58 protein-coding genes, 2 tRNA genes and 1 riboswitch (2 of these 61 running past the window's edge) are annotated in these 56278 nt (G+C 63.5%); of the genes, 47 read left to right on the top strand and 13 right to left on the bottom strand.

What is annotated here, in order from left to right:
* The 15 genes from ACPFL9_RS12155 to ACPFL9_RS12085 all read left to right on the top strand — a co-directional run.
* Positions 1–2921, top strand: partial view of an Rne/Rng family ribonuclease gene (locus tag ACPFL9_RS12155; RefSeq protein ID WP_426002932.1) — the 3' portion only. 433 nt of this gene lie to the left of the window's left edge; the window shows 2921 of its 3354 coding nt (coding positions 434–3354); its start codon lies beyond the left edge, outside the window; it ends in the stop codon at positions 2919–2921.
* A 159-nt stretch (positions 2922–3080) separates the two neighbouring features.
* Positions 3081–3179: riboswitch (TPP riboswitch) on the top strand.
* Complete coding sequence (gene thiD, locus ACPFL9_RS12150) at positions 3170–4708, top strand: bifunctional hydroxymethylpyrimidine kinase/phosphomethylpyrimidine kinase (protein ID WP_426002931.1); 1539 nt, start codon at positions 3170–3172, stop codon at positions 4706–4708. It overlaps the preceding riboswitch by 10 nt.
* Before the next feature lie 332 nt (positions 4709–5040).
* Positions 5041–5349 carry a 50S ribosomal protein L21 gene (gene rplU, locus ACPFL9_RS12145; protein ID WP_021470684.1) on the top strand — a complete coding sequence of 103 codons (309 nt, stop codon included), beginning with the start codon at positions 5041–5043 and terminating at the stop codon, positions 5347–5349.
* A 58-nt stretch (positions 5350–5407) separates the two neighbouring features.
* On the top strand, positions 5408–5671 hold the full coding sequence (rpmA, locus tag ACPFL9_RS12140) for a 50S ribosomal protein L27 (protein WP_070347479.1): 264 nt from the start codon (positions 5408–5410) through the stop codon (positions 5669–5671).
* Between the two features lie 136 nt (positions 5672–5807).
* A complete protein-coding gene (gene obgE / locus ACPFL9_RS12135; RefSeq protein WP_426002929.1) occupies positions 5808–7394 on the top strand; it encodes a GTPase ObgE in 1587 nt (528 codons plus the stop codon).
* A complete protein-coding gene (proB, locus tag ACPFL9_RS12130) occupies positions 7384–8562 on the top strand; it encodes a glutamate 5-kinase (protein WP_426002927.1) in 1179 nt (392 codons plus the stop codon). The genes obgE and proB overlap by 11 nt, the downstream gene beginning before the upstream one ends.
* A complete protein-coding gene (locus ACPFL9_RS12125; protein ID WP_426002925.1) occupies positions 8559–9923 on the top strand; it encodes a glutamate-5-semialdehyde dehydrogenase in 1365 nt (454 codons plus the stop codon). The genes proB and ACPFL9_RS12125 overlap by 4 nt, the downstream gene beginning before the upstream one ends.
* Before the next feature lie 83 nt (positions 9924–10006).
* Positions 10007–10243, top strand: a complete 237-nt coding sequence (locus tag ACPFL9_RS12120) for a hypothetical protein (protein WP_426002923.1) — start codon at positions 10007–10009, stop codon at positions 10241–10243.
* Between the two features lie 55 nt (positions 10244–10298).
* Positions 10299–10922 (top strand): nicotinate-nucleotide adenylyltransferase, encoded by a 624-nt coding sequence (gene nadD, locus ACPFL9_RS12115; RefSeq protein ID WP_426002922.1) that lies wholly within the window; start codon positions 10299–10301, stop codon positions 10920–10922.
* Positions 10923–10929: 7 nt separating this feature from the next.
* The gene (locus tag ACPFL9_RS12110; RefSeq protein WP_426002921.1) at positions 10930–12177 is read left to right on the top strand and encodes a hypothetical protein; all 1248 of its coding nucleotides are present in this window, start codon (positions 10930–10932) and stop codon (positions 12175–12177) included.
* 52 nt (positions 12178–12229) lie between these two features.
* Positions 12230–12634 carry a ribosome silencing factor gene (gene rsfS / locus ACPFL9_RS12105; protein ID WP_426002920.1) on the top strand — a complete coding sequence of 135 codons (405 nt, stop codon included), beginning with the start codon at positions 12230–12232 and terminating at the stop codon, positions 12632–12634.
* A 110-nt stretch (positions 12635–12744) separates the two neighbouring features.
* Positions 12745–12820 (top strand) — tRNA-Ala (locus tag ACPFL9_RS12100).
* 181 nt (positions 12821–13001) lie between these two features.
* Positions 13002–13074 (top strand) — tRNA-Ala (locus tag ACPFL9_RS12095).
* Positions 13075–13172: 98 nt separating this feature from the next.
* Positions 13173–14312, top strand: a complete 1140-nt coding sequence (locus ACPFL9_RS12090) for a class I SAM-dependent methyltransferase (protein ID WP_426002918.1) — start codon at positions 13173–13175, stop codon at positions 14310–14312.
* A gap of 158 nt (positions 14313–14470) precedes the next feature.
* Complete coding sequence (locus tag ACPFL9_RS12085; protein ID WP_426002917.1) at positions 14471–15670, top strand: ROK family transcriptional regulator; 1200 nt, start codon at positions 14471–14473, stop codon at positions 15668–15670.
* Positions 15671–15701: 31 nt separating this feature from the next.
* Here ACPFL9_RS12085 and ACPFL9_RS12080 read toward each other — a convergent pair whose 3' ends face one another.
* A complete protein-coding gene (locus ACPFL9_RS12080) occupies positions 15702–15905 on the bottom strand; it encodes a hypothetical protein (RefSeq protein ID WP_426002916.1) in 204 nt (67 codons plus the stop codon).
* A gap of 129 nt (positions 15906–16034) precedes the next feature.
* Between ACPFL9_RS12080 and ACPFL9_RS12075 the strand changes: the two genes are divergently transcribed.
* Genes ACPFL9_RS12075 through ACPFL9_RS12050 form a run of 6 tightly spaced genes read left to right on the top strand, consistent with a single transcriptional unit; the run spans position 16035 to position 21124 of the window.
* On the top strand, positions 16035–17042 hold the full coding sequence (locus ACPFL9_RS12075; RefSeq protein ID WP_426002915.1) for an AAA family ATPase: 1008 nt from the start codon (positions 16035–16037) through the stop codon (positions 17040–17042).
* A gap of 10 nt (positions 17043–17052) precedes the next feature.
* Positions 17053–17961 (top strand): DUF58 domain-containing protein, encoded by a 909-nt coding sequence (locus ACPFL9_RS12070; protein WP_426002914.1) that lies wholly within the window; start codon positions 17053–17055, stop codon positions 17959–17961.
* Positions 17954–18424 carry a hypothetical protein gene (locus ACPFL9_RS12065; protein ID WP_426002913.1) on the top strand — a complete coding sequence of 157 codons (471 nt, stop codon included), beginning with the start codon at positions 17954–17956 and terminating at the stop codon, positions 18422–18424. Before ACPFL9_RS12070 ends, ACPFL9_RS12065 begins: the two co-directional genes overlap by 8 nt.
* Positions 18415–19395 carry a vWA domain-containing protein gene (locus ACPFL9_RS12060; protein ID WP_426002912.1) on the top strand — a complete coding sequence of 327 codons (981 nt, stop codon included), beginning with the start codon at positions 18415–18417 and terminating at the stop codon, positions 19393–19395. The genes ACPFL9_RS12065 and ACPFL9_RS12060 overlap by 10 nt, the downstream gene beginning before the upstream one ends.
* A complete protein-coding gene (locus tag ACPFL9_RS12055) occupies positions 19392–20414 on the top strand; it encodes a vWA domain-containing protein (protein ID WP_426002911.1) in 1023 nt (340 codons plus the stop codon). The genes ACPFL9_RS12060 and ACPFL9_RS12055 overlap by 4 nt, the downstream gene beginning before the upstream one ends.
* Positions 20414–21124 (top strand): hypothetical protein, encoded by a 711-nt coding sequence (locus tag ACPFL9_RS12050; protein WP_426007547.1) that lies wholly within the window; start codon positions 20414–20416, stop codon positions 21122–21124. Before ACPFL9_RS12055 ends, ACPFL9_RS12050 begins: the two co-directional genes overlap by 1 nt.
* A 48-nt stretch (positions 21125–21172) precedes the next feature.
* Here the strand turns inward: ACPFL9_RS12050 and ACPFL9_RS12045 are convergent, their stop codons facing one another.
* Positions 21173–21676, bottom strand: a complete 504-nt coding sequence (locus tag ACPFL9_RS12045; protein ID WP_426002909.1) for a DUF2004 domain-containing protein — start codon at positions 21674–21676, stop codon at positions 21173–21175.
* Between the two features lie 51 nt (positions 21677–21727).
* Complete coding sequence (locus ACPFL9_RS12040; RefSeq protein WP_426002908.1) at positions 21728–22693, bottom strand: LysR family transcriptional regulator; 966 nt, start codon at positions 22691–22693, stop codon at positions 21728–21730.
* 392 nt (positions 22694–23085) lie between these two features.
* Here ACPFL9_RS12040 and nrdH point away from each other — a divergent pair, with 392 nt between their 5' ends.
* From nrdH to ACPFL9_RS12010, 6 genes are all read left to right on the top strand, one after another.
* On the top strand, positions 23086–23331 hold the full coding sequence (nrdH, locus tag ACPFL9_RS12035) for a glutaredoxin-like protein NrdH (RefSeq protein WP_387437143.1): 246 nt from the start codon (positions 23086–23088) through the stop codon (positions 23329–23331).
* A gap of 57 nt (positions 23332–23388) precedes the next feature.
* Positions 23389–23859, top strand: coding sequence for a class Ib ribonucleoside-diphosphate reductase assembly flavoprotein NrdI (gene nrdI / locus ACPFL9_RS12030; protein ID WP_426002907.1), 471 nt, complete (start codon positions 23389–23391; stop codon positions 23857–23859).
* A 32-nt stretch (positions 23860–23891) separates the two neighbouring features.
* Positions 23892–26012 carry a class 1b ribonucleoside-diphosphate reductase subunit alpha gene (gene nrdE, locus ACPFL9_RS12025; protein WP_426007546.1) on the top strand — a complete coding sequence of 707 codons (2121 nt, stop codon included), beginning with the start codon at positions 23892–23894 and terminating at the stop codon, positions 26010–26012.
* A gap of 15 nt (positions 26013–26027) precedes the next feature.
* Positions 26028–26825 (top strand): NUMOD3 domain-containing DNA-binding protein, encoded by a 798-nt coding sequence (locus ACPFL9_RS12020; protein WP_426002906.1) that lies wholly within the window; start codon positions 26028–26030, stop codon positions 26823–26825.
* Positions 26818–27792, top strand: coding sequence for a class 1b ribonucleoside-diphosphate reductase subunit beta (gene nrdF, locus ACPFL9_RS12015; protein WP_426002904.1), 975 nt, complete (start codon positions 26818–26820; stop codon positions 27790–27792). Before ACPFL9_RS12020 ends, nrdF begins: the two co-directional genes overlap by 8 nt.
* 79 nt (positions 27793–27871) lie before the next feature.
* Complete coding sequence (locus ACPFL9_RS12010) at positions 27872–28213, top strand: YciI family protein (protein WP_426002903.1); 342 nt, start codon at positions 27872–27874, stop codon at positions 28211–28213.
* Here the strand turns inward: ACPFL9_RS12010 and ACPFL9_RS12005 are convergent.
* Positions 28210–29517 carry an HNH endonuclease gene (locus tag ACPFL9_RS12005; protein ID WP_426002901.1) on the bottom strand — a complete coding sequence of 436 codons (1308 nt, stop codon included), beginning with the start codon at positions 29515–29517 and terminating at the stop codon, positions 28210–28212. The two genes, ACPFL9_RS12010 and ACPFL9_RS12005, sit on opposite strands and share 4 nt — an antisense overlap.
* Before the next feature lie 145 nt (positions 29518–29662).
* Between ACPFL9_RS12005 and ACPFL9_RS12000 the strand changes: the two genes are divergently transcribed.
* Entirely contained in the window at positions 29663–30631 is a 969-nt protein-coding gene (locus tag ACPFL9_RS12000) for a dienelactone hydrolase family protein (RefSeq protein WP_426002900.1), read from the top strand.
* A gap of 2 nt (positions 30632–30633) precedes the next feature.
* Here ACPFL9_RS12000 and ACPFL9_RS11995 read toward each other — a convergent pair whose 3' ends face one another.
* Entirely contained in the window at positions 30634–31731 is a 1098-nt protein-coding gene (locus ACPFL9_RS11995; protein ID WP_426002898.1) for a PDDEXK nuclease domain-containing protein, read from the bottom strand.
* Positions 31732–31792: 61 nt separating this feature from the next.
* Here ACPFL9_RS11995 and ACPFL9_RS11990 point away from each other — a divergent pair, with 61 nt between their 5' ends.
* Together ACPFL9_RS11990 and ACPFL9_RS11985 are read left to right on the top strand one after the other, a co-directional pair.
* Complete coding sequence (locus tag ACPFL9_RS11990; RefSeq protein WP_426002897.1) at positions 31793–32284, top strand: DNA alkylation repair protein; 492 nt, start codon at positions 31793–31795, stop codon at positions 32282–32284.
* Between the two features lie 80 nt (positions 32285–32364).
* Positions 32365–33873, top strand: coding sequence for an FAD-dependent oxidoreductase (locus ACPFL9_RS11985; protein WP_426002895.1), 1509 nt, complete (start codon positions 32365–32367; stop codon positions 33871–33873).
* On the opposite strand, the gene ACPFL9_RS11980 is transcribed toward ACPFL9_RS11985, so the two are convergent.
* Positions 33870–34829, bottom strand: coding sequence for a hypothetical protein (locus tag ACPFL9_RS11980; RefSeq protein ID WP_426002893.1), 960 nt, complete (start codon positions 34827–34829; stop codon positions 33870–33872). The genes ACPFL9_RS11985 and ACPFL9_RS11980 overlap by 4 nt on opposite strands.
* Before the next feature lie 71 nt (positions 34830–34900).
* On the opposite strand from ACPFL9_RS11980, the gene ACPFL9_RS11975 reads away from it, so the two are divergent.
* Genes ACPFL9_RS11975 through ACPFL9_RS11965 form a run of 3 tightly spaced genes read left to right on the top strand, consistent with a single transcriptional unit; the run spans position 34901 to position 36982 of the window.
* Positions 34901–35389, top strand: a complete 489-nt coding sequence (locus ACPFL9_RS11975; protein WP_426002892.1) for a DedA family protein — start codon at positions 34901–34903, stop codon at positions 35387–35389.
* Between the two features lie 31 nt (positions 35390–35420).
* Complete coding sequence (locus ACPFL9_RS11970) at positions 35421–36224, top strand: thioesterase family protein (protein WP_426002890.1); 804 nt, start codon at positions 35421–35423, stop codon at positions 36222–36224.
* Positions 36224–36982: a lipoate--protein ligase family protein gene (locus ACPFL9_RS11965; RefSeq protein ID WP_426002888.1), complete on the top strand. Its 759-nt coding sequence runs from the start codon at positions 36224–36226 to the stop codon at positions 36980–36982. The genes ACPFL9_RS11970 and ACPFL9_RS11965 overlap by 1 nt, the downstream gene beginning before the upstream one ends.
* 11 nt (positions 36983–36993) lie before the next feature.
* On the opposite strand, the gene ACPFL9_RS11960 is transcribed toward ACPFL9_RS11965, so the two are convergent.
* The 3 genes from ACPFL9_RS11960 to ACPFL9_RS11950 all read right to left on the bottom strand — a co-directional run bounded on the left by ACPFL9_RS11960 (position 36994) and on the right by ACPFL9_RS11950 (position 39088).
* Positions 36994–37632: an MBL fold metallo-hydrolase gene (locus tag ACPFL9_RS11960; protein ID WP_426002886.1), complete on the bottom strand. Its 639-nt coding sequence runs from the start codon at positions 37630–37632 to the stop codon at positions 36994–36996.
* Positions 37629–38714 carry an S-(hydroxymethyl)mycothiol dehydrogenase gene (locus tag ACPFL9_RS11955; protein ID WP_426002885.1) on the bottom strand — a complete coding sequence of 362 codons (1086 nt, stop codon included), beginning with the start codon at positions 38712–38714 and terminating at the stop codon, positions 37629–37631. The genes ACPFL9_RS11960 and ACPFL9_RS11955 overlap by 4 nt, the downstream gene beginning before the upstream one ends.
* 116 nt (positions 38715–38830) lie before the next feature.
* On the bottom strand, positions 38831–39088 hold the full coding sequence (locus tag ACPFL9_RS11950; RefSeq protein ID WP_426002883.1) for a mycoredoxin: 258 nt from the start codon (positions 39086–39088) through the stop codon (positions 38831–38833).
* Between the two features lie 150 nt (positions 39089–39238).
* On the opposite strand from ACPFL9_RS11950, the gene ACPFL9_RS11945 reads away from it, so the two are divergent.
* Complete coding sequence (locus ACPFL9_RS11945) at positions 39239–39985, top strand: SOS response-associated peptidase (protein ID WP_426007545.1); 747 nt, start codon at positions 39239–39241, stop codon at positions 39983–39985.
* A gap of 4 nt (positions 39986–39989) precedes the next feature.
* Here ACPFL9_RS11945 and ACPFL9_RS11940 read toward each other — a convergent pair whose 3' ends face one another.
* Positions 39990–40379, bottom strand: coding sequence for a hypothetical protein (locus tag ACPFL9_RS11940; protein ID WP_426002882.1), 390 nt, complete (start codon positions 40377–40379; stop codon positions 39990–39992).
* 60 nt (positions 40380–40439) lie between these two features.
* Complete coding sequence (locus ACPFL9_RS11935) at positions 40440–40877, bottom strand: TetR/AcrR family transcriptional regulator (protein ID WP_426002881.1); 438 nt, start codon at positions 40875–40877, stop codon at positions 40440–40442.
* Between ACPFL9_RS11935 and ACPFL9_RS11930 the strand changes: the two genes are divergently transcribed.
* The 9 genes from ACPFL9_RS11930 (at position 40867) to ACPFL9_RS11890 (ending at position 51819) form a co-directional block, all read left to right on the top strand.
* A complete protein-coding gene (locus ACPFL9_RS11930) occupies positions 40867–41685 on the top strand; it encodes an FAD-dependent monooxygenase (protein ID WP_426002880.1) in 819 nt (272 codons plus the stop codon). The genes ACPFL9_RS11935 and ACPFL9_RS11930 overlap by 11 nt on opposite strands.
* Positions 41686–41738: 53 nt before the next feature.
* Positions 41739–41912 carry a hypothetical protein gene (locus ACPFL9_RS11925; protein WP_426002879.1) on the top strand — a complete coding sequence of 58 codons (174 nt, stop codon included), beginning with the start codon at positions 41739–41741 and terminating at the stop codon, positions 41910–41912.
* A gap of 79 nt (positions 41913–41991) precedes the next feature.
* On the top strand, positions 41992–42324 hold the full coding sequence (locus tag ACPFL9_RS11920) for a DUF6504 family protein (protein ID WP_426002878.1): 333 nt from the start codon (positions 41992–41994) through the stop codon (positions 42322–42324).
* A gap of 11 nt (positions 42325–42335) precedes the next feature.
* Complete coding sequence (locus ACPFL9_RS11915) at positions 42336–45887, top strand: DNA polymerase III subunit alpha (protein WP_426002877.1); 3552 nt, start codon at positions 42336–42338, stop codon at positions 45885–45887.
* 120 nt (positions 45888–46007) lie between these two features.
* Positions 46008–48017, top strand: a complete 2010-nt coding sequence (gene thrS / locus ACPFL9_RS11910; protein WP_426002876.1) for a threonine--tRNA ligase — start codon at positions 46008–46010, stop codon at positions 48015–48017.
* A 19-nt stretch (positions 48018–48036) separates the two neighbouring features.
* Entirely contained in the window at positions 48037–48627 is a 591-nt protein-coding gene (locus tag ACPFL9_RS11905; protein ID WP_426002874.1) for an HIT family protein, read from the top strand.
* Positions 48617–49255, top strand: a complete 639-nt coding sequence (gene pgsA / locus ACPFL9_RS11900; RefSeq protein WP_426002873.1) for a phosphatidylinositol phosphate synthase — start codon at positions 48617–48619, stop codon at positions 49253–49255. The genes ACPFL9_RS11905 and pgsA overlap by 11 nt, the downstream gene beginning before the upstream one ends.
* 245 nt (positions 49256–49500) lie before the next feature.
* Complete coding sequence (gene pdxS, locus ACPFL9_RS11895) at positions 49501–50427, top strand: pyridoxal 5'-phosphate synthase lyase subunit PdxS (RefSeq protein WP_426002872.1); 927 nt, start codon at positions 49501–49503, stop codon at positions 50425–50427.
* 138 nt (positions 50428–50565) lie between these two features.
* On the top strand, positions 50566–51819 hold the full coding sequence (locus ACPFL9_RS11890) for a CapA family protein (protein ID WP_426002870.1): 1254 nt from the start codon (positions 50566–50568) through the stop codon (positions 51817–51819).
* Between the two features lie 3 nt (positions 51820–51822).
* On the opposite strand, the gene ACPFL9_RS11885 is transcribed toward ACPFL9_RS11890, so the two are convergent.
* Together ACPFL9_RS11885 and ACPFL9_RS11880 are read right to left on the bottom strand one after the other, a co-directional pair.
* Complete coding sequence (locus ACPFL9_RS11885) at positions 51823–52563, bottom strand: type 1 glutamine amidotransferase (protein ID WP_426002869.1); 741 nt, start codon at positions 52561–52563, stop codon at positions 51823–51825.
* Positions 52560–53888 carry a MurT ligase domain-containing protein gene (locus ACPFL9_RS11880; protein WP_426002868.1) on the bottom strand — a complete coding sequence of 443 codons (1329 nt, stop codon included), beginning with the start codon at positions 53886–53888 and terminating at the stop codon, positions 52560–52562. The genes ACPFL9_RS11885 and ACPFL9_RS11880 overlap by 4 nt, the downstream gene beginning before the upstream one ends.
* An 88-nt stretch (positions 53889–53976) precedes the next feature.
* Here ACPFL9_RS11880 and pdxT point away from each other — a divergent pair, with 88 nt between their 5' ends.
* The 4 genes from pdxT to ruvA form a co-directional block, all read left to right on the top strand.
* A complete protein-coding gene (gene pdxT, locus ACPFL9_RS11875) occupies positions 53977–54681 on the top strand; it encodes a pyridoxal 5'-phosphate synthase glutaminase subunit PdxT (RefSeq protein WP_426002867.1) in 705 nt (234 codons plus the stop codon).
* 3 nt (positions 54682–54684) lie between these two features.
* Positions 54685–55440: a YebC/PmpR family DNA-binding transcriptional regulator gene (locus ACPFL9_RS11870; protein ID WP_426002865.1), complete on the top strand. Its 756-nt coding sequence runs from the start codon at positions 54685–54687 to the stop codon at positions 55438–55440.
* A gap of 39 nt (positions 55441–55479) precedes the next feature.
* Positions 55480–56052 (top strand): crossover junction endodeoxyribonuclease RuvC, encoded by a 573-nt coding sequence (gene ruvC / locus ACPFL9_RS11865; RefSeq protein ID WP_426002864.1) that lies wholly within the window; start codon positions 55480–55482, stop codon positions 56050–56052.
* Between the two features lie 96 nt (positions 56053–56148).
* Positions 56149–56278 carry the beginning of a Holliday junction branch migration protein RuvA gene (gene ruvA, locus ACPFL9_RS11860; protein WP_426002863.1) on the top strand. It continues 515 nt past the right edge of the window, so only the first 130 of its 645 coding nucleotides appear in the window; its start codon is at positions 56149–56151; its stop codon lies beyond the right edge, outside the window.

The following is a 56278-nucleotide window of genomic DNA, read 5'->3' as shown; positions in this document are numbered from 1 at the left end:
GTACCGCGAAGCCCGTGACCGTGGAAGCTGCGGAGGCTGCTGAGCCGCCGGCCGCTGAAGCAGCGGTGGAAGAATCCACGACGCCGGTCCCGGCCTCACAGCCTGAAGGTGCAGTTGCCGCAGCCGGCTCAGATGCTCCGGCCGGATCGGTCGAGGCCGGGACGGCCGAGGTGGAGAAGGCTGAGGTGGAGAAGGCTGAGCCGGAGACGGCTGAGGACGGAACCGAGGAGGAAGCCGCCGCGCCGGGCTCCTCAGCGCTGTTCCTGGAGCCGGTTTCCATCACCTCCATGATTTTCCAGGCACCGGACCTCAGCACCGTGTCGCGTCCCGCTGCGGAGGCGGCCGACGAAGCAGAGGGCGAAGACTCCGACGGTACAGGCGACGGGGAACTGGAGGAAGCGGGTGGCCGGCGCCGTCGCCGGAGCCGTGGCCGCCGCGGACGCCGTGGCACCGAGCGTGAAGACAACGACGCCGAGGACACCGCGGGCGATGACGACGAAACCCAGGCCGCCGAGGCCCCTGAAGAGGGGGTTACCTCACGCCGCCGTCGGCGCCGGCGTCGTGGGGACCAGGACCTTGAACTGACTGGTGGTTCGGACGACGATCCGCCCAACACCGTGACCCGGGTGCGCGCTCCCCGCGCCCTGTCGGAGTCCACCAGTTCCAACCGTGTGGCCAGCGTCAAGGGTTCCACGCGGCTTGAAGCCAAGAAACAGCGCCGCCGCGAATCGCGGGAGACAGGCCGCCGCCGTCAGGTGATTACCGAGGCGGAGTTCCTGGCGCGCCGTGAATCCGTGGACCGCCAGATGATCGTGCGCCAGCGCGATGACAGAATCCAGATCGGCGTCCTGGAGGACGGCGTGCTGGCCGAGCACTTTGTCTCCAAGACCCAGCAGGATTCGCTGATCGGCAACGTCTACCTGGGCAAGGTCCAGAACGTCCTGCCGTCCATGGAAGCGGCGTTCGTGGACATTGGGCGGGGACGCAACGCAGTCCTGTACGCCGGTGAGGTCAACTGGGACGCCGTCAACCTCGAAGGCCAGCCGCGCAGGATCGAGAACGCGCTCAAGTCCGGCGACTCGGTACTCGTGCAGGTCACCAAGGATCCCGTGGGCCACAAGGGCGCCCGGCTGACCAGCCAGATATCCCTGCCCGGACGTTACCTGGTGTACGTCCCCGGTGGTTCCATGACCGGTATCTCCCGCAAGCTGCCCGACGTCGAACGCAACCGCCTCAAGCGGATCCTCAAGGACCGCTTGCCGGAGAACGCAGGCGTCATTGTGCGCACGGCCGCCGAGGGTGCGTCCGAGGAAGAGCTGACCCACGACATCAACCGGCTGCGGGCACAGTGGGAAGGCATCGAAGGACAAGCATCGTCCACCAAGGTCCTGGCACCCGAGCTGCTGTACGGCGAACCTGACCTCACCATCAAGGTGGTCCGCGACGTCTTCAACGAGGACTTCTCCAAGCTGATCGTCTCCGGCGACGACGCGTGGGACACCATCGAGGCTTACGTGACCTACGTGGCCCCGGACCTGGTGGGCCGCCTGGAAAAGTGGAGCAAGGACCAGGACATCTTCGCCGCGTGGCGCATTGACGAGCAGATCCACAAGGCCCTGGAACGCAAGGTCTTCCTGCCCTCCGGCGGCTCGCTGGTGATTGACCGGACGGAAGCCATGACCGTGGTTGACGTCAATACCGGCAAGTTCACCGGCAGCGGTGGAAACCTTGAGGAGACCGTCACCAAGAACAACCTCGAGGCCGCTGAGGAAGTCGTCCGCCAGCTTCGCCTGCGGGACATTGGTGGCATCATCGTCATCGACTTCATCGACATGGTCCTCGAATCCAACCGCGACCTCGTGCTACGTCGCCTGGTGGAGTGCCTTGGCCGCGACCGGACCAAGCATCAGGTAGCTGAAGTGACATCGCTGGGCCTGGTCCAGATGACGCGCAAGCGCATGGGTACCGGACTGCTTGAAGTCTTCGGCGAGCAGTGTGAACACTGCGCCGGACGCGGTGTTGTCACGCATGACGAACCCGTGGAGCACCGCCGTGCCAACGCGGTTGCCGTCGAGCAGCACCGCCCCCACTCCGAGCCGCAGCAGCCGGCGCCCCGCACGGAGCGTAAGCGCCGCCGTGGCAAGGGTGGTGGACAGGGGAACGGTGAAGCGTCCGTTGCCCACGCCCCGTCCCCGGCAGCGCCGGCACAAGCCGCCGCCACCGAAGTCGTGGACCCGGTCCGCCAGGCCAAGGCCGAGGCGACCCGCGCTGCCCTGGCCACGATCGCTGCCGCCGCCCATGCCGCACACCTGCACGACGACGAGGTCCACCGTGCCGAGGAAGCGGCCCGCGCAGCGGCGCAGGCCGGAGATGCAGCTGAAGCCAAGGAAGCACCTGCCGGGCAGGCTCCCATGGAGGATTCGTCCGCCAGGGAATCGGCCTCTGCGTCCAAGGAAGGCCGGACCGCGCCTGTCCTGCGGTTCGGCGGCGAGGAAGTTGCACTGCCGTTCGTTGAACACCAGGAGGAACCGCAGCCGGCCAAGCCGACCATGAGCCTGGATCTGTTGGCGGAAGCGTTCTCGCACCTGGGCGCCGCTCCAGAGCCCGAACCCCAGGCACCCGCTTCCGGTGGCGGTTCCGCCGAGGCCACGGGCGCAGTGGCAACCGGCCAGGATTCGGATACCGGACATGGCGTGGCGGAGTCCGGGGCGCGGGCCCGCGGCCGCCGCGGACGCCGGAACCGCAGCGCAAGCAGGGCCCAGGGTGCTGCCAACGAGACCAACATCGAGCACCATGAGACGGGTACTTCGGCGGGCGGTGGTTCCTCGCACGAAGCCAAGGCCCCGGCAAAACCTGCCGAAAAGCCTGCAGGCGAAGAGCCCATCATCCTCGGTGTCGGTGTCCCGGCCTCCGAGCTGTAGCTCTTCGGCGCTGATTGGCGCTCCAACCCGATAGGGATTGACGCGGCCCCCGGATTTTCCTGCACAGGCACACTGCAGCAGGATTCCGGGGGCCGCAGTCATATCCGTGGAGCAACTGCGCGTGGGTTTCGGAGGGCCGGTGTTTCCCGGCTAGTCTTGGGGATTGACACGGGGTGCCGGGCGTCGGGCCCGGCTGAGATCCAGACCCGTTGAACCTGTCCGGTTAGCACCGGCGAAGGGATGTCCCCATGACTTCTTTGTCGTCTTCTTCCGCCTACCCTGATTCTGCCGTCTACCCGGCAGCCCCCGGCCCTGTCAGGCCACCGCGTGTTCTGAGCATTGCAGGCTCGGATCCGTCCGGAGGAGCGGGAATCCAGGCAGACCTGAAGGCAATTTCTGCCCTCGGGGGTTACGGCATGGCCGCCGTCACCGCCCTCACCGCCCAAAATACCCTTGGCGTCAGCAGTGTCCATGTGCCGCCGGTGGAATTCCTGCGCCAGCAGTTGGAAGCGGTTGGCAGCGACATCACGATCGATGCCGTCAAGATCGGGATGTTGGGCGACGCGGAGGTCATTGACGAGGTCCGCAGCTGGCTCGGAAAGGTGCGTCCCGCCGTCGTGGTCCTTGATCCCGTGATGGTAGCCACCAGCGGCGACCGCCTCCTGAGGGAAACCGCTGAGGAAGCATTGCGTCATCTTCTGTCCCTGGCGGACCTGGTCACCCCCAACCTCCCCGAACTTGCCATGCTGCTCGGAGAACCTGAGGCCGCGGACTGGGCCTCGGCGCTCGACCAGGGAAAGCGCCTGGCCGCGGCTTGCGGAAATACCGTGCTGGTCAAAGGCGGGCACCTTGCCGGTGACGATTGCCCCGACGCCTTGGTCAACACGGGCGGTTTGCTGCGCCAGGACATCATCGAGGTTGGCGGACCGCGTGTCTACACCGGCAACAGCCACGGAACGGGCTGCTCGCTTTCATCGGCATTGGCCACCGTGCAGGCCCGGACCGGTGATTGGGAAGCTTCCCTTCGGGAAGTGAAGCCGTGGTTGCTGCAGGCACTCCGGGACGCTGACAGGCTGGAGGTCGGCCAGGGCAGCGGCCCCATCCATCATTTCCACCACCTTGAGGCCTCCGCAGCGCCGGGTACCTTCGCGACGCGGTTATGGGCAGAGGCGTCCAAGGAGCTCGGGGCCATCAACGCGTTGCCGTTTATCGAGGGGCTGGAATCGGGTGCGCTGCCAGAGTCCTGGTTCAACTACTACCTCGCCCAGGACGCGCTGTACCTCAACGGATACTCGCGGGTCCTGGCCAGGGCGGGGGCACTGGCTCCCAGCGAGGAAGAGCAGCTGTTCTGGGCCAAAGCCTCCCAGGTCTGCCTGGAGGTGGAATCGGAGTTGCACCGGAACTGGCTGGCCACGCGCCGCACCAGCCAGGCGACCGGGCCGGTTACCAAGTCCTATGTGGACCATCTCCTGGCGGCCTCGGCATCAGGCAGCTATGGTGTACTGCTCGCGGCGATCCTGCCCTGCTACTGGCTTTACGCCGAGGTGGGACACCGCCTGCATGCTTCCTATGTCCGGAACGGCGAACCGGCCAGCCACCCTTATGCGGACTGGCTCCGGACCTACGCAGACGAAGAATTCGCCGAAGCGACCAGGACCGCCATCAGGTTCACCGACCTGGCAGCGGCTTCTGCCTCAGGGCAAGAGCGGGCGGCGATGGTGGAAGCCTTTGCCCACTCCTGCCGCTACGAGACAGCCTTCTTCGACGCTCCGCGCTTGTTCGCGTAATGGCTTTCCAGCGCGTCGAACCAGCAAAGCCGCCCGTCCGCGGTAGGCTATATGGGCACGGTGCCGGGCGAGTCCGTTCCAGTGGTGACAAGCGTCACCTCCAGGGCTCCGGGCCCGGCCTCATTTGCGACTGAAGGTCAAACTAGCGTAATCTTGATCTTCGGTGCTTACGCCAACACTTGGGTTATGCCCCTTGGAATTGTTCATGGGATGACTCGCGGGCTTCGATCTGAAGTCCACGGCGTTGAGGCACAGCGCGAACCGGGCCCTGCGTTGGATCAAGGTTCCGCACGCAAATTTAGTAAGAAACGTCGAGAGAAGTGAGTACCCAAGTGGTGTACGCGATTGTCCGCGCAGGCGGCCGCCAAGAAAAGGTTTCCGTTGGAGACTACGTAACGCTGAACCGCGTCCCCGGTGGAGCCGGCAGCACGCTTGAGCTGCCCGCCTTGCTCCTGGTTGACGGCGACAAGGTCACCTCCGCAGCTGCGGACCTGGCCAAGGTCAAGGTTACGGCTGAGATCCTTGAAGACCTCCGCGGTCCCAAGATCGTCATCCAGAAGTTCAAGAACAAGACCGGCTACAAGAAGCGCCAGGGTCACCGTCAGGAACTGACCAAGATCAAGATCACGAGCATCGCGTAACTTCCGTTACCGGTTCACGTTTTTCAGTTTCCCAGAATTTTAGAGGCAGGCATTTCACATGGCACACAAAAAAGGCGCGAGCTCCACTCGCAACGGTCGTGACTCCAACGCACAGCGCCTCGGCGTCAAGCGCTTCGGTGGTCAGGTAGTTTCCGCAGGCGAGATCATCGTCCGCCAGCGTGGCACCCACTTCCACCCCGGTGCAGGCGTCGGCCGCGGTGGCGACGACACCCTGTTCGCACTGCAGGCAGGTGCGGTTGAGTTCGGCACCCGCCGCGGTCGCCGCGTAGTGAACATCGTTGCTGCTGCAGCTGCAGAGTAACACCACGTTCTGAACCGGTGGAGCGGGCCAACAGGCCCGCTCCACCGTTCTTTTAACCGCATTACAATCGACTGGGACGCCCTGGGCGTGCCGGTTCCGGCAATCATGCCGGCAACAGCAACAAGAGGAGATTCACGTGGCGAGCTTTGTTGACCGGGTAGTCCTGCACGTATCCGGCGGAACCGGCGGCCACGGCTGTGTCTCTGTCAAACGGGAAAAATTCAAGCCCCTTGGCGGTCCGGACGGCGGCAACGGCGGCAACGGGGGAGATGTCATCCTTCGGGTGTCGTCACAAACAACCACGCTGCTGGACTACCACCACGCGCCGCACCGCCACGCCACCAACGGTGGCCCGGGCATGGGAGACTGGCGTGGCGGCAAGAATGGCGAAACCCTGATCCTGCCCGTTCCGGACGGCACCGTGGTAAAAACCAAGGACGGCGAAGTCCTTGCCGACCTCGTGGGCGAGGGTACCGAGTACGTCGCCGCGGCCGGTGGCCAGGGCGGCCTCGGCAATGCCGCGCTTTCGTCGCAGAAGCGCCGCGCTCCCGGTTTCGCCCTGTTGGGAATCGAGGGTGAGTCCGCGGACATCGTCCTCGAACTGAAATCCATCGCTGACATCGCACTGGTTGGCTTTCCGTCAGCCGGCAAGTCGAGCCTGATCGCTGCCATGTCCGCCGCCCGTCCCAAGATTGCCGACTACCCCTTCACCACCCTTGTTCCCAACCTGGGCGTTGTGCAGGCCGGAGACGTCCGCTTCACCATTGCCGACGTTCCGGGCCTGATCGAAGGCGCCAGCGAGGGCCGCGGCCTGGGCCACAACTTCCTCCGCCACGTGGAGCGCTGCGCCGCCCTGGTGCACGTTCTGGACTGCGGAACCCTTGAATCGGACCGCGACCCCCTCTCCGACCTCGCCATCATCGAGGCGGAGCTGGAAAAGTACGCGGTGGACATGAGCTACGCCGGCAGGGCCGGCGAGGTTGTACCACTGAATGAGCGGCCCAAACTGGTGGTGCTGAACAAGGTGGACCTTCCGGACGGCCGGGACATGGCGGAATTTGTCCGGCCGGACCTTGAGGCGCGTGGATACCGGGTCTTTGAGGTATCCGCCACCAGCCACGAGGGGCTTCGCCCGCTCAGCTTCGCCATGGCGGAGATCGTGAAGTCCGCCCGTGACGCGGTCGAGGCGGCCCCGCCCAAGGTGGCGCCCCAGATCCTCCGTCCGCGCGCCGTCAATGAGACCGGCTTCCGGATCCGCCGTGAGGAGAAGAACCTCGAGCCGCTGTTCCGGGTCCTGGGCGAAAAGCCCGAGCGTTGGGTCAAGCAGACCGATTTCACCAACGAGGAAGCCATTGGCTACCTCGCCGACCGCCTGGCCAAGCTGGGCGTGGAGACCGAACTCTTCAAGGTCGGTGCCAAGCCGGGCGACACCGTGGTGATCGGCGGGGACGACGGTGTGGTCTTTGACTGGGAACCCACCATGATGGCAGGTGCCGAACTGCTCGCCACGCCTCGAGGCACGGATATCCGGGTTGCGGATATCGGAGATCGTCCTACCCGTTCCCAGAAGCGCGAGGAACAGATCGAGCGCCGTGAGGCCAAGGCCGCCGCACGTGCCGAATTGGAAGCCGAGCGCAAGGCGGGCATCTGGACGGAGTCCGTCAGCCGCCGTCGTTCGCAGCCTGTCAAGGAAAGCAGCCTGGACGCCGGTGATGACGACTAAGACCCTCGACGTCCCCGGAACGGAAGCGGCCGAACGCCAGGCGCTGGCCGGCGCCAAGAGGATAGTAGTCAAAGTTGGTTCGTCCTCGCTGACCAGCATCAAGGGCGGCATCTCCGAGAAGTCGCTCACCGCGCTGGTCAACGCGCTGGCAGAGAAGCGCAACGCCGGGACGGAAATAATCCTCGTATCGTCAGGCGCCATTGCCGCGGGGCTTGCTCCGCTGGGCCTGGCCAAGCGGCCGAAGGACCTTGCTACCCAGCAAGCGGCGGCGAGTGTGGGGCAGGGGCTGCTCATGGCCCGCTACACCCAGGCCTTCAACGCCCACGGTGTCACGGTCAGCCAGGTGCTCCTGACGGCAGACGACCTCATGCGCCGCACCCAGCACACCAACGCCTTCCGTGCCTTGGACCGCCTGCTGAACCTCGGGGTTGTTCCCGTGGTCAATGAGAACGACACCGTCGCCACGCACGAGATCCGGTTCGGTGACAACGACCGCCTCGCAGCCTTGGTAGCCCACCTGGTGCGCGCCGACGCGCTGGTTCTCCTGTCCGACGTCGACGCCCTCTACGATGGCCCGCCGTCACAGGGAGCCAAGCGCATTCCACTGGTCCGGGGTCCGCAGGACCTGGACGGCGTGACCATCGGCAAGGCCGGAAAGGCCGGTGTAGGCACCGGCGGAATGATGACCAAGGTCGAGGCCGCCTCCATTGCGGCAGGATCCGGCATCCATGCCCTGGTGACATCCACCGCGAACGCGGCCGCAGCCCTGGACGGCGGGGACGTCGGCACATGGTTCGCCGTTAACGGCAACCGGAAGCCGGTGCGGCTTTTGTGGCTTGCGCACCTGGCCACGGTCCACGGCCGTTTGGTGCTCGACGACGGCGCAGTGAAAGCCGTGCGGGACCGGCACAGGTCACTCCTGCCTGCAGGGATTTCCCGCATTACGGGTGATTTCGAGGCCGGTGACGCAATCGAAATGGTCTCCCTTGACGGAACGGTGGTTGCCAGGGGGTTGGTGAACTACTCCTCCGACGAACTCCCGCGCATGCTCGGCCGCTCCACGCAGGAACTGGGACAGGCGATGGGCCGCGGCTACGACCGCGAAGTTGTTCATGTTGACGACCTCGTACTCCTTCGGGCTCCCCGCTCATCTAAACTTGGAGCATGACTGAAGCGCTGACTCCCGACGCCCCTGTGATTTCCGACGCTCCCGGTACTGCCGGGCAGGCGCCGGAGCGTCCCGTGGCCGGTAGCGTTCCACTCTCGCAGGAGGATCTCCAAGCCGCCGTGTACGCAATTGCCGACCGCTCACGGAAGGCCGCCCGCCGCATGGGCCAGGCCAATCGTGCCTGGAAGGACCGCGCCCTGCGAACCATCGGTACATCACTCCTCGACAACCGTGACCACATCCTCGCGGCGAACGCCAAGGACGTTGCCGAAGGCCGTGCCAACGGGACATCAGCTGCCCTGCTGGACCGCCTGACCCTCACGCCTGCCCGCATCGATGGTTTGGTTGCGGCCCTTGAGAACCTGGCCGGCCTCCCTGATCCCGTGGGCAATGTGGTCCGCGGGCAGACCTTGCCGAACGGGTTGCGTCTTCGGCAGGTCAACGTGCCCATGGGCGTCGTGGCTGCCATTTACGAGGCCCGCCCCAACGTCACGGTAGATATTGCCGGGCTGGCCCTTAAGAGTGGCAACGCCGTCATCCTGCGCGGTGGGTCAGCTGCTGCGAAGACGAACGAGGCCCTGGTCAGGATTCTTCGCGAAGCGCTCGACTCTGTGGGGCTGCCGGCTGACGCCGTGCAGACCGTAGACCAGTACGGCCGCGAAGGTGCCAATGTTCTGATGCGCGCACGCGGACGCGTGGATGTCCTGATTCCCCGGGGCGGGCGGGACCTGATCCAGACAGTGGTCAACAACTCGTCGGTGCCCGTTATCGAAACCGGCGAAGGCAACGTCCACATCTTCATTGATGAGTCCGCCGGCGAAGAAATGGCAGTGGAGATCCTGCTGAATGCCAAGACCCAACGCCCGAGTGTCTGCAACACCGTGGAGACCCTCCTGGTTCATTCGGGGTCCACGGTGCTCCCCGCGGTAGCGTCCGCGCTCCGCTCTGCCGGTGTCACCCTCCATGTTGACGAAAGGATCGCTTCGGCCCTGGGCCCGGCGGTGGAAACCGTCCCCGCGGACGACGACGATTGGGCGACCGAATACATGGACCTGGACCTCGCCGTGGCCATGGTGGACAGCCTGGATGACGCCGTCAAGCACATCCGCACCTGGACCACTGGCCACACCGAGGCAATCCTGACCAACAACCTGGCCAACGCCGAGAAGTTCATCGCCGAGATCGACTCCGCGGCCGTGATAGTGAACGCGTCCACGCGGTTCACCGACGGCGGGGAACTCGGGTTGGGAGCGGAAGTGGGCATCTCCACCCAGAAGCTCCATGCCCGTGGCCCCATGGGTTTGACTGAACTCACCACCACCAAGTGGATCGTCCAGGGCGAGGGCCAGGTCCGCAGCTAGCAACGCTGTAACATAGAACAGAAGTCCGGGACGGCGGGGAGGCCCGCCGTCAAGAATCCTTTGAAAACCAACTAGGGGAGAAGATGCTGTTTCAGCAGATCGCCACGTCCATTGCCGCGCAAACCGAAGGCGGTCACGAAGCTGCTCCGCTGTGGGCTGAGCCGTGGGTCTTCGGCATTGTGATGTTCGCCATCCTGCTGGTCCTCATGTTTGTCACCCTCTCCTACACCAACCTTGGCAACCGCCACGAGGCCGTCGAAGAGCACGCGGATCCGCACCGCCAGCACCCGAACAAGCACCAGCACCACGAGGGCCACTAAGATTATCGCCGCAACACCGCGCGGGGAGTCGGAGCGCAGGCTCCGCCTGGGCGTCATGGGTGGTACGTTCGACCCCATCCATCACGGCCACCTTGTGGCTGCCAGCGAGGTAGCTGCCAAGTTCGATCTCGATGAGGTCGTGTTCGTGCCCACGGGCCAGCCTTGGCAGAAATCCAGCAAAAAGGTCAGCAGGGCCGAGCACCGTTACTTGATGACGGTGATCGCTACGGCCTCCAACCCGAGGTTTACCGTGAGCCGGGTCGACGTTGACCGGCCCGGCCCCACGTACACCATAGACACCCTGCGTGACCTGCGCGCGCAGCGGCCCGATGCGGATCTTTTCTTCATCACGGGCGCCGACGCCTTGGCCCAGATCCTGTCCTGGAAGGACGTGGACGAGCTCTGGTCGCTGGCGCACTTCGTGGGCGTTACGCGACCGGGGCACGAGCTGAACGACCTCGGTCGGACGGAAGATGTGAGCCTGTTGGAAGTTCCGGCGATGGCCATCTCCTCCACCGATTGCCGCAACCGCGTCAACGAGGGCAATCCTGTCTGGTACTTGGTTCCGGACGGGGTGGTCCAGTACATCGCCAAGTACGGCCTGTACGCGCCGCGGCCCCCAGCGGGGGAGTTGGCCCCCGCATTGTCCGGATCAGACGAGCCAGCACGTACTGAATGAGTTTTGAATGAGCAGCCAGGAACAGCGTCCCATCCGCAGCAGGCGGGAACTTCGCCGCGCCCGGGAAGAGCAGCAGCTCGCTGAGCAGCAGTCCTCCGCGGCTGGTTCCGGCGCGGCAGCATCTGGTCCTGAACGCGCCGCAGCACCTGGTCCTGAACGCGCGGCAGCACCTGGTCCGGAACCCGTGGCCCCCGCAAGTAAGGCCGACTCCGTTCCGGCGCAAAAGGCCGCCGCTGCGGCGCCACGCAACCGCCGCGCGGCCGATGTTCCCGTCGACGCAGTGGGGGAGCGATCCTCCCAGATCCGCGCGCGGGACCGTGCGGCTTTGCGCACCATTAAGGAACTGGCAGACAAGGAAGAACAGCTGTCCGGTGGTGGCCCGCCCACGCGCCGCCAGTTGCGTTTGCAGCAGTTGCAGGCCGAGATGGCCACGTCCGCCAACCCCATTGTTCCGGCGCCGGCCGATAAGACCGCGGCTGCGGATGAGGGGACTGCGCAGGAACCGGTCGGCGGGAAACCAAAGCCCCCGGCTTCGCCCACAGCAGGTGAAGCTCCGGGTCCGGCAGGAGCCGGGATGTCGGTGGAGCAAGCACTTGCAGTCCGTGAGTTGATTGCGGCGCAGGTCCAGAACCAGACGGCCAAACTCGAGCATATTGCGGACCAGGATCCGCTGGCAGTGGATCCCGAGGTCCTCGCCCAGCAGATCGCTTTGGCAGAACGTGCAGCGGTGCTGAACAAGCGCGCCGCTGCCAAGCAGAAGCTTGCGGAGCAGGCCCAGGGGGATTCCAAGCAAGGGGGCAGCGGGAAGGCCCCGACGCCCGCGTCCGGACCGTCCACAGCGAACAACCTGGCCATGGTCACTCCACTGGAGTTCGTCAAGGTCCCCGGTGTCGAGCGGCCTGTGATGAAGAGGCCAAGCACCACCTTCGTACCCGTGGTGACCTCGCCGGGACCTGCGCTGGATGCTGCGGCCAAGCCTTCCACCGGGAAGGCCGCCCGAGGCCGGGCGGGGGTGCTTGCCCGTGCGGAGGCTGTGGCAAGGAACGCCCGCAAGCGGGCTGCCACCGCTGACCTGCCGGCAGAACAGGAGCAGCGTCCACCGGTGTCTGCAAGCACCGCCTATGGCCTTGACCCGCTCGATGCCAGTACGGCGGGCCTGGCGCGCGCCCAGCGCAACCGGATTCTCCAGATCGCGGTGCTCGCGCTGGGGCTGGTTGCACTCATCGTCGGCATCATCATGATGACCAGCGGATAAGTCCGCACAAGAAGTCTTATATCCCGGCCTTTGGCCACAACAAGGAGTCCCCGTGTCTGCACATGAACAATCCATCACTCTCGCCCGCCATGCTGCGCGGGCGGCGGCCGACAAGCTTGCCGAGGACGTCGTCGCGCTTGATGTCAGCGAGCGGCTGGCATTGACTGACGTTTTCCTGATCGCATCGGCGCCCACTGAACGCCAGGTGAATGCCATTGTTGACGCCATTGAGGAAGAACTGCTGAAGCAGGACCTGCGTCCGGTGCGCCGCGAGGGCCGCTCGGAGGGACGTTGGGTCCTGCTCGATTACGCCGATGTGGTGATCCATGTCCAGCATGCCGAGGACCGGGTGTTCTACGCTTTGGAGCGCCTGTGGAAGGACTGCCCGGTGGTGGACCTGGAGCTTGGTGATGACGCATCGGCCAAGGCGATCGCTGCCGAGGATGCCGAGCAGTAGCTGGAATCCCGAATATGCCCGATTTGGAATTTTCCTGAAGGCTGTTCTAAGATATTTGAGTTGCTTCGGCGGGAATGGAAGATAAACGTTCCGCTGGGCAGCACGAATATGGGGCTGTGGCGCAGCTGGTAGCGCACCTGCATGGCATGCAGGGGGTCAGGGGTTCGAGTCCCCTCAGCTCCACCATCACAAATCCCGTCCTTAGCGGAACACCGCGAAAGGGCGGGATTTTTTGTTGATTGATTGGCTGTCCTGGACGTGATGCAGCTCATACTCCGCGGATTTCGCTTCTCAGGCGATTGTGGTTAGTATTGACGAGTTGCTTCGGCAGGAAGGGAAATCTTCCTCCGGGAATCAGCAAAAATCCGGGGCTGTGGCGCAGCTGGTAGCGCACCTGCATGGCATGCAGGGGGTCAGGGGTTCGAGTCCCCTCAGCTCCACTTCGGATTGGGACCCCGCTCTCTTGAGCGGGGTCCTTTTTGTTGGCGATGGCACCCTTGGCGGGTTCCAGCGACTCTAAGAAAGCGGGGCAGCTGCCGTGCCAGTCCAGGATCTGGAAACCCTGTTCAGCCAGTTGAGCCGGCACCCCGACGTCGACGCTGAAAACCTGCAGGCGTATGACGCAACGGATCGGCTGTTGCTCGACGAAGTCCGGCACCGTGCCGGTGCCGAGCCCAATATCGCCGTCATCGGTGACCGGTACGGCGCCTTGACCCTCGGCGCGTTGGCCGTCACCGCCGTCGAGCATGTCCGCGTTCACCAGGACCTGTACACCGGAAGGCTCGCGTTGGCGCGCAACGCCGCTGCCGCAGGCTTGGACGGGCGCTATACGGCGCATGACCTCGGCCCGGGGCTCTTGCAGGATGCCGGCCTTGTGGTGCTGCAGTTGCCTAAGTCTCTGGCCGAGTTGGAGGAAATCGCCGACGCCGTTGCGCGCTTTGCTGCGCCCGGTGCCATCCTGCTTGCCGGTGGGCGGGTAAAACACATGTCCCTGGGCATGAACGATGTCCTGCGAAAATACTTCGGATCTGTACAGCCCCAACTGGCGAGGCAAAAATCACGGACACTGGTGGCCCGGGACGCGAGGCATGTCCCGGTGGAGCCCCCCTTTCCCGTGCTGGAGGACATTGCCGAACTCGGCATCAAGGTGGCAGCCCGCGGAGCAGTGTTTTCCGGAGCCCGGCTGGACATCGGCACCCGTTTCCTGCTCGGGTTCCTGGACCGGATGCCTGAAGTCCCGCGGGCGCTCGACCTCGGATGTGGGACCGGCATTCTGGCCACCATGTACGCGAAGCTGCATCCAGGTGCTGCGGTTTTGGCGACGGACCAATCGGCAGCCGCTGTTGCCTCCGCCAAAGGTACGGCTGAGGCAAACGGGCTGGCGGACCGGATTTCCGTGCTTCACGACGACGCCATGTCCACGCTGCCGGGGGACAGTGCCGAACTGATCCTGCTGAATCCGCCGTTCCATGTGGGAGCAACCGTTCACGCGGGCGCGGCTCTGAAGATGTTCCAGGCTGCTGCCCGCGTGCTGGCTCCGGGCGGAGAGCTCTGGACCGTGTACAACAGCCACCTGCAGTACAAACCCGCGCTGGAACGCTTGGTTGGTCCAACAGAGATCGAGGGGCGCAACCCCAAATTCACGGTAGCGCGGACCCGGAGAGCAGCCCGGACGTGATCCGGAGCCTCGCCCAATGTGTCACGCCGTCCGTGGGGCGGGCTTGTCGCATACAATTCAGGGGCATGACCGTTCCACCATGCTCCAGCGAATGACGAGGGGATTCAGTGACTCAGATCCGGCAGCCGACACCGAGGCGCGGAACCAACCTGCCACGCATGGGGGACTTCAACCTGACGGTTATCCTGGAGGCCATCCGGCGTTCGTCGGGTGGGCTCAGCCGGGTTGAGCTTGCCCAGTTCGTGGGACTCTCTCCCCAGACCATCTCCAACATCTCGCGGCGGCTGCTCGATCAGCAGTTGATTGTGGAGGCCGGAAAAGAAGGCACCGGTCCCGGCAAGCCGCGGACCATCCTGCGGCTCAATCCTTCGGGGATGTACGCCGTGGGTGTCCATCTGGATCCGGCCGTGATGACTTTCGTGATCCTCGATCTTGTGGGGGATGTGGTCCTGCACTCGCGCATGGCGACGCCCAGCGGTGATCCGGCCGATGTGATCACCAGCATCGCCGACCAGATCCAGGTTCTGATTGCGGATTCGGGCGTTGATGCCTCCAAGATTGCCGGCTTGGGCGTTGCGGTGCCTGGTCCCATCGACCTCGATGAAGGTTCGGTAGTGGAACCGCCGCTGCTGACGCGATGGAACCGGGTGCGCATCCGCGAGGCTCTCACCGAAGCGACGGGCCTGGAGACTCTGGTGGACAAGGACGTTACCAGCGCGGCCGTGGCTGAAACCTGGGTTGGCGGGGCCAGCGGCGCGGGCAGCTTCGTTTTCATGTATATGGGCACCGGCATCGGGTGCGGGATCGTGCTCAACGACGAAGTGGTCCGTGGTACGTCCGGAAATGCAGGCGAGATCGGGCACATCATCGTCGACCCTGATGGTCCGCCGTGTGACTGCGGGCTCCGAGGCTGCGTCAAGTCATCCTGCATTCCCCAGGTCCTGGTGGCGGAGGCCGAGGCAGCCGGCGTCCTTGACGGCCACGGCAACGATGCCGACGGGCCGGAAGTCCAGGAACGCTATGCCATGTTGTGCGACAAAGCCGATGCCGGCGATCCGAAAGCAATCGCAATCCTGGACAAGTCCGCGACCCTGGTAGCCCGGGCAGTGTCCGTGGTTACCAACACACTGGACGTGGAGCGCGTAGTGTTCGGAGGTCCGTTCTGGGGTCGGATGTCCAGGTATTTCCTGGACCGCGTCCCTGCCCAAATAGCAGCCAACAGCGCCGCAGGCATGATCCATGGAATCGACGTCGTAGGCTCAGGCGTTGGCGAGGACGTGGGAGCCATCGGCGCTGCGTGCCTCGTGCTGGAGCACACGCTTGCTCCCCGGGCCCAGCGGCTGCTGCTGGAAGGCTGACCAGGACACCATCCGGGGCGGTGGCGATGGATCAGTCGATGTCTTCCACGATTTCGCCGTAGGGAACCGACTCGTCCAAGTGGGCCTGGTGCCCCGTGGGACCGGGGTTGTAGGTGATCCGGACGCCGTGCCGCTGTTCGGCGGCGGACTGCAGCAAAACGGGCCGGACGGCCAAGGCAACGTGTTCCGTCTGGCCGGCGAGATACTCCTGGTAGCGGGCTGGTAGCTGATGCATGGGAAAAGGATAGACCCCGGGCGTCTTCATGGGGAGAGCTCCCCATTGCACAGTTAATTGGCTGCCGCTTGGATAGAGTGGCCGTTGCAGGACCGCAACGACCAACTGATGCCATCGAGGGGACAACGAGTGCTTCAAAACACCGCCACGGCCGGAATCGACGCGCCGGACATGGCCCGTGCGCAGCAGTTGGTGGCCAGCATCATGCGGAGTTTTGAAGCCAAGGTCGTGGGACAATCCCGGCTTCGTGAAACCTTGGTGATCGGGTTGCTGACGGGCGGGCACGTCCTGCTGGAGAGTGTTCCGGGGCTGGCCAAGACCACCGCGGCCCACGCGCTTGCTGAATCAGTCAGTGCCGATTTCCGGAGGATCCAGTGCACTCCAGACCTGCTTCCCAGTGACATAGCAGGCACCCAGATTTTCGACGCGGCCAAAGGCACGTTCATTACCCAGCTTGGGCCGGTCCACGCGAATATTGTCCTGCTCGACGAGATCAACCGGTCCAGCGCCAAAACCCAGAGCGCCATGCTGGAGGCCATGCAGGAGCGCCAGACATCCATCGGGGGAGAGTCGTATCCGCTGCCGGTTCCTTTCCTGGTGCTCGCCACGCAGAACCCGATCGAGCAGGAGGGAACCTACCGGCTTCCCGAGGCACAGATGGACCGCTTCATGCTCAAGGATGTCCTGGATTACCCCACTCCGGCCGAAGAAGCCGAGATCATCCGCAGGTTCGACGCCGGTGTTTTCGACCCGGCCTCCAAGCCACCGGCGGCAGCGTCGCTTGACGCCGTGGTCCAGGCACAGGAACTGGTCCGTCGCGTCTACATCGATCCAGCCATTGTCCGGTACATCGTGGGCCTGGCGTACGTCACCCGCAATGCAGCGCAATACCTGGAACCTCACCTCGCTGCCCTGGTGGAATTCGGTGCGAGTCCCCGGGCGGGCATCGCTTTCAGCCAGGCAGCCCGCGCCCTTGCCCTGATCAACGGCCGGGACCACGTCATCCCCGAGGACGTCAAGAATCTGGCCCATCGCATTCTCAGGCATCGGATCGTTCTGGGCTTCGATGCCGTGGTTGAAGGCATCGCCGTGGAAACCGTGATCGACGCCGTGCTTGCGTCGGTCCAAACGCCGTAGCCGGGGCGTCATGCCAAGCCTCCTCCGACGCGTCAAGTCGAAGATGTTCATTTTCGCGCACCGTAAGACCCTGACGTTGCTGGACGGTGAATATGGCTCGGTCTTCAAGGGCCGCAGCTTGGACTTCGACGAGCTCCGGGCCTATGTTCCCGGCGACGAAGTCCGGGATATTGACTGGAAAGCGACGGCACGGCATGGTTCGCCGTTGGTCAAACGATACGTGGCCGTACGCCGCCATTCGGTGCTCCTGGTGGTCGATACCGGCCGCGGCATGGCAGCTGATGCCGCTTCGGGGGAGCCAAAGAAAGCCATCGCCGTGGATGCCGCCGGGGTCCTTGGGTATTTGGCTGCCCGCCATGGAGACGACGTGGGGCTCCTGCATGGCTCTGCTGCTGCGTCCTATTACCTGCCGCCACGCAGCGGCGAGGACCACCTTGAGCGGTTGCTCCGCGAGGTCGATTCCCGTACTTCCCTGGACGGGCCTGCGAGCGCCCTGGCGGAACAGTTGGATTATGCGCTGCGGTACCTGAAAGGGCGACTGCTGATGGTAGTCATTGCCGATGAAGTGGTTCCTGACGAGCGGACGGTAGGCCTGCTGCGCCGTTTGCGGTCCCGTCACGAGATTCTGTGGCTGACGGTCCGCGACGCCGACCTCGCCACCGGCCAAACCAGCACCGAGGTGCGGGACGGGTCGATGCTTCCGTCCGCTGTCGCAGGCAACCACCGGGTACGGAAGGCCTATGAGGTTGCCCAAAGGCGGCGCGAGGAGGCACGCCGGACCGTCTTCAGGCAGCTGGATATCGCCGAGGAGCAAGCAGCAGGCAGCGCCGACGTGGTCCAGTCGGTGTTTGCTCTTCTGGAGAAGCATCGATCCCGCGCTGGGACAACCAGGGTGGCCAAAGGCGGATACCGTGTCTGACGGTTCGAGCTTTTATGGGCCGCTTTCCTACCAGCCGCTGTGGTTGTGGTTGGGCCTGCTGCTGGCAGTGACGGTCGCAGCTTGGTACGGATGGCTGCTGTGGCCGGCAAAGCCGCGGCGGTTGGGTGGGCACGAAACGGTTGTCTCTCCGGCCCGGGATGTGGAAGCCCTGCGGGCAGCTTGCCTTGCGGGGATTGCCGCTGTTGAAAAGGACGCCGACGACGGCACGTTGCCCATGCGCGAAGCCCACCAGCGGCTGAGCTTCCTGGTGCGGGAGTTCGCCGCTGCCGCTACCGGGTTGCCGGCAACGTCGATGACCCTCCAGGAACTGCGCGGGAACGGGCTTGGACACTTCGCGGCCGGTATCGCTGCCATCTATCCGGGGGAGTTTGCACCGGCAGCAGGGAGCCCGGTCAGCGCGGCCGCTGACACTGCACGGAGGGCGGTCCTCGGATGGAACTGACCTATTGGTGGCTTCTGCCCTTGGCTGCAGCCGCGGTGGCAGCCGCATGGCTGGTCCTCCGGAGGGCACCGCGACCGTACCGGCCCGTGGCACATTCCGATCGGATGACCCACCTTCCCGAGTACAAGAAGGCCCTGGCCAGGTACAGGTTCACGTTGGTCCTTGGTGCACTGCTGGGTGCGGTCTTTCTTGCTGCCAGCGTGACAGCCGCGGCCAGGCCGGTGCAGCGTTCCACCCACCAGCCGGAAGTGCGTAACCGGGACATCGTGTTGTGCCTGGATGTCTCCGGCTCCATGGCCGGCACTGACGCTGCGATTGCCGGGGTTTTCAAGGAATTGGCGAAGGAGTTCGACGGCGAGCGCATCGGCATGGTCATCTTCGACAGCAGCAGCGTGCAGTTGTTTCCCCTGACCGATGATTATGACTATGTTGCCGGCCAATTGAGCGAAGCGCAGGAAGCTTTCGAAAGCGGGGCCGGTTCGTTCTTTGACGGCACGTGGCAGCGGGGCGGGTCGTCCTTGATCGGTGATGGACTGGCGTCCTGTGTACAGAGTTTCCCGGAGGACCACACCGAAGGCGGAGGAACCAGGCGAACACGTTCGGTGGTTCTGGCAACAGACAACTTCCTCTCCGGGAACCCCGTATTCACCCTTGAAGAGGCAGCGGCACTGGCCAGGAGCAGGGATGTTGCCGTCCATGCCCTGAATCCGGGGGACCTGGACTACGGCGACGATCCCGTGCAACCGGGCGCGCAACTGCGGGCCGCCGTTGAGGGCACCGGTGGCAGCTATCACGCCCTGGACAGTCCGGGTGCCGTGCCCGGCATCGTGCAGCAGGTACAGGACAGCGAAGCCTCGGCGTACCTGGCCGCACCCCAGGCAGTGGTCTCCGATGATCCCGCGTGGCCTTTGGGTATCGCCGTGGTATCCGGGATGGGCCTTCTCGTGGTGGGATGGCGGCTGCAGGCATGACCTTCGCTCCCATCATCGCCTGGCCGTTCATCGCCGTATCCGTCGTTGCCACACTGCTCTTTACCGTGTGGGTTCTTGCCCGGGGCGGGCAACCCCGCCAGGCGGTGAGGTCCACGGCGGTCCGCTGCGCCGCCGTCGTGCTTTTGCTTTTGGCTGCACTGCGTCCCGGCTGGCCCGGCGGTGAAGCGACCACGGCGTCGACGGATCTTGATGTTTTCTTCGTGGTTGACACGAGCACCAGCATGGCCGCCGAGGACTTCAACGGCTCAGCGACCCGCCTGAGCGGCGTCAGCGCAGACGTCATGGCCATTGCGAAAGAACTGGCCGGGGCCAAATTCTCTTTGATCACGTTCGACAGCAAAGCATCGGTCAGGATGCCCTTGACCCGGGACACCACAGCCCTGCAGACCGCCATGGCTACCCTCCAACCCCAGAGCCCCCGCTATGCGAGAGGCAGCAGTGTCACCGGAGCGGGGCCGCTGCTGAAGGAACGGCTCCACAAGGCCCGGGAGCAGCATCCGGGGCGTCCTGCCCTGGTGTTCTACGCCGGCGATGGTGAGAACACCAGTGCGGGCCCGCCCGATGCGCTGCCGCTCGGTCCGTCGGAAACCGCTGGGGGAGCGGTCCTGGGGTACGGCACCGACCAAGGCGGACGGATGAGGGATGCCAGCGGGTCCGGCGCAGGTTACCTGCAGGACCGCAGCGGTGACGGTCCCCGCGACGCAGTGTCCCGGATCGACGAAACACAACTGCAGGAAATTGCCGGGCAGTTGAACGTACCCTACGTACACCGCGACGGAACGGGACCGGCCAGCGACCTGTTCACCAAAGCGGAGCCCGGAACGCTGGTGCCCGGAGGAGAGGACCGTTCTCCCGGCCGGACCGAACTCTACTGGCTGCTCGCGCTGGCGGCCTTCCTGCTGGCCATGCAGGAGCCACTGCGCCATGTCGCCGGACTGCGTCAATTGAGCCGGCCTGGTTCCGCTGCACCGCAGCCCGGGGACAGGGAGGCACTGTGATGAAGGCCCGACGGCGGAAACTCGCCTTGTGGTCGCTGCTGCCGGCATTGCTGGCGCTGGCTTGGGCGGCCAAACTCCTCAGCGTCGGCTGGCTGGGAGGCTACGCTTCGGAGGCCTTCTCGTCCAGCGACCGGGAGGCGCTCGCGGTGGCTGCACGGTGGCTGGGAGTGGCCAACGTCGTGGAACCTTACAAGGCATCCTTTGCTGCCGGTGACGCGAAGGTGCTGGCCGGCGACTTTGCGGCGGCGAGGCGGGACTTCGAAGAGGCACTGGAGGCAGGAGCGGGCGATGACGAATGCAAGGTCCGGGTCAACCTGGTGCTGACCCTTGAGCGGCTGGGCGACGCCGCCTCCGCGGCCAGTGTCCAGGCAGGCGGGAGCCGGAGCGGGGCTGAGCAGTTCTTCCGCGACGCGTTGGAGGTGGCAGCCGGGGCACCGGCAACGTGCCACCAGGACGGGCCGGGCAATTCCGCAGGCGAGGGAGGCCGTCTGGATTCGGCGAAGGACCGGATTGACGGCAAGCTCCTGGCCAGTGAGATGCCCCCGGATGCCGGCGGAGACAACCAGGAGTCGTCGGCTCCGCAGGACGAACAGTTGAAGCAGCTTCAGGACAGCGCCCGAAAAGCGCAGCAGGAGCGCGCCGAGGGGCAACAACGCGAGGAGTACCTGCGCGGACCGGATCAGGGTCCGGGCGTGGACAAGCCATGGTGAGGTCCGCGTCCACCGGAAGGTGGGCGGCCGGCGTCGAGCTTTAAGGTCCTATTCCCAGAGGATCTCGTCGTCCACCACGCCGTCCTCGTCCGCCGCCACCACCAGTGTCTCGTCGGTGAAGTGCGAGCCCAGGGTGAAATCAAGCACAAAGTAGCGTTCCGGCTGGCCCGGGTAGATGGCTACATGTCCAAGCTTCAGCGCCTTGAGGAAAACGTCGTTGGTGAGTTGGGACTTGTCCCGTACGCCAAACACCGATTCCAGTTGCTCTTCCTTGAGCTGGGAACTGTGGAAGTGGAGGAACTGTTGCGGGTTGGTGCCGTCCTGGTCCAGTTCATCAGCGATCATCTCCCTGACCTGGTCAACAAGCTCAGGGAGGAAGCGCAAACGATAGTCCACCTTGTGCATGGCTGCCTCGTCAAAGTGGTCATGCGCTGCGACGTTGAGGTCCAACTCAAGCTGGTTGCCGCCGAGTTCGTGTTTGGCCACAAAACAGTGTTCACGCCCGTGGTTGAGCTCAATCTCCCCAAAATGTTTGCTCGCTACCTTGCCCATGTGATCAATCTAACGCCATCACCGGGCGGGTTCCAGCACATGGTGCCAATTTCAGCGGCGCCGTTGCTGCACCTTGGCAGGGGTGGGCTTCAACGGGTGCAGGCCGCTCTTTTGGTGGATGCCGCGGAGCGTGTCTGCCAGCAACTGTGTGAACAGCTGGACCTGCGCGGTGCGCTTCTCATTGATCTGCAGGGCGAAGATGTTCCGGGCCAGCCGGATGTCCGGAACGTCAAGGACCACGACGCCGGGTGGCCGGTTCCGCAGGGCAAGTTCCGGTACCAGCGAGGCTCCCAGTCCGGCGGCGGTCATCTCAAGGCTCGCGTGGAAGTCGTCGCTGTAGGCGACCACCCGCGGATGCAGATTGCAGCTGGCAAAGAGCCGTTCGATCACCAGGGCGTCGCTGGTGCCGGGGTGGTGGATGATCCAGGGCATGTCGGAGAGGTGTGCGGCTTCGATCTCGGCATCCTCACGGATCTTCCACGACGCCGGCAGCACAACGCGGAAGTCGTCATCGCCGATCCATTGCCGTTCCAGGGAATGGGGCCAGGCCAGGCCCGACTGTCCTACCTGGTAGACGAGGGCAAGGTCCAGTTCGCCGCCGGTGCGCAGCCCCTGGATGGTCTGCGCCGGTTCGGCTACGGACACGCGCAGTTCGATGCCCAGTCCATTCCACCGCTCGTTCTTCAGGATGTCGGGGAGGACGTAGGTGGCCAGGCTGGGGAAGATGCCAAGTCTGAGTTCCTGCGCCGGAGAGTCGTTGGTCCGTGACGCGGCTGCCATGAGGGCCTCGACGTCGGTCAGCACCTTGGATGCATGCCGTGTCATGGTGACCGCAGCCTCGGTGGGAACCACGCTTCTGGCCGAACGCTGGAAGAGCTCCACTCCGGTGTCGCGTTCAAGGGCCGCCATCTGCTGTGACACAGCCGACGCCGTGTAACCGAGTTGTGCCGCGGCTGCTGCGAAGGAACCCAACCGGGTGACCTCAAGGAGGGTCCGGAGGTGGAGGAGATTGACCATCAGCTGTCCTTTTGCTCGGTTGATGGCGTGATGCCGGGGTTGCGGGACGCCGGAAAGCGTCTAGGACACCGTACTCCGGGCTGCACCAACAGCAAATCTTGGTGTTCGCCACGCCACACTTTCAAACTGTCACGACACGCCGGTTTCAGGCGACACGCGGAAGATTAAATGTGGCTAAGTAGTCCACAGGGTGTGGATTTCATCTCTCACTTCGGCGTATTTACGGACATTTTGAGGCCCCCCTCCTGTGGACGGCCGGTGGATTGAATGACATACTTGTAATACATCATCTTGGGGTCCCGGCGGGGCGCTTGCACTACATGTAGTATCGATTTACGGATTGAGCGGGACGCCCGCCCCATCCAGCAGACTTCAACTAAGGGGACAGGGATATGACCGTAACGGTTTACACGAAGCCGGCCTGTGTTCAGTGCAACGCTACCTACCGGGCACTCGACAAGAAGGGCATTGCCTACCAGAGTGTCGACATCTCCCAGGACGCAGAGGCACTCGAGCGCCTCAAGGCACTGGGCTACATGCAGGCTCCCGTGGTTGTCACCGAGCAGGACCACTGGTCAGGATTCCGCCCGGACAAGATCGAGGAACTGGCGCAGACGGTTTCCTCCTCCGTGGCCTAGTCCCGGGCTATTACCACCACACCAAGCAAGAATTCCTATGTAGTCGAGGTGACTCCCATGGCACCGCTGGCAGCGGCGACCGCACGCAATGCGACGGAAGCTGTCACCACCAGGAGTCACCTCATCTACTTTTCCTCGACATCAGAGAACACCAAGCGTTTCATCCAGAAGCTGGGCAGGGACGCTGCACGCATTCCGCTTTATGCACAGGATGCCCCTCTCCAGGCGCTGGAACCTTTCGTCCTTGTGCTGCCCACCTACGGCGGGACCAATGGGGAAGGTTCCGTGCCCAAGCAGGTCATCAGGTTTCTCAACAATCCCGGGAACAGGGCACTGATCCGGGGAGTCATCGGTGCAGGGAACACCAACTTCGCGGACAACTACTGCGCAGCCGGCGACATCATCGCCGCCAAGTGCAAGGTGCCGCATCTCTACAGGTTTGAACTCATGGGGACGCCGGAAGACGTCGATCGGGTCAATCAAGGATTGGAAAAGTTTTGGACACTACTGTCGCAGAAACAGAAGTAACCGGGGGCGCTGTGGATACGGCCAAGAAGCCACTGCCGGAGGCCTATAAGGGCTTGGGTTACCACGAGCTCAACGCCATGCTGAACCTGTATGGCGCCAACGGCGAGATCCAGTTCGAGGCCGACCGCGAAGCCGCCCACCAGTACTTCCTGCAGCACGTGAACAACAACACGGTGTTCTTCCATGACCTGGAAGAGAAGCTGGACTACCTGGTGAAGAACCAGTACTACGAGCGCGAAACGCTCGACCAGTACACCATGAACTTCATCCGGGACCTCTTCAACCGCGCGTACAAGAAGAAGTTCCGCTTCGAGACCTTCCTTGGTGCCTTCAAGTTCTACACGTCCTACACGCTGAAGACTTTCGACGGCAAGCGTTTCCTGGAGCGTTACGAAGACCGCGTCTGCATGGTCGCCCTGCACCTGGGCCGCGGCAACGAAGAGCTCGCCACCCGCCTGGTGGACGAGATCATCGACGGCCGGTTCCAGCCCGCCACCCCCACGTTCCTCAACGCCGGCAAGGCCCAGCGCGGCGAGCTCGTCTCCTGCTTCCTCCTGCGCATCGAGGACAACATGGAGTCGATCGCCCGCGGCATCAACTCCGCGCTGCAGCTCTCCAAGCGTGGCGGCGGCGTAGCGCTGTCCCTGACCAACATCCGTGAACACGGTGCTCCGATCAAGCAGATCGAGAACCAGTCCTCCGGCGTCATCCCGGTGATGAAGCTCCTCGAAGACAGCTTCTCCTACGCCAACCAGCTTGGGGCCCGCCAAGGCGCCGGTGCCGTGTACCTGCACGCCCATCACCCGGACATCTACCGCTTCCTGGACACCAAGCGCGAGAACGCTGACGAGAAAATCCGCATCAAGACCCTCTCCCTGGGTGTTGTTATTCCGGACATCACGTTCGAGCTCGCCAAGAAGAACGAGGACATGTACCTCTTCTCGCCGTACGACGTCGAGCGCGTTTATGGTGTGCCCTTCTCCGACATCTCCGTTACCGAGAAGTACTACGAGATGGTGGACGATTCCCGGATCAAGAAGTCCAAGATCAACGCCCGCGAGTTCTTCCAGACCCTCGCCGAGATCCAGTTCGAGTCCGGTTACCCGTACATCATGTTCGAGGACACCGTGAACCGGGCCAACCCGATCGAGGGCAAGATCACCATGAGCAACCTCTGCTCGGAGATCCTGCAGGTTTCCACCCCGTCCATCTACGGCGAAGACCTGAGCTACGAAACAGTGGGCAAGGACATCTCCTGCAACCTCGGTTCCATGAACATTGCCAAGACCATGGACTCGCCGAGCTTCGGTGACTCGATCGAGACCGCCATCCGTGCGCTCAGTGCTGTTTCGGACATGTCCTACATCAACTCCGTGCCGTCGATCGCCCAGGGCAATGCCCAGAGCCACGCGATTGGTCTCGGCCAGATGAACCTCCACGGCTACCTTGCCCGCGAGCACGTCCACTACGGCTCCGAAGAAGGCCTGGACTTCACCAACATCTACTTCTACACGGTGCTGTTCCACGCCCTCCGCGCTTCCAACAAGCTGGCCATCGAGACCGGCCAGACGTTCGGTGGCTTCGAAAACTCCAAGTACGCTTCGGGTGAGTTCTTCGACAAGTACACCGAGCAGGAATGGGCTCCGGAGACCGGGCGTGTCCGTGAACTCTTCGCCGGCCATCACATTCCTACCCAGGACGACTGGCGCGAACTGAAGGCCTCCGTGATGGAGCACGGCATCTACAACCAGAACCTCCAGGCCGTGCCGCCCACTGGTTCCATCAGCTACATCAACAACTCCACCTCATCCATCCACCCGGTGGCCGCCAAGATCGAAATCCGCAAGGAAGGCAAGATCGGCCGCGTCTACTACCCGGCACCGTACCTGACCAACGACAACCTGGAGTACTACCAGGATGCCTACGAGATCGGCTACGAGAAGATCATCGACACCTACGCCGCTGCCACGCAGCACGTGGACCAGGGCCTGTCCCTGACGCTGTTCTTCAAGGACACCGCCACCACGCGTGACATCAACAAGGCGCAGATCTACGCATGGCGCAAGGGCATCAAGACCCTCTACTACATCCGTCTCCGCCAGATGGCTCTTGAGGGCACTGAAGTGGAAGGCTGTGTTTCATGTGCGCTATGACGGTGGTGCTCTGAGTTGAAGGGAATTACGACGGCGACGGGCGGCTTGGTCTATGGGATTCGGCTTCGCAGTGAGGTCGAGTACCGCTACGTCGGTATCACGACCAAGACCGCCAGCCGTCGGTTCCATCAACATCTCAGGGTTGCCGCTAAAGGGCGCAAGACTCCGTTCTACGACTGGGTCAGGAAACATGATCCTGAAGACCTGATAGCTGACGAACTTGATTGGCTCGAAGGTCTGAACCAGCTTGGACAGGCCGAAATTGATTGGATTGCTTACTTGAGGAGTCAGGGGGACCGCCTCCTGAACCTCTCGGAGGGCGGGCTTGGTCCGACTGGCGTGGTGTGGACAGAAGAAATGCGGGAAGCCGCTAGCCTTCGAGCCGCTGGCCGCAAAGGCCTCAGCCGATTCGGAGAAGAGAATCCCTTCTTCGGTCGGTCGCACTCTCTAGAGCAGCGGGAGAAGTGGACAAGAGATCGGAAGGGTACATTCGTCGGGGAAGAGAATCCTAATTACGGCAAATTTGGCCCAGACCACCCCGGTTTCGGACACACCATGTCGATGGATTCGCGTAAGGCACTTTCTGAAGCCTTCACCGGCGAAGGCAATCCGAACTTCGGGAAGAAGGCCAGCGCTGAGACTCGTGCGAAGATGTCTGCCGTTCGCAAAGGCAGGCCCCAGCCGTCCAGCCGGCGAAACGCGCACACCCGGCATCACACAAACAAGGGCATCGTAAAGCCCACCTGTCAGCATTGCATTGACGATGCAGCCCAAGCCAATCTCTTGCGAGAAAGTGAAAACGACAATGACTGAGAAAGTGAAGCTCCTGACACACGTCGAGGCGATCAACTGGAACAAGATCCAGGACGACAAGGACGTGGAAGTCTGGAACCGGTTGGTCAACAACTTCTGGCTGCCCGAGAAGGTGCCGCTGTCCAACGACGTCCAGTCGTGGCACACACTGACGCCGCAGGAGCAGCAGCTGACCATGCGTGTCTTCACGGGTCTGACCCTGCTGGACACCATCCAGGGCACTGTTGGCGCTGTCTCGCTGATTCCTGATGCGCTGACCCCGCACGAGGAAGCCGTGTACACCAACATCGCGTTCATGGAATCGGTACACGCGAAGTCGTACTCGTCCATCTTCTCCACGCTGTGCTCCACCAAGGAGATTGACGACGCTTTCCGCTGGTCGCTCGAGAACGAGAACCTGCAGAAGAAGGCCCAGATCGTCATGGACTACTACCAGGGCGACGATCCCCTGAAGCGAAAGGTCGCCTCCACGTTGCTGGAGAGCTTCCTGTTCTACTCGGGCTTCTACCTGCCCATGTACTGGTCTTCGCGCGCCAAGCTCACGAACACGGCTGACCTGATCCGCCTCATCATCCGCGACGAGGCCGTACACGGGTACTACATCGGCTACAAGTTCCAGAAGGGCCTTGAAAAGGTTTCCGAGGCCCGCAAGCAGGAGATCAAGGATTACACGTTCGAGCTCCTGTTCGAGCTCTACGAAAACGAAGTGCAGTACACCCACGATCTTTACGATGGCGTCGGCCTGGCCGAGGACGTCAAGAAGTTCCTGCACTACAACGCCAATAAGGCCCTCATGAACCTGGGCTACGAAGCCATGTTCCCGGCATCGGTCACCGACGTGAACCCGGCCATTCTCTCTGCCCTGTCCCCGAACGCCGACGAGAACCACGACTTCTTCTCCGGCTCGGGTTCCTCTTACGTGATCGGCAAGGCCGTGAACACGGAGGATGAGGACTGGGAGTTCTAAGTCCAATGTTGTTTTGGTAGGTTCAAGGCCCTTCGCACCGCTGTGCGAGGGGCCTTGCCGTTAACGATGGAGACCATGCATGACCAAGTACCTGATCTCGTTTCCCGGCGAAGCCATGGAAATCCCCGAAGGAGAATTCCAGACAGTAGTGGAGGAGTCCCACGCCGTCATTGAGGAAGCCAAGGCTGCCGGCGTGTACGTGTTCGGCGGCGGGATCAACGAGGACGTCGCACCGGTCCGTGTTGCCGGGGATGGCACCGTGACCCCGGGCACCTATCCCGGGCACACTGTACCCAACGGAGGCTACACGGTGCTTGAACTGCCTTCGCGGGAAGCCGCGCTTGAGTGGGCAGCCAAGATCGCCGTGGCGTGCCGGTGTCCGCAGGAGTTGCGGGAGTTCCAGTACGATCCCGCGAGCTAAGGAAGCAGCCTGGTACTGACATGGCCGGGCAGCGGGGGCGCCAGTGAACGATAGCTGTGTCCGGTGGGTGTGGAAACTTTGAGCGCATGGCGCTTTCCCGGTTCCGGTTCCACACTCCATCCAGGCTTTTCTTTTGTGTAATTGCATTGCTCGCAGAGACCTGCGGCGTTGTCCAGGCTTGTACTGCCGCCTGAGGCCCAAGGGATGATGTGGTCGTGGTGGCGGATGGGCGCGTCGCAGTACGGTGTGCGGCAGGTGTGGTCGCGGGTTTCGATGAAGCGGCGCAAGGCGGCGGGGAAGCGTCGGGCACGTGAGTCCGTGGCAAGGAGTTCTCCGGTCCCCGGAGCGGTAAAGAGGCGTCGGAGCCAAACATGGAGTTCTGCGGGTTGGTTGTTCTGTTGGCTGGTCCCGCCAGGCCCCGTGGAGAGCAGCTTCCTTGCCCAGTCCGCAGGTACCACGCCGTATCCTGCAAGCCGGGCCGGCTCACTGTCGCCCTGCAAGAGTGTCCGGTCGGTCATGACCAGCTGGAGGTCGATTCCGGAGAACCCCGCGGGGGTTCCGGTGATGCGCTCGACGAGCGTGTCGGCCATGACTTGGCCCTTGGAGCGCTGATCACCTTCCGACCGTGCCGTTCCGGCATCCCGTGTCAGTGCAGCGAACACCGCCACTCCTTGGCCGACCGGCAGGAGGGCCGTCAGATAGGCCATGGTGTCAGGTGCCGGTCGAAGGCTGACGTGGCGATCGTTGACCGCCTTGGCTGCGCGCCGCGCTACCGACCCCGGGTCGCGGCGGTAAGCAGCCGCTTTGGCAGCAGCAACGATCGCTTTGTCTCCTGAGCCATCAAAGGTACCGGTGTCGGCAGCCAGCTCATCGTCCACGGCGCATCGATCCTCCATGGACAGGCAGGCTGTTTCCTTCACCAGAAGGGTGGCCCGCCACTCATTCAACCGGCCGCTTTCCAGAGCTGCGAGGGTGCGCGGCATCTCAGTGACGAGTGCTTTGGCCAGGCCCAGAAGCCGGGAACCTCTGTTGGGCGATTCACGGCGTGCCAAAGCGACCTGCGCGGCGCTGCCACTTCCCTGCTCCGCCGCCGGCACGCCGGCAGCGGCCTGCTCCTGCCGTTGGGCAAGATCGAAAGCCACGGCAATCTTGGCTTGCAGCGCCGATATTGCCGACTTCATGTCCTCAAGAACACGAAGCTGATCCACGAGGTCCTTGCTGATACTGCCGTCGTCCACAGGGGCGTGAACACCGGGCAGCCCAGCGGCCGGTGCTGTGGTTACCAACTCCCGGACGTTGCTCATGGTTTTACGATGTCACGGGGCACTGACATTTTTAGCCGGCGCTTCGTTCCTCATCACCCAGACTTCCCGCCCGTTGAACCAGCCCGCCCTTGCCTGCGTCCTTACATGAGGGGAGGATATTCGGCATCCAAGGGGAGGACCAACCATGACCCGGCAGCTGGAGAAGTTCGAGAAGTACCTGATCGAAGAGTTCTACGACGACTACCGCGCCGGTGAAATGTCGCACAAGACGTTTACGCGGCGGGTCGCATTCATCATGGGGAGCATGACGGCGGCCGCCGCTGCGATGACGCTGGTAGGCTGCACGCCGGATGAGGTTCCCAGGAGCGGGGACCCCATGCCCACCCCGAACGCAAGCGGCCCGGCAAACGGGGCCACCACCGCTGTCCCCAACGCCAAGAGCCCGTTGACAGTCCCGGAGGGTGCACCGGGGCTGACGGCCTCCACGGTGAAGTTTGACGCCCAAGGAACGGAGATCAGCGGCTACCTTGCCCGTCCGGACGGCGGCAACCCCGGCCCGGCAGTCCTGATCTGCCATGAGAACCGGGGGCTCACACCCCATATCCAGGACGTTGCACGCCGCTTTGCCAAAGAGGGTTATGCGGCCTTGGCTTTGGACCTGCTCAGCCGTGAGGGCGGCACGGCAAACATGGACCCGGACGCGGTACCTGGCGCGCTGACGCAGGCCGGGGCGCAGCGTCACGTTGCAGATTTCAAAGCCGCTTTCGACTACCTCAACGGCCAGGGCTTCGTAGAGCAGGGCCGTATCGCCATGGTGGGCTTCTGCTTTGGTGGCGGGATCACGTGGCAGGCCAGTACCGAAATCCCCGGGTTGAAGGCAACGAGTGCGTTCTACGGACCGGCTCCGGACCTGGCTAAGGTGGCCACCATCCAGCCGGCGGTGTTAGGCGTTTATGCAGAGCGCGATGCACGGATCACCGGGGCCATGCCCCAGCTCCAGAATGCCTTGGACGACACCAGCGTGAAACACCAGCTCAAGGTATATCCGGGCGTGGACCACGCCTTCCATAACGACACCAGCGACAGGTACAACGAAGCCCAGGCAACGGCAGCCTGGAACGACACCTTGGCCTGGTTCAAGGACAACGTATAGAGCTACCGCTGCAGACGGTCCGCCTCGCTGGCAAGCTCGGCTTCCAGGATCTCGATGCTGGGCAGGCTGGAGGCGATCTCGTCCGGCAAGGAATCAGCGAGCGAGGTGCGCCATTCGGCAATACCGATTGGAGTGTTGAAACCGCGCAGCGCATACTCAGCCACAACGCTGTTTTTCTCCTTGCACAGGAGCAAGCCGATGGTTGGCTTGTCATCAGGATGGGCCATGAGGTCATCAACGGCGGCCATGTACATGCCCAGCTGCCCCAGGAAGCCTGGCTCGAACTTCACAGCCTTCAGCTCGATCACCATGTAGCAGCGAAGCTTGAGGTGATAGAAGAGGAGATCCGCGAAGAACTCATCCCCGTTGATCTCCAGCCGCACCTGCTCGCCAACAAAGGCGAACCCCTGCCCGAGCTCCAGGAGAAACTTCTCCACGTGCTTGACCAACTGCAGCTCCAATTCCCGTTCCGTGTGCTTGTCCGTCATGGCCAGGAAATCGAAAACGTAGGGATCCTTGGTTGCCTGCTGCGCCAGATCCGAGTCGACAGGCACCATGGTGGACTTGAAATTGGTGATGGCCTGGCCCGACCGTTCATGCAAGTGCGTCTGGATCTGGTGGACCAGGACGTTGCGGGACCAGCCGTGCTCGGCTGCCGCCGCTGCGTACCAAAGCCGCGTGGCGGCGTCGTCGAGCTTTTCCAGCAACGCGATCTGGTGGTACCAAGGCAATGTTGCAAGCGGCGCTTGCAACTGGGGAAACTCAGGCCAGGCCTGGGCGAAGCTCTTCATGTACCGAAGGTTCCGCGGGGAAAAGCCCTTGGCTTCCGGGAAGCGGTCCCGGATATCGGCGGACAAGCGCGTCACGACTTTGGCGCCCCATCCCTGCTGCGACTCGCGCTCCGCAAGGTGGCGGCCAATGCTCCAGTATGAGGCAAGAAGCTCGCTGTTGGCCGCAGCCAGCACACGGCTGCGTCCAGCACGGACTTCCAGCGCGACGGAGCGCAAAAGCGTGGGGTACCACTCCGGCAAGGAGGATGCGGCCGGCACCTCCGGGAAGGACGCGGCAGGACTGCCGGTGGTGAGTTCTTGCGACGCCATGTGTCTCCTGTCCAGCGGTTGGTGGAAACAAGCTATGGGAAGGCACTGACAAAATAGGCGGGTGAGTGCGGCCGGGGACTTCATCGATTACACCCTCCAACGCGAATCCTCCTGGGAGAAGGAGCATGAGGCGCGGGAGCGGCTGGGGAACCTCATGGATGTCTACGGCGCTTCCATGGGCGCCGTGCGGGGCACGGTCAGGGACGCCCTCAAACGGCACAAAGACCTGGACCATGACCAGGTAACCGCCTTGGGCTCCGAACTCTGGTCCGTACCCGTCTTTGAACGCCGGCTGGCGGCAATAGTCCTGCTGCAAAGCAAAGCAGGGCTCCTGCTGAACACCGACCTGACCCGCCTGGAAGGATTCCTCCGCCAGTCAGGGACTCCCGAACTGGTGGACCCGCTGGCAACAGACGTCATCAGGCCACTGCTTGACAGGCTCGACGGGCAGGCAAAAGAACGTGCCCAGCGCGTGGTGGAGCGGTGGTCACAAGACTCCGACCCCTGGTTGAACCGAGCCGCCGCGCTCGCAGTGGGCAGCCCTGCCCCTTGATTAGCGCCGCGGACCCGCCTAGCGTTTCCTGCAACGCATGCCAGACGCCAATTCCGTGAATTGAGAGGCAGGTTGTTCGAATGAAATCGCTGTGGCTGGACCGGGAGTCCACCTTTACGTCCGATGCGATCCCTGACCGCAAACATTTCGACACCATAGTGGTGGGTGCAGGGCTGACGGGCATGGTGGCTGCACTGCTGTTGTCCCGCGCCGGCCAGAGGGTGGCGGTATTCGAAGCCAGGACCCTGGGGGCCGTGACCACCGGCCACACGACCGGCAAGCTGAGCCTCCTGCAGGGCGGTGCGTTGTCATCATTGCGCAGCCAGTACTCCCTCAAGGTGGTGCAGGCATATGTTGAAGCCAACCGGACGGGCCAGGCATGGCTGATGCAGTACATGGAGCAGCAAGGCATCCCGTTCCAGCGCCGGACGGCGGTGACGTTCGCAACCAGCGACGACGGCGCGCGGCAGCTGCGCAAGGAAGCTGCGGTTTCGCGCGACGCAGGACTCGATGTGCACTTCAGCCGCGACGCTGCCCTTCCGTTCCCCGTGGTGGAAGCGTTGGAGCTCGAAGGCCAGGCACAAATCCATCCGATGGAGGTCATCGATACGCTGGCGGGCGACATCCGCGGGCACGGCGGCCTGATCGTCGAGGACATCCAGGTCCAGAACGTCGGAGCCGGGGACCCCTTGGAAGTGACCACCCGGAAAGGGGCCTTTACGGCCGATACCGTGGTGGTCGCCACGGGGACCCCGATCCTGGACCGCGGCCTCTACTTTGCCAAGCTTGAACCCAACCGTTCCTATGCCGCGGCGCTCCGGCTACCCGAAGGGATGCCGCTGCCACAGGCCATGTACCTCTCGATCGATTCCCCCACCCGGTCCCAGCGGACCCAGCCCGTGGCTGAAGGTGAGCTTCTCCTGGTGGGCGGATATGGGCACACCGGAGGCAGGGCGGCGTCACCCAAGGCCCATCTGGACGAGCTGCTGGGGTGGGCGCAACAGCACTATCCGGGGGCGCAGGCCACGCACACCTGGTCTGCGCAGGATTACAGGGCCACCAACCTCATGCCGTTTTTCGGCAAACTGCCCCGCGGTCACGGCAGGATCTTTTTCGGCACAGGCTACAACAAGTGGGGCATGAGCAACGGAGTCGCCGCTGCGCTGTCCATCACCTCCGACATTCTGGGCGGCCAGTCGGACTGGGCGCGGGTGATCCACCACCGGACCACGTCCCCCAAGGGAGCTGCGGAAGCGATCCGGTTGAACGCCGGCGTGGCCAAGCGCCTGGTGGAGGACCAGGCGAGGATCCGCAGCAACCCGGAAATCACGGACCAGACGCGGCCCTCGGAGGGAACCGGCGTCGTGGGCCTTTACAAGGGTGAACCTGCAGCTGTGTCAACAGTCGATGGAAAGGTGTGCAAGGTTTCGGCCGTGTGTTCCCACCTGGGCGGGATCCTCAGCTGGAACGACGCCGAAAAATCGTGGGACTGCCCGCTGCATGGCTCGAGGTTCACGCCGGAAGGCAAGTACCTGGAAGGTCCCGCAACGCACCATCTGAAGACGTCGCCGGGCAAGAACAAGGACTAGGACAACCGATCGACGCGCCGCTGGACCTGATCGGCGGCCCTCCGTTGCTGCGTGGCTGTCCTGACGGCTTGCTTCCTGGCTGATTCCGCGGTTTCGGCGTCCCGTGTGGTACCGATCAGTTCCGCTTCGAGGGCTGCAAGGATTTTCCGGGCATCGGCGATCTCCGATTCCAGGGCTTTCCTGCGTTCCTCCAGATCCTTGACCGTGTCCCAGGCTTTCGAGGCGGCGTCTTCGGCCTCACGCGCTTGTTTGTCGGCTGCCTCGAATTCGCTGCGGGCCTCCCCAAGTTGCTCCCGCTTTTTCGCGGCCCTGCGCTCTGCAAGGGACGTGGCCTGCTCCCCGGCTTCCTTCTTGCGTGCAGGGGGCGCGGATGCCTTCTTTTCCTTCCGTGCCGCGGCGGGTTTGGCAGGCGGTGCCACCACGGGGGATTCTGCCGCAGTCGCCTCACCCGGGCCGGCTGCGGCCACGGCATCAGTGAGGTCCACTGCCTCGAAACCGCTGCTGCTCAGTCCGCGGACCAGCCTGCCCGTGGCTACGGCCGAGGCCGCGCCGGCATCTGCCATGGCCGCCCGGAGGGTTTGTTCAGCATCGGCGGCCGCGGCGGCGCTCAGCGGAGTTCCCAGCATGGAGGCCAGGTCCTTTGCCTCGTGCACGGCGGCACCCAGCCGGCCCTGGCGCTGCTGGCCCAGTTCGCGGAACGCCTCCGCATCGCCCCCGGCTTGCGCTTCCCGCAGGGATGCGCCGAAACGCACGACGCCGTCAATCACCTCGGGCCGGTGTTGGGCCAGCATGTTGATGGCCCAGGCGCCGGCGGCAGGCTTGGGGAGACCCGCGATGTCCTTGGCGAGGTCATTGTCCCCTTGGTCCTTCGCTTTGCGGGCCAGTGCGGTCCGCTCCGCGGTGAATTCACGCGGCATGACCGCATAGAGCCGGTGGGCAGCTTCGCGGAGGTCCATGCCTTTCATCCTAGGAGCATCAACCCGTGACCGCGGACGCGACACCCAGCGTCTTAGGGTAGCCTAAGTCCGTGGACCAGATCATGAGCTTGCCCTTCGGCGTGGCACTTGCCGCGCTTTTCGCAATCGTCATGATCCGCGTCAACGCCACCTATTGGCTGGGGCGGGGTGCGGCCGCCGGCTTGTCCCATACGCGGTTCGGTTCTTCGCTGCAGCGCCCCAAAGCAGCCCGGGCCCAGGCGCTGATCCAGCGGTGGGGACCATACGCCGTCGTGGTTTCCTTCCTGACCGTAGGCCTCCAGACGGCCGTCAACCTCGCCGCCGGTGCTGCCCGGATGCCGTTGCGGCGTTATCTTCCGGCAGCCATTGCGGGGTCGGTCCTGTGGGCACTGTTGTACGCCACGATCGGGCTGGCCGCCATCGAGGCATGGCTTGCTGTTGCGGCGGCTTCTCCCGTGGGCGCGGCGGTGGCAGCGGCAGGACTAGCCGTCCTGGTGGCGGTGGTGGTCGTATCCCGACGGCGTCGGTCGGCTGCCAAGTCAGCGGATACAGTGGTCTGAGTTCCACTGCTGGATCGGCGAAAGGCTCGGGTTGACTACTGCATTACCGGAACTCGCGGAAGGCAACTTCTACTACCAGACATTGGGTGGCGGGCGTTACCGTTCCACCCTCCACGCACAGGGTGCCTGGAATCCGCACGAACAGCACATGGCCCCCGCTTCCGGCATTGTGGCAGACGCTCTGCTGCGCCACGAGCCGCGGGAAGATGTCCGGCTGGCCCGCATCAGCTTCGAGATCCTCGGCCTGATCCCCGGCGGTGAATTCGAGGTCACCACCTCCACGCTCCGCCCGGGCAGGACCATTGAGCTCATCGGGGCCGAGTTGTCGGCCGGCGGTCGGGTAGCTATCCGGGCCTCGGCGTGGCGCATGATTACCAGCGACACCAGTGCCGTTGCCGCGGTGGAGGACGAGGCCATGCCCGCTCCCGACGAATGCAAGCCATGGGATGGCGCCAGCGTCTGGCCCGGCGGGTATATCCGGTCCCTGGAGATGAGGATCGCCGAAGGGCACCGCCCTGGTTCCGGCAAGGTATGGATCCGGACCCACCATCCGCTGACCGACCGGGCAGACAGCAGCGATGTGGCCAGGCTCATGGGCCTGGTTGATACCGCCAACGGGATCGCCGCCCGCGTCCCGCCGGGCGGGGACAGCTACATCTTCCCGAACGTGGACCTGCAGATCCACATGTACCGTGCACCGTCAGGCGAATGGCTGGGGCTGGACAACAAAGTGTCGTTTGGCGCTGACGGCATCGGCCTGACGTCCACGGTCCTCCACGACGTGGACGGTCCCTTCGGCCGGGCCGAGCAGATCCTCACCTTGAGGAAAAGCTGATGACTGAAGGAAACCCGGTGGTTTCGGAGAAACCGCAACTCACCCTGTACCGCCAGCCGGAATCGCTGGGAGCGGCAGAAGATCTGGACTTCGCGCTTGAGTTGCTGCAGCGGGCCCGCAGCGGCCGGCTCGGGCCATGCCTGCGGTTGTACCGGCCGCAACCTACCGTGGCGTTCGGACAGCGGGATGCCAAGCTGCCGGGTTTTGCGGCCGCCGAGGAAGCATGCCGGGTGCGTGGCTTTGAGCCGCTGGTACGGAAAGCCGGCGGGCGGGCGGCTGCGTACCATCAAGGGACGTTGGTGATCGACCACGTGGAGCCCCACCCGGACGCGATTGTCCGGGCAAAAGCCCGGTTCTCCCAGTTCGGTGAGTTGCTGGCAGGAGCGCTTCGCGGCGTGGGCGTGCATGCTGCCGTTGGGGAAATCCCGGGCGAGTATTGCCCCGGCGAGTTCAGCGTGCACGGTGAGGATCCGGACTTTCCTGCCCACCGCATCAAGCTGATCGGTACCGCCCAGCGCGTGGTGTCAGGCGGCTGGCTCTTCAGTTCCGTGATTGTGGTGGAGGACTCCGGTCCGATCCGGGATGTCCTCACCGCCACTTATGACGCTTTGGGCCTGGAGTGGGACCCTGCCACGGCGGGGGCTGCCAACGATTTGCTGCCGCACGTGGACGTCACGGCGGTGGAAGCCGCCGTGGTGGATGCCTACCGTGCCTACGGTGACATCCACGACGGCGACTTCCGGACTCTCCTGCCGTAGGAACCCGGGGGTCAGTGACCCCTGGCGATCCACTCGTCCAGGTGCGGTGCCTCGTCGGCGATCGTCGTGGAGTCCCCGTGCCCGGTCCGAACGACTGTTTCGCCGGGGAGGGTCAGCAGCCGTGTGCGGATGGACTCGATGATCGTGGGGAAGTCGCTGTAGGAGCGTCCCGTGGCCCCAGGCCCGCCGTTGAAGAGGGTGTCACCGCTGAACAGTGTGCCTTCGTCCGGGAGGTGGAAGGACACTGACCCGGGGGAGTGGCCCGGGGTGTGAATGGCCCGCAGGGTGGTGCCGGCTACGGCGAATTCCTGTCCGTCGTCGATCGCGTGGTCAGGGTCGGTGTCCGGGAACACGGCCTGCCACAGCATCCAGTCTTCGCGGTGGAGGTGGATGGGTGCCTTGACGAGGTCCCGGAATTCGCCGGCGAAGCGGATGTGGTCGTCGTGCCCGTGAGTCAGCAGGATGGCTTTGACGGTGCGGCCGTTGACGGTTTGGGCAATCGCGGCAGGGTCGTGCGCCGGGTCAATAACGACGCACTCGGTGTCGTCGCCGATGATCCAGACGTTGTTGTCCACGTCCCAGGTTCCGCCGTCCAGCGAGAACGTTCCCGAGGTGATGACGCGGTCTATGCTCACGCTGTCCTTGCTCACAGTTCCACCACCGATCGCAGGACATCACCGTGGTGCATCTTGTCGAAGGCTTCTTCCACCTGGTCGATGGTGATGCGTTCGGTGACGAAAGCGTCCAGGTCGAGTTTCCCTTGCTTGTAGAGGTCCACGAGCAGGGGGAAGTCGCGGGAGGGCAGGCAGTCGCCGTACCACGAGGACTTGAGGGCGCCACCGCGTCCGAACACATCCAGCAGGGGCAGTTCAAGGGTCATGTCCGGGGTGGGCACACCCACCAGGACCACGCGTCCGGCGAGGTCACGGGCATAGAACGCCTGCTTGTAGGTTTCCGGCCGGCCCACGGCGTCGATGACGACGTCGGCGCCGAAGCCCCCGGTCAGGGCGCGGATCTGCTCGACAGGGTCGGTGGACGACGAATCGACCGTGTGGGTAGCCCCGAGGTCCTTGGCCCGTTCGAGCTTCTTGGGATCGATATCGACGGCAATGATCGTGGTGGCGCCGGCCAGGGCAGCACCCGCAATCGCGGCGACGCCTACGCCGCCGCAGCCGATCACGGCCACGGACTCGCCCCGCTTGACCTCTCCGGTGTTAATGGCTGCTCCGATGCCTGCCATGACGCCGCAGCCGAGCAAACCGACAGCGGCGGCATCGGCGTCGGGGTCGACTTTGGTGCACTGGCCGGCGGCCACGAGGGTTTTTTCGATAAAAGCACCGATACCGAGGGCGGGCGAGAGTTCAGTGCCGTCCTCGAGGGTCATCTTCTGCGTGGCGTTGTGCGTGTTGAAGCAGTATTGCGGCTGCCCCTTGGCGCACGCCCGGCAGGTCCCGCAGACGGCACGCCAGTTCAGGACCACCCGGTCACCAGGGGCAATGTCAGTGACGTCCGGACCCACGGCGCTGACCACGCCCGTGGCCTCATGGCCCAGCAGGAACGGGAAGTCGTCACTGATGCCGCCGAGCTTGTAGTGCAGGTCGGTGTGGCAGACTCCGCTGGTGAGGATGTCGACCAATGCCTCGCCCGGTCCCGGGTCCGGGACGAGGACGGTTTCAAGTGTTGCTGGTGCGCCTTTGGAGCGTACGACGACGCCTTGGACAGAGTGGACCATCAAGGGTTCCCTTCGGACTCGCGGATAGCGGGGAGTGCTGCCGGGACGTGCGGTCCCAACAGCTTCCCTCCCTGTCTATCACGCTTGCCCGCCTGCCCATCAAACAGGCCTGGTGCCTAGGCGGCGAGGCGGGATTCCACGTCCGATGCAGACGGGTTGGTTGCCGCGGTGCCGTCCGGGAAAAGAACGGTGGGTACGGTGCGGTTGCCGCCGTTGAGCTGCTCCACCAGTTCGGCAGTGCCTTCCACTTCCTCGATGTTGATCTCTGTGTAGCCGATGCCCTTGGCGTCAAGCTGCTTCTTGAGGCGGTTGCAGTAACCGCACCAGGTGGTCGAGAACATGGTGATGGTGCCGGACTCGGGGGTGAAATCCACGGAGCTCTCCTCTGTGTCGTCTTCAAGGTGGTTCGTCGGTAACAACGGTAACCCGGTGGCGGATAATTCCCGTCGGCCGGTTACGTCACATGCTTGCTGGTGTGCCGGCCGGGGACAGGGCAGACTGTTCGCATGTGTGGACGTTATGTGATGGCGCGTGCCGTGGGTGACCTGCTGGCTGAATTCGACGCCGAACTCGAGAACGAAATCGCCTTGGAAAAGTCCTGGAACGTGGCCCCGACGGACACCGTTCCCATTGTCCTGGAACGGGATATGGCAGAAGGGGTGAAGCGCCAACTTCACCTGGCGAAGTGGGGTTTGGTACCTTCCTGGGCCAAGGATGCCAAGGGCGGGGCCCGGCTCATCAACGCCCGCAGCGAAACCCTCCTGGAGAAACCCTCGTTCCGGAAGGCTGCTGCCGCCCGGCGTTGCGCCGTCCCGGCCGATGGCTACTACGAGTGGAAAAAGGGCGAAGGCAAGAACAAGCAACCCTACTATGTGCATCCAGGAAACGGTGAAGGGGTTGTTTTCGCCGGCCTTTACGAATGGTGGAAGGACCAGTCCCTGCCGGAAGACGATCCCGCGCGGTGGCTGCTCTCCATGTCGATCATCACTGCTGACACGCCAACCGCTGAATCTGCCCGCACCCGGCGCAGCGCTTCAGTCTTCGATGAATTGACGGCTTTGCATGACCGGGTCCCGCTGCCCATGGGTGCTGAAACGATGGAAGCCTGGCTTGACCCCCGGCAGGACGACGCAGCGGCTTTGGTGGACATGGTCCGCTCGCGGGCGCATGACGCGGCCGCCGACTGGACGCTGGATGCGGTGGGGGCCGCCGTCGGAAATGTCCGGAACAACTCTCCCGAGCTGATCCGGCCGGTCGAGGCGCTCTTCTAGGCGGTCAGAGCTTTTCGGTGACCGGCACGCCGGACTGGAAGTCGCGGCCGTCGGCTTCACTGAACGCTGTGAGCACGTGGTCATCACTGAGCCCGCCGATGGCTGCCTTGGGGAAGTTGCCGGTGATGACACTGCCGCTGTGCTCTACGCCCTTGATGTCGTAGTTTTCCTCAGCGCTTTGTGAGTGGTTGAAGGAATAGAACGAAATTGCTTCACCATTCATGAACTCGATGCCCAGCCGTCGTTGCGACGAGTAATCCTCGCTGGCAGCTACCAGGCCCACGACGTAAGCGCCTGAGCCTGGTATATCGCCTTCGATTTCGAACCTGGCCACGAGGTTGTCTTCCGTGGCGGTGATGCTGACCTGCTTCAGGAGTGCGTCATGGTTGCTCATGCCACAATCCTGCTCTGCCGACCCGCCTCCGTCCACCCCTTGGGTCCCTCCGGGGCGCCATCATCCTTCCAGGAGTCGACGTATATTGGCGGCAACGGTTGCGTGGTCAGGGTGCTGTCCGCGCCGGGCTGTCAGCAGGTGCATGGCCAAGCCGTCGCTGTAGTCGGCCACAGCCTCGGCCCGCAACCTCGCCCTGGGCAGGCCCATGGACTCCAGCAGCATTTCCATTCCACCCAGCATCCGTTCATGGCCGGCCGTGACGACCCCGGGCTGGTCCAAGGCGAAGGCGAACCGGGCACGGGTCAGGTCCGCATGGTCGGTGGCCAGTGTCAACACCGCGGTGGCGAGCTGCTCCGCCAAGGCAGCGACCGTCGTCGGGGGTTCTTCCGTGCCGAAATGCCGCAGAAGGTGCATGTCCTGCTGCTCTACGCGATCGACGGCGGCTGCCACCAAAGCGGCCCGGTTACGGAAGTAATTGGAGGTGCACGTGGACATCATCGGCGGGGGTATAGCCGGACTGGCATTAGCGGGAATCCTTGATCCGGAGCGGTTCGCCGTCACCCTCCATGAGCAACGGCCGGAACTGCCCAGCGTCGGAACAACACTCGCCATGTGGGCCGGCGCCCAGGCCGCAATCGCCAGGCTTAGGCTCCTGGATCAACTCCGTGACGCAGGAACAAAGCTGGCTTCAGGGGCCCTCCGCGACCCCTCAGGGCAAGCGATGCTGTCCATGGAAGGAGATACCCTCCTCGGAATACCGCGCCCAGCCCTCCTCAAGTTGCTCGATTCCGCCGTCCCCACCACAGTGCAACGCGTTACCGGGCGGGTCGAGCGGCTTCCTCGGGATTCCTGGCTGACCGTAGGTGCAGACGGGGTCCACAGTGTTGTCCGCCGCACGCACTGGGGTTCGCGGGCGGTAGCCAGGCCCACACCCGTCCTGGCGGTCCGGGGAGTGATCCCGGGCAATCCTTCACCCGAAGACGTGGGGGAGTACTGGGGGCGGGGAAACCTCTTCGGGCTTGCCCCGGCGGGGGAGGGCACCAACTGGTACGCATCGTTCCGATCCGGCCCGGGACCTGACCAGGTCGATGTTCCTGAGGCGCTCGATACCACCCGCCGGCTGTTTTCCGGCCACGCCGCAGCAGTGCAACATGTCCTTGCCCAAGCCACAGCTGAAACCACCCTGGCACAAAGAATCTGGATTGCACCGCCGCTGGCACGGTATACACGGCGCAACGTGGTACTGATCGGAGACGCGGCCCATGCCATGACCCCCAACCTGGCCGCGGAGCCTGCGAATCCCTGATTGACGCAGTTACCCTGGGAAGCTTCCTTAACGCACTACCGCTCAGAGATGCCTTGGCCGATTACAACAAGAAGCGCGTGCTGCCCACCCAGCAACTACGTCTGGCATCCTCTGCCATGGGCCGGACAGCAATTGCCCGGACCATGCAACCGGCGCGTGATGCACTGCTTAGGCAGGTGGGAAAGCGGATTGCCAACAAGGCAGCAGCGGTAAAAACCGTGGAGTAGGTTTTGTCGGTCGAGCGTCGTAAACTGGCTGTATTCGAACATACTTTCGAATACGGCCGGCGGTGTAAGGAGCGCTCACATGGGACTGTTCAGCGAGTCCGTTGACGTCATCTGCACAGAAACAGGGCAACCAAGCCACGTCCACTGGAAAGGACAACGCCGCCAGGTCATCAACCAACCGGACCGATGGTACGAACGCCGCCAATGGTGGGCCGAAGAAACCCGCGCACCCCTGGGAAGCGGTACCGGACTCGTAGACCACGAAATCTGGCGGGTCCAACTCACAACAGCCCAGGAACCCGACCCCATCACCCTTGACCTCGTCCGCCACCTCGGCAGCGGAAGATGGCGGGTCCTCCGCATCCACGACGCCGCGCCCGCACACGCCGTTGAACCCGACGAAGCCGCCTGACCCCCTGAACCATGAGCTTCACCCACCTCCACGTATCCACAGCCTTCAGCGCCCACTACGGAGTTTCCTGGCCGGACGACCTCGCCCAGGCAGCCGCTGCCGACGGAGCTACAGCGCTCGCCTGCACAGACCGGGACGGTCTCTACGGCACCGTGAAACACCTCAAAGCCTGCATGGACGCAGGACTGGACCCCATTGTTGGTGCAGACCTCGCTGTCTTTGACCCCGACGGTGACCACCGGACACAGATAGGCGGACGCGTCATCGTCCTCGCCCATGGCCACAACAACGGGGCAGGCTACCGCGCCCTGTGCCGACTGGTCTCCGACGCCCACGCCCGGACCTCCGGAAAAGCCGGCGGAACCATCCCCGCTGCAGTCACCCGGGAAGAATTGGCCTCCCGTACCCTGGACCCCCAAACCCTCAAGCCCGTACTAACCGTCCTTATCGGGCCCGACTCCGACGTCGGCCGGGCCATGGGTGGCAGGAAATACCTCAGGCCCAGGACCCTCTTCAAACAGTGGATTGACGCTATGCCCCCGGGAACCGTCGTTGCAGAAACCGTCTCCCATCTCAGTGCACCCGGGGAATCCCTCAGCACCGCCCACGCGATCCGCATGCTCAAACTGGCCATGGAATTCAACATCCCCGCCGTCCTCACCAACGCCGTACGCTACTGCGCCCAGGACGGCGCGCCCACCGCGGATGTCCTGGACGCCGCACGAACCCTCAAATCACTCCCCGAACTCTCAGCAGAACCCCAACTGTTCCCTGCCGGCCAAGTCCAAGCTCCAGGCCAACTCCAACCCACAGGCCAAGGATGGCTCAAAAATGCGGGGCAAATGCACCAGCTGGGCAAGGAAATCATGTCCGCAGCGGGCTACGGAGCACCGGAACTCACCAAACTCCTCTCAAACACCGAGGCGCTCGCCGATAAATGCCGAATGGACCCCGTCAGGGACATGGGCTGGAAAAAGCCCGTGGTACCCGAGGCCGCCATCATCGGCATCGACCAAGACCCCATGGTTGAACTCACCCAACGCTGCGAAGCCGGCATCAACCGACGATTCCCCGGGATCAAGGAAAAGTCCTATCAGCAGGTGCGCTCGCGGTTGGACCATGAACTGGAAATCATTGGCAAACTTGGCTTTGCCTCGTACTTCCTCACCGTCGCTGAGGTTTCGCGCATGATCATCGACATGGGCGTCAGGGTGGCGGCGCGGGGGTCCGGCGCCTCAAGCCTGGTCAATTATTTGATTGACATCAGCCAGGTGGATCCCATCAGGCACGACCTCATTTTCGAAAGATTCCTGTCAGGACACCGCTCAACGCTTCCTGACATCGACATCGATGTCGAGAGTGCCGAGCGGCACAACGTCTACAGGCGCATTTTCGATCGGTTTGGCGCTGAGCGGGTCACCTTGATGAGCATGCAGAACGGTTACAGGGCACGCGGTGCGGTAAGGGATGCCGGCCTGGCCCTTGGCATGGCCGATGAAGAGATCGGGGAGATCGCCAAGCAGCTGTGGCGGTTCTCCGCCCGGAAGTTCCGTGAAGCCCTGGAGGAAAAGCCCGAACTGCGTGAGTTTGCAGACAGGGTAGAGGCTTCCAGGTCAAGGCGCACATCCATGGAGGAAAATCAGCAGCTGGATCTCCTGGTGGATCTGACGGAGAGGCTCGACCGGCTGCCACGGCATATCTCCATGCATCCCTGCGGAGTCATCCTGGGGGACGCAACCCTCCTTGACCGCACCCCGGTGCAACCCAGTGGTATCGGCTTGCCCATGAGCCAGTTCGATAAACACGACATGGACCCCATGGGCATGCTGAAGCTTGATGTCCTGGGAGTGCGGATGCAAAGTGCCATGGCCTTCGCAGTGCGTGAAATCATCCGCCTGCACCCCTCCAAAGCGGAGGTAACTGCAGCCGGAAACCATCCCACCGGCACCAGTGGTGAAGGCCCCTCCTATATCGGCCCGGATGGGAGAATCGACCTCAATGCAGTTCCCCTGGACGACGAGGCCACCTATGACCTGATCCGGAGCACCCATACGTTGGGCTGCTTCCAGATCGAATCCCCGGGGCAGCGTGAACTCATTGGAAAGATGGCTCCACGGGAGTTCAACGACCTCATCATCGACATATCCCTGTTCAGGCCAGGGCCCATGAAATCCGACATGGTTCGTCCCTTCCTGGAACACAGGCATGGATTTGCGCCTGAGAACTATCCGCATCCCGACCTCAAGCCTGTCCTGGAAGAAACCCACGGGGTCACCGTTTTCCACGAACAGATCCTGAAGACCTTCGATGTCATGACGGGCTGTGGCCTGGCCAAAGCCGATGAATTCAGGCGTGCCTTGGGCGACGAAGGCCACGAACCCGGAGTAGAACAATACTTCCGCCTCCACGCCATCAAAAAATATCCACCCGAAGTGGTGGACAAGGTCTGGGGAACCTTGAAGGCGTTCGGGAGCTTTGGTTTTTGCAAGGCGCATGGGGCAGCCTTCGCCGTGCCAACCTTTCAGTCAGCATGGTTGAAGACCCATCATCCCGAGGCCTTTCTGGCCGGGTTGTGGGAGCACGATCCCGGGATGTACCCCAAGCGGCTTCTTGTGGCCGAGGCAAGAAGGCTGGGCATTCCGATCCTGCCCCTGGACATCAACCGCAGCAAGGCCGAATACCGGGTGGAGAAACTGGAGGACGGCCCTGACCGTGGCAAGCTGGGTATCCGCTTGAGCCTTACCGGTATCTACGGCCTGTCCAAAACCGAGCTGGGACGGATTGTGGCAGGACAGCCATTCGATTCGTTGGCGGATCTCCGGGCCAGGGCCAGGGTCAGTAAGCCAAACATCAAGAGGCTTGCCCAGCTGGGGGCTTTCGATGCCCTGCACAAGGACGCTGGGGGGACTGCAACCAGGGCAGACGTTGTCCAGCATCTGCAATCACTGCAGACAAGTGCTGCCAGGAAAGCTCCTGAGGTGGTTACTGGCCAGCTGTCTTTCAATCTGGGAGACGTGGAATTGAGGAACATCACTCCCGAACTGCCGGAACCTACACGGGTTGAAACCGTACGCGCGGAGTTGGACCTGATGGCTGTGGATGTGAGTGAGCACCTGATGGAAAGCCACCGGCCGTTGCTGGACAGGCTGGGGGTCACCACGGCGGACAAGCTCCTTGGGCTAAGGAACGGTACTGAGGTGCTGGTGGCCGGTGTCCGGGTTGCAACGCAGACCCCTCCCATGCGGGGCGGACGCCGGGTGGTATTCATCAGCATCGACGACGGCACTGGCTGTGTGGACAGCGTCTTTTTCCATGAAGCGCAGGAGGAATCGGGTTCCCTGCTGTTCGGCACCCGCTTGCTCCTGATCCGGGGAACCACCCGAAGGACAGGTCCCCGGGGCATCAGTATCAGCGCAAGCAAGGCCTGGGACCTGGGGCGCCCGGAAACTTTGCCATATCCGGGAACCCTGCCCTCCGACGTCGACATTCCACTCGAATTCAGCGAGCCGGGACCGCTTGCAGGCGTCTCAAGGAACCTCGCCATCACCGGACTTGGGAGCTGACCCAAGGCACCGGCACGTTGCTTTGGACCCCTCCGCCGGAGCAGATACGATTGACGATGGCTGACTGTGGTCCCCGTACGCCACAAGCTATGAAGCCTCAACAATGAATAGGAGACACCCGTGTCAGATGCCCAACAGATCACCCTCATCGTCGATGGCGAAGAGACCAAGGTGACGGAGGGGACTACCGGCGCGGAACTCTTCTTCGAGCGCCGCGATGTGGTTGTTGCCCGTGTCGATGGCGTGCTCAAGGATCTTGACCAGCCCCTTTCCGACGGTGCAACGGTGGAGGGCGTCACCATTGAATCGCCGGACGGACTCAACGTTCTCCGCCACTCCACGGCCCACGTCATGGCCCAGGCAGTGCAGCAGTTGCGTCCGGATGCCAAGCTGGGCATCGGTCCGTACATCACCGACGGCTTCTACTTCGACTTCGACGTCGCTGAACCGTTCACTCCGGAAGACCTGCGCCAGCTGGAAAAGATGATGCAGAAGATCATCAACCAGAACCAGAAGTTCGTCCGCCGCGTCGTTACAGAAGAAGAAGCCCGCGAAGCCATGGCCAACGAGCCCTATAAGCTCGAACTGCTGGGCAAGAAGAACGACGCCGCAGACTCCGCCGAAGGGGTCAACGTTGAAGTCGGCGCCGGCGACATCACCATTTACGACAACGTTGACCGCAAGAGCGGCGACAGCGTTTGGTGCGACCTTTGCAGAGGCCCCCACCTGCCCAATACCAAGATCATCTCGAACGCCTTCGCGCTGACCCGGTCCTCGTCCGCCTACTGGCTGGGCAACCAGAACAACCAGCAGCTGCAGCGGATTTACGGAACGGCGTGGCCCACCAAGGAAGCCCTCAAGGCTTACCAGGAACGCATCGCCGAGGCAGAACGCCGCGATCACCGGAAGCTTGGTGTCGAACTGGACCTGTTCTCCTTCCCGGATGAACTCGGTTCCGGCCTCCCCGTGTTCCACCCCAAGGGTGGCATCATCCGCAAGGCCATGGAGGACTACTCCCGCCAGCGCCATGTCGACGCTGGTTACGAGTTCGTCTACACCCCGCACATCACCAAGGGACACCTGTACGAGGTCTCCGGCCACCTTGACTGGTACAAGGACGGAATGTTCCCTGCGATGCAGGTCGACGCTGAACTGAATGAAGACGGCACTGTGCGCAAGCCGGCCCAGGACTACTACCTGAAGCCGATGAACTGCCCCATGCACAACCTCATCTTCCGGTCCCGTGGACGTTCCTACCGTGAACTGCCGCTGCGGCTCTTCGAATTCGGCTCTGTCTACCGCTACGAGAAATCCGGTGTTGTCCATGGCCTCACCCGGGTCCGGGGCATGACACAGGACGACGCCCACATCTACTGCACCCGCGAGCAGATGAAGGACGAGCTCACCACCACGTTGAACTTCGTCCTCGGTCTCCTCAAGGATTACGGCCTGGATGATTTCTACCTGGAACTCTCCACCAAGAACGAGGAAAAGTTCGTGGGGGACGACGCCACTTGGGAAGAAGCCACCCGGACGCTGGCTGAGGTAGCAGAGGCGTCCGGCCTCGAACTCGTTCCGGATCCGGGCGGAGCGGCGTTCTACGGACCGAAGATTTCAGTGCAGGCCAAGGATGCCCTGGGCCGTACCTGGCAGATGTCCACCATCCAGTTGGACTTCAACCTGCCGGAACGTTTCGAGCTTGAATACCAGGCAGCGGATGGAACCCGCCAGCGTCCCGTGATGATCCACCGAGCGCTGTTTGGTTCCGTGGAGCGCTTCATGGGTGTCCTGACCGAGCACTATGCCGGCGCATTCCCGGCCTGGCTGGCTCCGGTCCAGGTCGTCGGGATCCCTGTTGCTGAGGCTTTCAACGACTACATGTTCGATGTCGTGGACCAGTTGAAGGCAGCGGGGATCCGCGCCGAGGTGGATATTTCCTCGGACCGTTTCCCCAAGAAGATCCGCACCGCCAGCAAGGACAAGATCCCGTTCGTCCTGATTGCCGGTGGTGAGGACGCCGAGGCCGGCGCAGTATCCTTCCGGTTCCGCGACGGAAGCCAGGACAACGGCGTGCCAGTGGAAGAAGCGGTCCGCCGGGTCGTCGACGCCGTAAAGAACCGCGAGAGCTGACGGAACGGACTGGATGACGGTGGAGGAGAACACAGGCGCGGGCAACCTGCCGGACGACGCCGGGGTAACCGATGATTTCGGCTTGGCGGGCGTTCCGGACGCGTTCCAGCGACTGTGGACTCCTCACCGCATGGCCTACATCAAGGGCGGGCAGGACCAATTCAAGAACAAGGATGACTGCCCGTTCTGCGTCGGTCCCACCCGCAGCGATGAGGAATCCCTCATCGTTCACAGGGGCAGGACCTGCTATGTGGTGCTCAACCTCTTCCCCTACAACCCCGGACACCTGCTGATCTGTCCCTACCGCCATGTGCCGGACTATACGGACATCACCGTGGAGGAAACTGCAGAGTTCGCCGATCTTACGCAGACTGCCATGCGGGTGCTGCGGAAGGTCTCGAACCCCAGCGGCTTCAATCTGGGGATGAACCAAGGGGTGACCGGCGGCGCCGGAATCGCCGCCCATCTGCACCAGCATGTTGTTCCGCGCTGGGGTGGAGACGGCAACTTCTTCCCGATCATCGCCCAGACCAAGGCCATCACCCAGACCCTTGACGAGGTCCGTAAGGCAGTGGCCGAGGCCTGGCCGGGGGAATCGAATGCTCAATAGGCATGCGCGCGGCTTCTTTACCTCCCTCTTCACGCCCTTAGCCCGTTGGCTCCTGAAGATGGGCGTGTCTCCCGACGCCGTCACCATTGCAGGAACAGCCGGGGTCATCTTTGGCGGCCTGGTGCTCTATCCCATGGGGCATCTGTGGTGGGGTTCGGTGATGATCGCCGTGTTTGCTTTCTCCGACGTCGTGGACGGAATCATGGCCAGGCTCCAGCAGCGCAGGGGAGGCTGGGGAAACTTCCTCGACTCCAGCCTGGACCGCCTCGCAGACGGTGCCATCTTCGCCGGCCTGGGCATCTGGTTTTTCACCCAGGGCGGTGATGCTGCCATTGGCGCCGCATCGGTCATCTGCCTCGTCCTGGGCATGGTGGTTTCCTACGTGCGGGCCAAAGCGGAGTCCTTGGGGTACCACGCATCGGTAGGGATCGCCGAAAGGGCCGAGCGGTTGGCGTCCGTGCTCCTGGTCGCCGGGTTGACGGGGCTGGGACTTCCGCCGGTAGTCCTCTTCGCCACGATGATCCTTTTGGCACTCGCCAGCGTGGTCACGATCGTCCAGCGCATGGCCACAGTACGCAAGCAGGCCATGGCCGAAGCCAACGGCATGGGAAGCGGCGCCCAGGCCTAAACGCAGCAGCGCTTCCAGGGAAGTGGCATCTGACCAGAGTCCCTCAACTGCTGTTGTGCAGCTGTCCTACCAGTTGCGGTTCACACCCGCTGGCGGCAGTAATGAAAGTACTGCCGGACCCCGTCCTGCGACTACTATTACTAGTACTTGGTCATCTTGACCTGAAAACCCGGTGTGCGTTGATTGCGGTCCTGTGCTGTGCGTGCCGCCGGTCAAAAGGTCGTTATCTACCCATAGGGGTTTTTGTGTCTACACCAGATGTAAGCAACGAAGCCGGTTCGTCCGCGAACAGCGTCACGGGCAGCAGCCGCGTTAAGCGGGGCATGGCTGAGATGCTCAAGGGCGGCGTCATTATGGACGTCGTTAACGTCGAGCAGGCCCGCATCGCCGAGGATGCCGGTGCCGTGGCTGTCATGGCGCTCGAGCGTGTTCCGGCTGATATCCGCGCCCAGGGTGGCGTGTCCCGTATGTCCGATCCGGACATGATCGACCAGATCATTGCCGCGGTGTCCATCCCGGTGATGGCGAAGGCCCGTATCGGCCACTTCGTCGAGGCCCAGGTCCTGCAGTCCCTCGGTGTTGACTACATCGACGAGTCCGAGGTCCTGACCCCGGCGGATTACATCAACCACATCGACAAGTGGAACTACACTGTGCCTTTCGTCTGTGGTGCCACCAACCTCGGTGAGGCGCTGCGCCGCATCAACGAAGGTGCGGCAATGATCCGCTCCAAGGGCGAAGCCGGCACCGGCGACGTGTCCAACGCCACCGGCCACATGCGCAAGATCCGCACCGAGATCGCCCAGCTCGCTGCCCTTCCCGAGGACGAGCTGTACGTTGCGGCCAAGGAACTGCAGGCCCCGTACGAGCTGGTCAAGGAAGTCGCCGCAACGGGCAAGCTCCCGGTGGTGCTGTTCACCGCCGGTGGCATCGCGACCCCGGCTGATGCTGCGATGATGATGCAGCTCGGCGCCGACGGTGTGTTCGTCGGTTCCGGTATCTTCAAGTCCGGCAACCCGGCCCAGCGCGCGGCCGCCGTCGTCAAGGCCACCACGTTCCACGACGATCCCGACGTGATCGCCAAGGTCTCCCGCGGCCTGGGTGAAGCCATGGTCGGCATCAACGTCGACGAGATCCCGCAACCGCACCGCCTCGCCGAACGCGGCTGGTAGTAAGCGGCTGTAGTAAGCAGCACAACGACGCCGGAGGGCCGCCCGCGAGGGGCAGCCTCCCGGCGTCGTTCGTTAAAACCGTAAGATTCGCGTCCTCAACGGTGGCGCGCCAAGTACTTCCGGCTCCGCGATCGTAGGATGGCGGTTATGGGCAAGATCACACGTATGGGCGCCGTAATGAAGCGGACAGCGATCGTATTCCCTGCGGCGACGCTCTTGCTGATCATGGGTGCATGCGGCGTCATCGCCGAAAATGATGCGCGGGAGCAGAGCGGTTCCCCCGCACCGACCGAAACCCAGGCGCCGACCCCCACCCCAACGCCGACCCCAACGCCGGGTAAGGGGCCCGCCTGCCCCACGCTCCGCTGTACGTCCATCACCGTGACCGGGGACATGCTGGTGCATACCCAACTCTGGCAGCAGGCCCGCGCGGATGCTGCCGCGGCGGGCCAGCCCGGGTACACCTTCGTGCCGCTCCTGGAAGGGCAGCGGCCCTACATCCGCAACAGCGACCTGGCCATCTGTCACCAGGAAACCCCGGTGGCCACCCCGGACGGGCCGTTCTCCGCCTACCCCTCCTTCAACGTTCCGCCGCAGATCGTCACAGCCGCCAAGGACGTTGGCTACCAGGCCTGCACCACGGCCAGCAACCACACCATAGACCGCGGGACGGAAGGATTGCTCCGCACCCTCGATGCACTGGATGCCGCCGGTCTGAAGCACACGGGCTCCTACCGTACGGAAGCAGCAGCGCAGGAGATCCTGATGCTCAAAACGGAAGCCGCCACGGTCGCCGTGATCATCGGCACCTACGGTCTCAACGGGCAAATCCCGGAATACCCCTGGTTGGTCGATGCCCTGGATCCGGCGGCCATGATCGCGAAGGCGGCCAAGGCGCGAAGCCTGGGCGCAGATATTGTGCTGGGTGTTATGCACGCCGGCGACGAATACGCCAGCGAGCCCAACCTGCAGCAACAGGAGGTAGCCCACGCCTTGGTGGACAGTGGCCAGTTCACGATGATCTACGGCCACCACACCCACTCTGTCCTGCCGATCGAGAACTACAAAGGCACCTGGATCGTCTACGGCCTGGGCAACGGGGTCACTGAACTCTCGCCCTGGTACGTCGTCAATAACGAGGGCCTGCTGGTCCGCGCACAGTTCAGCCGGAATGAAGCCGGCCAGTGGACCACCTCCGACCTCGCATGGGCGCCGTCGGTCATTGTCCGTGATCCTTACCGCTGGTGCTCTGTGGCAAGTGACGCCCCGCAGGGTGTCTGCGCCTCCCCGGCGGCGGACGCCGCCACCCACCAGCGCACCAAGGCGGTGGTGGAGTCGATGGGCGCTGCCACAGCAGGAGCCCACGAACTGCTTATCACCAAGGAGAAATAGGCCCTACCGCGGACGGCGGGCTGCGTGCTCGCGCGCGAGGCGGGCGTAGTCGTCGTCGGGCGTTCCCGGAACGAAGGTTCCGAACCTGCGTTCGGCGGCTGTCCTGATCAGGAAGTCGGCAATCGCCGGGTTCTTCGGGAGCAGGGATCCGTGGAGGTAGCTGGCCACCACGTTGCGGTACCTGGCGCCTTCGTGGCCGTCCTTGCTGTTGTTGCCGGCGCCCTTGGTGACGGTTCCAAGAGGCTCGACGCCGGAACCCAGGGTGGTCTGTCCGCTGTGGTTTTCGTATCCCAGGACATCGCCGAACTCGGGAGACTTGAGGATGACGTTGCCGATCAGCCGCTCGTCCGTTCCATGGGTTTCGACGTCGAGGATGCCGATACCAGGGATGACCGGGCCGGCACTGGTCTTGAAGAACTTGCCGAAAAGCTGGTACAGCCCACAGATCACCAACATGGGTGCGCCGTCGTCGGCCATGCCGCGGAGCAGCTCAGCGCGGGACTGGAGGTCCTCCTGGATAACCACCTGGCCGCTGTCCTGGCCCCCGCCGCCGACAATAATGTCGATGTCATCCGGAAAGTCGTCACCTACGTTGTATTCAAGCAGTTCCGGCTTGTAGCCGTGCCACGTGATGCGCTGCTTCAGCACCAGGGCATTGCCCCAGTCCCCGTAGATGTTCATGTCCTTGGGGTAGAGCTGCAGGACGCGAAGGGTTCCCTTGCCGGGCTGGGCTTCCGAGGTCATGAGACCACCTCAACTATGGTGATTTTGGACAGTTCGCGCCGGATGGCGAGCATGGCTGTGTAGGTGCAGAAAATCCGCTTGGGTTTGCCCCTGGAGCCGTCAATGAAGGCGTGCAGGGCCTCATTGATGTCAGGTTCCACGCCACCGAAACGCACGTCGTCGTATTGGAGCCGAAGGGCCATGTCGTAGGCGCGGACTCCGGTCAGCAGGTCCACCCCGTTGGTGCGCAAGGAGTCGAACTCCACGTCCCACAGCCAGGACATGTCCCGGCCATCGGCGTAGTTGTCGTTGATCGCGATCATCGTGGCATAGCCGCCTGCAGGGAAGGATTTCAGGCCCAGGCGGAAACCGCTCGGGTTCTTCACGAGCACCAGCTCCAGCGGTTGGCCGTCCACAGTAAGGCTTTCACCACGGCCGAAGGCCGGAGCCACGTTACCCAGCGCCTTGACCAGTTTGGGTGTGTCCACAGCCCCGGTATGGAGGATCGCACGGGCCAGGGAAAGGGCGGCCGCAGCGTTGAAGATGTTGTAGACGCCCCGCAGCTTCATGGTGGTGGTGACAGTTTCGCCGTCGAACTCAAAGTCTGCGTCCTGGGCACCAACGCGGCGGAGTACGACGTCGGCAGCAGGGCGGGCGGGAACGTCGCCGTCGGTGCCGTCCACCGTGGTACCGGGGGAGGCAATACCTGTCGCCGTACGCATGTCGTCGTCGTTGGGGAAGGTGCTGCGGAGCGACTCGTCGAGGCCGAAGTACCGCACAGACGCGGTTCCGGGGGCCGAAGGCCCGGCCAGGACATCCGCGATCCGCGCTACCCGAGGGTCTTCACGGTTAAGGACCACGGTTTCGGTGGTCTTGACGGCGATGTGTTCCAGCAGCCTGGCGGTCTTGTCGATTTCGCCGAACCGGTCCAGTTGGTCACGCAGGACATTGAGCAACAGGCTGAAGCGCGGCTGGACCTTGTTGACGAAATGAACGGCATGGGCCTCATCCAGTTCCAGGACGGCAACATCGGCGTCCAGGGTGCCTTTCCAGTCCACATCACCGAGCAGCGAGGCTGCGACGCCGCGGGTGAAGTTGCTGCCGGTGCGGTTGGTGAAGACCTTCAAGCCCTGGCTTTCGAGCAGCTCCACCACCATTTTCGTGGTGGTTGTCTTGCCGTTGGTACCGCTCACCACAGCCACGCCGTGGGGGAGTGAGGCCAGCGTCCGCTGCATGAAGCCGGGATCGATTTTCTCCACTACCAGCCCGGGAAAAGCCGACCCTCCACCACGGAGCCGGGACAGGGAACGGACCAGCTTGCCGAGGGGAACGCTGAAGGAAAACATGCTCTGTAATATATCCCAGACGCGGCATGAAGCCGGGGTGGAAGCCGGCCGGGACGGTGTTTGAGGCCCGGGCCACTATGATGGTCGAATGACCCATTCCCTTTCCGACGCTTCATCGCGCCCGGGTGCAGGGCTCCGGATCGGTGTGTTGGCTCTCCAGGGCGATTTCCGTGAACACATCCATGCCGTGGAAGCCGCCGGCGCCCAGGGCATTGGTGTGCGGCGCCCTGCTGAACTGGACGACGTCGATGGCCTGATCATCCCGGGCGGCGAGTCGACCACCATCGATAAACTTTCCCGGATCTTCGAGATCGCGGAGCCCCTTCGGAAACGGATTGCCGACGGCCTTCCGGTGTACGGATCCTGCGCAGGCATGATCCTGCTGGCGGACCAGATTGCCGATCCCGCCACCGACCTCGAGGGCAATCCCCAGCAGACCTTCGGTGGCCTGGACATCACGGTCCGCCGCAACGCCTTTGGACGCCAGCGCGAATCCTTCGAAACCGACCTCGACTTCAAAGGACTGGAATTCAGCGCGGCGGAGGGCGGAACCGTGGATCCTGTCCACGCCGTCTTCATCCGCGGTCCGTGGGTAGAGCGGGTGGGACCTGGCGTTGAAGTACTCGCCCAGGTCGATCCGGACCATGCCACCCACACGGCCACTTTGCACGGATTGGCTAGAATTGTTGCAGTGCGCTCCGGCCACCTGCTGGCCACCTCCTTCCATCCGGAAGTGACGGGCGAGAAGCGCGTGCATGAACTCTTTATTCGAATGATCAGAGGAGAAGCGTAAAGCATGTCAGGCCACTCCAAATGGGCGACCACCAAGCACAAGAAAGCCGTCATTGACGCCCGCCGTGCAAAGTCGTTCGCCAAGCTGATCAAGAACATCGAAGTTGCCGCCCGTATGGGTGGTCCCGACCTTTCGGGCAACCCCGGCCTCGAGCTTGCCGTTACCAAGGCCAAGAAGACCTCGGTCCCCAACGACAACATCGACCGTGCCATCAAGCGTGGCGCCGGGCTGACCGGCGAAGTGGTCGACTACACCGAAATCATGTACGAAGCCCGCGGCCCGCAGGGTTCGGCGCTGCTGATCGAATGCCTCACGGACAACAAGAACCGCGCGGCCTCCGAAGTCCGCCTCGCCATTTCACGCAACGGTGGAACCATTGCCGACCCCGGGTCGGTCAGCTACCTCTTCACCCGCAAGGGCGTGGTGGTCCTTCCCAAGAACGGGCTCAGCGAGGACGACATCCTGATGGCGGTCCTGGAAGCAGGAGCCGAGGAAGTCAAGGACAGTGGCGACAACTGGGAGATCCACTCCGAGCCGTCGGACATCCAGGCCATCCGCGACGCCCTGAAGGACGCCGGCATCGAGTACGACTCCGATGAAGTCGAGTTCGTCCCCTCCATGCAGGTGGACCTGGACCTGGACGGCGCCAAGAAGTTCATGAAGCTCGTGGACGCCCTGGAAGACCTCGATGACGTGCAGAATGTCTACAGCAACGCGGACTTCAGCGACGACGTCCAGGCCGCGCTCGACGCCGAGTAGGCACCAAGGAATCTTTACCGCTGACAGGAAGGCCCGGAATTGACTCTTCGTGTATTGGGAGTCGATCCGGGCCTTACCCGTTGCGGCATTGGTGTGGTGGATATCGAACGGAACCGCCGCGCCACCATGGTTGCTGTCGGTGTCGTGGGAACGTCCGCGGATCTTTCCCTGGACAAGCGGCTGCTCGCCATTGCGCAGGCGATCGACGAATGGCTCGACCTTCACAAGCCGGACGTTGTGGCGGTGGAGCGGGTCTTCTCGCAGATGAACGTGAGCACCGTGATGGGAGTCGCCCAGGCCTCGGGTGTGGTGATCGCAGCCGCGGCGCGCAGGAATATCCCCGTAGCCCTGCATACCCCCTCCGAGGTCAAGGCGGCTGTGACGGGAAGCGGCGGTGCCAACAAGGAGGCCGTGACCAAGCTCGTGACCAAGATTCTTCGGTTGGATGCGCCGCCAAAACCGGCCGATGCCGCCGACGCCCTGGCCTTGGCCCTGACGCACGCGTGGCGGGCAGGCAGTGTGGCTGCACCGGGAACGGGCGGCCAAGGGACGCTCACCCCCGCCCAACGTGCCTGGGCGGAGGCTGAGGCAAAGGCGCGGCGGTCGCGGTGATTGTCCGGCGCCCTTGCTAGGGTATTCGTAGATATGTTCGGATAATGTGGCGGTCCAGTCCCACGGGCCGGCGCAATAAATGTCAGGAGCCGGGTTTTGATCAGTTTTCTCCGCGGGACAGTAGCCCATGTTGGTCTGTCCACCGCCGTGATCGACCTCAACGGTGCGGGGATGAGCGTGTATGCCACGCCGCAGACCTTGAGCCACCTCAAAGTCGGCTCCGAAG

Source organism: Paenarthrobacter sp. NyZ202 (assembly GCF_049860755.1).
GTDB lineage: Bacteria > Actinomycetota > Actinomycetes > Actinomycetales > Micrococcaceae > Arthrobacter.
Note: the sequence above shows the minus strand (reverse complement) of the source record. Positions and strands in the feature narration are given on the sequence as shown.

Coding starts and splice junctions, on each gene's coding strand:
- ACPFL9_RS12050 (WP_426007547.1), top strand. CDS start 20,414: ATGAAGGCCCGACGGCGGAAACTCGCCTTGTGGTCGCTGCTGCCGGCA.
- ACPFL9_RS11940 (WP_426002882.1), bottom strand. CDS start 40,379: ATGAGCAACCATGACGCACTCCTGAAGCAGGTCAGCATCACCGCCACG.
- ACPFL9_RS11995 (WP_426002898.1), bottom strand. CDS start 31,731: ATGGCGTCGCAAGAACTCACCACCGGCAGTCCTGCCGCGTCCTTCCCG.
- ACPFL9_RS12085 (WP_426002917.1), top strand. CDS start 14,471: ATGGGGGACTTCAACCTGACGGTTATCCTGGAGGCCATCCGGCGTTCG.
- ACPFL9_RS12110 (WP_426002921.1), top strand. CDS start 10,930: ATGAGCAGCCAGGAACAGCGTCCCATCCGCAGCAGGCGGGAACTTCGC.
- ACPFL9_RS11935 (WP_426002881.1), bottom strand. CDS start 40,877: ATGATGTCCACGTGCACCTCCAATTACTTCCGTAACCGGGCCGCTTTG.
- nrdI (WP_426002907.1), top strand. CDS start 23,389: ATGGCACCGCTGGCAGCGGCGACCGCACGCAATGCGACGGAAGCTGTC.
- ACPFL9_RS12055 (WP_426002911.1), top strand. CDS start 19,392: ATGACCTTCGCTCCCATCATCGCCTGGCCGTTCATCGCCGTATCCGTC.
- ACPFL9_RS11945 (WP_426007545.1), top strand. CDS start 39,239: ATGGCGCGTGCCGTGGGTGACCTGCTGGCTGAATTCGACGCCGAACTC.
- ACPFL9_RS12060 (WP_426002912.1), top strand. CDS start 18,415: ATGGAACTGACCTATTGGTGGCTTCTGCCCTTGGCTGCAGCCGCGGTG.
- ACPFL9_RS12070 (WP_426002914.1), top strand. CDS start 17,053: ATGCCAAGCCTCCTCCGACGCGTCAAGTCGAAGATGTTCATTTTCGCG.
- ACPFL9_RS11870 (WP_426002865.1), top strand. CDS start 54,685: ATGTCAGGCCACTCCAAATGGGCGACCACCAAGCACAAGAAAGCCGTC.
- ACPFL9_RS11890 (WP_426002870.1), top strand. CDS start 50,566: ATGGCGGTTATGGGCAAGATCACACGTATGGGCGCCGTAATGAAGCGG.
- nrdF (WP_426002904.1), top strand. CDS start 26,818: ATGACTGAGAAAGTGAAGCTCCTGACACACGTCGAGGCGATCAACTGG.
- nrdH (WP_387437143.1), top strand. CDS start 23,086: ATGACCGTAACGGTTTACACGAAGCCGGCCTGTGTTCAGTGCAACGCT.
- pgsA (WP_426002873.1), top strand. CDS start 48,617: ATGCTCAATAGGCATGCGCGCGGCTTCTTTACCTCCCTCTTCACGCCC.
- pdxT (WP_426002867.1), top strand. CDS start 53,977: ATGACCCATTCCCTTTCCGACGCTTCATCGCGCCCGGGTGCAGGGCTC.
- ACPFL9_RS11885 (WP_426002869.1), bottom strand. CDS start 52,563: ATGACCTCGGAAGCCCAGCCCGGCAAGGGAACCCTTCGCGTCCTGCAG.
- nadD (WP_426002922.1), top strand. CDS start 10,299: ATGGGTGGTACGTTCGACCCCATCCATCACGGCCACCTTGTGGCTGCC.
- ACPFL9_RS11915 (WP_426002877.1), top strand. CDS start 42,336: ATGAGCTTCACCCACCTCCACGTATCCACAGCCTTCAGCGCCCACTAC.
- ACPFL9_RS12120 (WP_426002923.1), top strand. CDS start 10,007: ATGCTGTTTCAGCAGATCGCCACGTCCATTGCCGCGCAAACCGAAGGC.
- ACPFL9_RS12080 (WP_426002916.1), bottom strand. CDS start 15,905: ATGCATCAGCTACCAGCCCGCTACCAGGAGTATCTCGCCGGCCAGACG.
- ACPFL9_RS11985 (WP_426002895.1), top strand. CDS start 32,365: ATGAAATCGCTGTGGCTGGACCGGGAGTCCACCTTTACGTCCGATGCG.
- ACPFL9_RS11965 (WP_426002888.1), top strand. CDS start 36,224: ATGACTGAAGGAAACCCGGTGGTTTCGGAGAAACCGCAACTCACCCTG.
- ACPFL9_RS11920 (WP_426002878.1), top strand. CDS start 41,992: ATGGGACTGTTCAGCGAGTCCGTTGACGTCATCTGCACAGAAACAGGG.
- rpmA (WP_070347479.1), top strand. CDS start 5,408: ATGGCACACAAAAAAGGCGCGAGCTCCACTCGCAACGGTCGTGACTCC.
- ACPFL9_RS12005 (WP_426002901.1), bottom strand. CDS start 29,517: ATGAGCAACGTCCGGGAGTTGGTAACCACAGCACCGGCCGCTGGGCTG.
- ACPFL9_RS11980 (WP_426002893.1), bottom strand. CDS start 34,829: ATGGACCTCCGCGAAGCTGCCCACCGGCTCTATGCGGTCATGCCGCGT.
- ACPFL9_RS12010 (WP_426002903.1), top strand. CDS start 27,872: ATGACCAAGTACCTGATCTCGTTTCCCGGCGAAGCCATGGAAATCCCC.
- ACPFL9_RS12040 (WP_426002908.1), bottom strand. CDS start 22,693: ATGGTCAATCTCCTCCACCTCCGGACCCTCCTTGAGGTCACCCGGTTG.
- proB (WP_426002927.1), top strand. CDS start 7,384: ATGACGACTAAGACCCTCGACGTCCCCGGAACGGAAGCGGCCGAACGC.
- ACPFL9_RS11955 (WP_426002885.1), bottom strand. CDS start 38,714: ATGGTCCACTCTGTCCAAGGCGTCGTCGTACGCTCCAAAGGCGCACCA.
- thiD (WP_426002931.1), top strand. CDS start 3,170: ATGACTTCTTTGTCGTCTTCTTCCGCCTACCCTGATTCTGCCGTCTAC.
- ACPFL9_RS12045 (WP_426002909.1), bottom strand. CDS start 21,676: ATGGGCAAGGTAGCGAGCAAACATTTTGGGGAGATTGAGCTCAACCAC.
- ACPFL9_RS12125 (WP_426002925.1), top strand. CDS start 8,559: ATGACTGAAGCGCTGACTCCCGACGCCCCTGTGATTTCCGACGCTCCC.
- ACPFL9_RS11880 (WP_426002868.1), bottom strand. CDS start 53,888: ATGTTTTCCTTCAGCGTTCCCCTCGGCAAGCTGGTCCGTTCCCTGTCC.
- ACPFL9_RS12000 (WP_426002900.1), top strand. CDS start 29,663: ATGACCCGGCAGCTGGAGAAGTTCGAGAAGTACCTGATCGAAGAGTTC.